Source organism: Izhakiella capsodis, from assembly GCF_900115045.1.
GTDB classification, from domain to species: domain Bacteria; phylum Pseudomonadota; class Gammaproteobacteria; order Enterobacterales; family Enterobacteriaceae; genus Izhakiella; species Izhakiella capsodis.
Genome location: NZ_FOVC01000006.1, coordinates 1 through 55927, shown reverse-complemented (window position 1 = coordinate 55927; position 55927 = coordinate 1). Strand labels below are relative to the sequence as shown.

The 55927-nt window shown below is 51.8% G+C and carries 59 protein-coding genes, 1 tRNA gene and 1 pseudogene (1 of these 61 cut by a window edge); 33 read left to right on the top strand and 28 right to left on the bottom strand.

The window, feature by feature from the left end; all coding sequences use genetic code 11:
* A protein-coding gene (locus BM191_RS10115; protein WP_092878024.1) for an inosine/guanosine kinase crosses the window boundary here: on the top strand, window positions 1-941 show its 3' portion. 367 nt of this gene lie to the left of the window's left edge; only the last 941 of its 1308 coding nucleotides appear in the window; the start codon falls outside the window, past its left edge; its stop codon occupies window positions 939-941.
* A 10-nt stretch (window positions 942-951) separates the two neighbouring features.
* Here the strand turns inward: BM191_RS10115 and ybaL are convergent, their stop codons facing one another.
* Window positions 952-2649 carry a YbaL family putative K(+) efflux transporter gene (ybaL, locus tag BM191_RS10110; protein WP_092877776.1) on the bottom strand — a complete coding sequence of 566 codons (1698 nt, stop codon included), beginning with the start codon at window positions 2647-2649 and terminating at the stop codon, window positions 952-954.
* Between the two features lie 543 nt (window positions 2650-3192).
* Between ybaL and ushA the strand changes: the two are divergent.
* Window positions 3193-4808 (top strand): annotated as a pseudogene (ushA, locus tag BM191_RS10105) (bifunctional UDP-sugar hydrolase/5'-nucleotidase UshA).
* Between the two features lie 59 nt (window positions 4809-4867).
* On the opposite strand, the gene BM191_RS10100 reads toward ushA, so the two are convergent.
* On the bottom strand, window positions 4868-5299 hold the full coding sequence (locus tag BM191_RS10100) for a multidrug/biocide efflux PACE transporter (RefSeq protein ID WP_092877774.1): 432 nt from the start codon (window positions 5297-5299) through the stop codon (window positions 4868-4870).
* A gap of 84 nt (window positions 5300-5383) precedes the next feature.
* Here BM191_RS10100 and BM191_RS10095 point away from each other — a divergent pair, with 84 nt between their 5' ends.
* Window positions 5384-6253 (top strand): LysR family transcriptional regulator, encoded by an 870-nt coding sequence (locus tag BM191_RS10095; RefSeq protein WP_092877773.1) that lies wholly within the window; start codon window positions 5384-5386, stop codon window positions 6251-6253.
* On the opposite strand, the gene ybaK is transcribed toward BM191_RS10095, so the two are convergent.
* The 3 genes from ybaK to copA all read right to left on the bottom strand — a co-directional run bounded on the left by ybaK (window position 6254) and on the right by copA (window position 10279).
* Window positions 6254-6730 carry a Cys-tRNA(Pro)/Cys-tRNA(Cys) deacylase YbaK gene (gene ybaK, locus BM191_RS10090; protein ID WP_092877771.1) on the bottom strand — a complete coding sequence of 159 codons (477 nt, stop codon included), beginning with the start codon at window positions 6728-6730 and terminating at the stop codon, window positions 6254-6256. It lies immediately after the preceding gene.
* A gap of 172 nt (window positions 6731-6902) precedes the next feature.
* Window positions 6903-7703 (bottom strand): TraB/GumN family protein, encoded by an 801-nt coding sequence (locus BM191_RS10085; protein ID WP_092877769.1) that lies wholly within the window; start codon window positions 7701-7703, stop codon window positions 6903-6905.
* A gap of 65 nt (window positions 7704-7768) precedes the next feature.
* On the bottom strand, window positions 7769-10279 hold the full coding sequence (gene copA / locus BM191_RS10080) for a copper-exporting P-type ATPase CopA (protein WP_092877767.1): 2511 nt from the start codon (window positions 10277-10279) through the stop codon (window positions 7769-7771).
* 86 nt (window positions 10280-10365) lie between these two features.
* Here copA and cueR point away from each other — a divergent pair, with 86 nt between their 5' ends.
* Entirely contained in the window at window positions 10366-10770 is a 405-nt protein-coding gene (gene cueR / locus BM191_RS10075) for a Cu(I)-responsive transcriptional regulator (RefSeq protein ID WP_092877765.1), read from the top strand.
* Window positions 10771-10795: 25 nt separating this feature from the next.
* Here cueR and BM191_RS10070 read toward each other — a convergent pair whose 3' ends face one another.
* The 3 genes from BM191_RS10070 to tesA all read right to left on the bottom strand — a co-directional run bounded on the left by BM191_RS10070 (window position 10796) and on the right by tesA (window position 13162).
* Complete coding sequence (locus BM191_RS10070) at window positions 10796-11653, bottom strand: co-chaperone YbbN (RefSeq protein WP_092877763.1); 858 nt, start codon at window positions 11651-11653, stop codon at window positions 10796-10798.
* 80 nt (window positions 11654-11733) lie between these two features.
* Window positions 11734-12507, bottom strand: coding sequence for an SDR family oxidoreductase (locus tag BM191_RS10065; RefSeq protein WP_092877761.1), 774 nt, complete (start codon window positions 12505-12507; stop codon window positions 11734-11736).
* A 4-nt stretch (window positions 12508-12511) separates the two neighbouring features.
* On the bottom strand, window positions 12512-13162 hold the full coding sequence (gene tesA / locus BM191_RS10060) for a multifunctional acyl-CoA thioesterase I/protease I/lysophospholipase L1 (protein ID WP_143088816.1): 651 nt from the start codon (window positions 13160-13162) through the stop codon (window positions 12512-12514).
* Between tesA and ybbA the strand changes: the two genes are divergently transcribed.
* Together ybbA and ybbP are read left to right on the top strand one after the other, a co-directional pair.
* Complete coding sequence (ybbA, locus tag BM191_RS10055) at window positions 13133-13819, top strand: putative ABC transporter ATP-binding protein YbbA (RefSeq protein ID WP_092877759.1); 687 nt, start codon at window positions 13133-13135, stop codon at window positions 13817-13819. The genes tesA and ybbA overlap by 30 nt on opposite strands.
* Window positions 13816-16233: a putative ABC transporter permease subunit YbbP gene (gene ybbP, locus BM191_RS10050; protein ID WP_092877757.1), complete on the top strand. Its 2418-nt coding sequence runs from the start codon at window positions 13816-13818 to the stop codon at window positions 16231-16233. The genes ybbA and ybbP overlap by 4 nt, the downstream gene beginning before the upstream one ends.
* Before the next feature lie 35 nt (window positions 16234-16268).
* Here ybbP and purK read toward each other — a convergent pair whose 3' ends face one another.
* From purK to ppiB, 4 genes are all read right to left on the bottom strand, one after another.
* Entirely contained in the window at window positions 16269-17336 is a 1068-nt protein-coding gene (gene purK, locus BM191_RS10045) for a 5-(carboxyamino)imidazole ribonucleotide synthase (RefSeq protein WP_092877755.1), read from the bottom strand.
* Window positions 17333-17842, bottom strand: coding sequence for a 5-(carboxyamino)imidazole ribonucleotide mutase (gene purE, locus BM191_RS10040; protein ID WP_092877753.1), 510 nt, complete (start codon window positions 17840-17842; stop codon window positions 17333-17335). Before purE ends, purK begins: the two co-directional genes overlap by 4 nt.
* Window positions 17843-17986: 144 nt before the next feature.
* Window positions 17987-18712: a UDP-2,3-diacylglucosamine diphosphatase gene (gene lpxH / locus BM191_RS10035; protein ID WP_092877751.1), complete on the bottom strand. Its 726-nt coding sequence runs from the start codon at window positions 18710-18712 to the stop codon at window positions 17987-17989.
* A gap of 3 nt (window positions 18713-18715) precedes the next feature.
* Window positions 18716-19210: a peptidylprolyl isomerase B gene (ppiB, locus tag BM191_RS10030; RefSeq protein ID WP_092877749.1), complete on the bottom strand. Its 495-nt coding sequence runs from the start codon at window positions 19208-19210 to the stop codon at window positions 18716-18718.
* A 224-nt stretch (window positions 19211-19434) separates the two neighbouring features.
* Between ppiB and cysS the strand changes: the two genes are divergently transcribed.
* Window positions 19435-20820, top strand: a complete 1386-nt coding sequence (gene cysS / locus BM191_RS10025) for a cysteine--tRNA ligase (RefSeq protein ID WP_092877747.1) — start codon at window positions 19435-19437, stop codon at window positions 20818-20820.
* Between the two features lie 198 nt (window positions 20821-21018).
* On the opposite strand, the gene ybcJ is transcribed toward cysS, so the two are convergent.
* Complete coding sequence (ybcJ, locus tag BM191_RS10020; protein WP_092877745.1) at window positions 21019-21231, bottom strand: ribosome-associated protein YbcJ; 213 nt, start codon at window positions 21229-21231, stop codon at window positions 21019-21021.
* The gene (gene folD / locus BM191_RS10015) at window positions 21231-22097 is read right to left on the bottom strand and encodes a bifunctional methylenetetrahydrofolate dehydrogenase/methenyltetrahydrofolate cyclohydrolase FolD (RefSeq protein WP_092877743.1); all 867 of its coding nucleotides are present in this window, start codon (window positions 22095-22097) and stop codon (window positions 21231-21233) included. The genes ybcJ and folD overlap by 1 nt, the downstream gene beginning before the upstream one ends.
* Before the next feature lie 165 nt (window positions 22098-22262).
* Between folD and BM191_RS10010 the strand changes: the two genes are divergently transcribed.
* Both BM191_RS10010 and BM191_RS10005 read left to right on the top strand, forming a co-directional pair.
* On the top strand, window positions 22263-22760 hold the full coding sequence (locus tag BM191_RS10010; protein WP_092877741.1) for a DUF1198 family protein: 498 nt from the start codon (window positions 22263-22265) through the stop codon (window positions 22758-22760).
* A gap of 100 nt (window positions 22761-22860) precedes the next feature.
* Window positions 22861-22937 (top strand) — tRNA-Arg (locus BM191_RS10005).
* A gap of 364 nt (window positions 22938-23301) precedes the next feature.
* On the opposite strand, the gene BM191_RS09995 is transcribed toward BM191_RS10005, so the two are convergent.
* Window positions 23302-23520: a hypothetical protein gene (locus tag BM191_RS09995; RefSeq protein WP_092877739.1), complete on the bottom strand. Its 219-nt coding sequence runs from the start codon at window positions 23518-23520 to the stop codon at window positions 23302-23304.
* A 490-nt stretch (window positions 23521-24010) separates the two neighbouring features.
* Here BM191_RS09995 and BM191_RS09985 point away from each other — a divergent pair, with 490 nt between their 5' ends.
* Window positions 24011-24325: a ferritin family protein gene (locus BM191_RS09985; protein ID WP_092877736.1), complete on the top strand. Its 315-nt coding sequence runs from the start codon at window positions 24011-24013 to the stop codon at window positions 24323-24325.
* Between the two features lie 107 nt (window positions 24326-24432).
* Here the strand turns inward: BM191_RS09985 and BM191_RS09980 are convergent, their stop codons facing one another.
* Window positions 24433-24537 carry a hypothetical protein gene (locus BM191_RS09980; protein ID WP_407927873.1) on the bottom strand — a complete coding sequence of 35 codons (105 nt, stop codon included), beginning with the start codon at window positions 24535-24537 and terminating at the stop codon, window positions 24433-24435.
* A 152-nt stretch (window positions 24538-24689) separates the two neighbouring features.
* On the opposite strand from BM191_RS09980, the gene BM191_RS09975 reads away from it, so the two are divergent.
* Window positions 24690-24920, top strand: coding sequence for a hypothetical protein (locus BM191_RS09975; protein ID WP_092877732.1), 231 nt, complete (start codon window positions 24690-24692; stop codon window positions 24918-24920).
* 253 nt (window positions 24921-25173) lie between these two features.
* Here BM191_RS09975 and BM191_RS09970 read toward each other — a convergent pair whose 3' ends face one another.
* Complete coding sequence (locus tag BM191_RS09970; RefSeq protein WP_092877730.1) at window positions 25174-26457, bottom strand: cystathionine gamma-synthase family protein; 1284 nt, start codon at window positions 26455-26457, stop codon at window positions 25174-25176.
* 444 nt (window positions 26458-26901) lie between these two features.
* Here BM191_RS09970 and BM191_RS09965 point away from each other — a divergent pair, with 444 nt between their 5' ends.
* Complete coding sequence (locus BM191_RS09965; RefSeq protein ID WP_092877728.1) at window positions 26902-27333, top strand: OsmC family protein; 432 nt, start codon at window positions 26902-26904, stop codon at window positions 27331-27333.
* Between the two features lie 296 nt (window positions 27334-27629).
* Here BM191_RS09965 and BM191_RS09955 read toward each other — a convergent pair whose 3' ends face one another.
* The 7 genes from BM191_RS09955 to BM191_RS09925 are packed head-to-tail and all read right to left on the bottom strand — an operon-like array spanning window position 27630 to window position 33895.
* A complete protein-coding gene (locus BM191_RS09955; protein WP_092877724.1) occupies window positions 27630-29729 on the bottom strand; it encodes a flagellar biosynthesis protein FlhA in 2100 nt (699 codons plus the stop codon).
* Window positions 29716-30846 carry a flagellar type III secretion system protein FlhB gene (gene flhB, locus BM191_RS09950; protein WP_092877722.1) on the bottom strand — a complete coding sequence of 377 codons (1131 nt, stop codon included), beginning with the start codon at window positions 30844-30846 and terminating at the stop codon, window positions 29716-29718. The genes BM191_RS09955 and flhB overlap by 14 nt, the downstream gene beginning before the upstream one ends.
* Window positions 30846-31619, bottom strand: coding sequence for a flagellar biosynthetic protein FliR (fliR, locus tag BM191_RS09945; protein WP_092877720.1), 774 nt, complete (start codon window positions 31617-31619; stop codon window positions 30846-30848). Before fliR ends, flhB begins: the two co-directional genes overlap by 1 nt.
* A 2-nt stretch (window positions 31620-31621) precedes the next feature.
* Window positions 31622-31894 carry a flagellar biosynthesis protein FliQ gene (gene fliQ, locus BM191_RS09940; RefSeq protein WP_092877718.1) on the bottom strand — a complete coding sequence of 91 codons (273 nt, stop codon included), beginning with the start codon at window positions 31892-31894 and terminating at the stop codon, window positions 31622-31624.
* Window positions 31891-32649 carry a flagellar type III secretion system pore protein FliP gene (gene fliP / locus BM191_RS09935; RefSeq protein WP_092877716.1) on the bottom strand — a complete coding sequence of 253 codons (759 nt, stop codon included), beginning with the start codon at window positions 32647-32649 and terminating at the stop codon, window positions 31891-31893. The genes fliQ and fliP overlap by 4 nt, the downstream gene beginning before the upstream one ends.
* On the bottom strand, window positions 32646-33029 hold the full coding sequence (locus BM191_RS09930) for a FliM/FliN family flagellar motor switch protein (protein ID WP_177203323.1): 384 nt from the start codon (window positions 33027-33029) through the stop codon (window positions 32646-32648). The genes fliP and BM191_RS09930 overlap by 4 nt, the downstream gene beginning before the upstream one ends.
* A 2-nt stretch (window positions 33030-33031) precedes the next feature.
* On the bottom strand, window positions 33032-33895 hold the full coding sequence (locus BM191_RS09925) for a FliM/FliN family flagellar motor C-terminal domain-containing protein (RefSeq protein WP_092877713.1): 864 nt from the start codon (window positions 33893-33895) through the stop codon (window positions 33032-33034).
* Window positions 33896-34336: 441 nt separating this feature from the next.
* Here BM191_RS09925 and BM191_RS09920 point away from each other — a divergent pair, with 441 nt between their 5' ends.
* Genes BM191_RS09920 through BM191_RS09890 form a run of 7 tightly spaced genes read left to right on the top strand, consistent with a single transcriptional unit; the run spans window position 34337 to window position 40855 of the window.
* On the top strand, window positions 34337-35356 hold the full coding sequence (locus BM191_RS09920) for a sigma-54 interaction domain-containing protein (RefSeq protein ID WP_092877711.1): 1020 nt from the start codon (window positions 34337-34339) through the stop codon (window positions 35354-35356).
* Between the two features lie 24 nt (window positions 35357-35380).
* Window positions 35381-35722, top strand: a complete 342-nt coding sequence (gene fliE / locus BM191_RS09915) for a flagellar hook-basal body complex protein FliE (RefSeq protein WP_092877709.1) — start codon at window positions 35381-35383, stop codon at window positions 35720-35722.
* Between the two features lie 11 nt (window positions 35723-35733).
* Window positions 35734-37365: a flagellar basal-body MS-ring/collar protein FliF gene (gene fliF / locus BM191_RS09910; RefSeq protein ID WP_230479571.1), complete on the top strand. Its 1632-nt coding sequence runs from the start codon at window positions 35734-35736 to the stop codon at window positions 37363-37365.
* A complete protein-coding gene (locus BM191_RS09905) occupies window positions 37346-38368 on the top strand; it encodes a FliG C-terminal domain-containing protein (RefSeq protein ID WP_092877707.1) in 1023 nt (340 codons plus the stop codon). Before fliF ends, BM191_RS09905 begins: the two co-directional genes overlap by 20 nt.
* A 7-nt stretch (window positions 38369-38375) precedes the next feature.
* Window positions 38376-39104: a flagellar assembly protein FliH gene (fliH, locus tag BM191_RS09900; protein ID WP_177203322.1), complete on the top strand. Its 729-nt coding sequence runs from the start codon at window positions 38376-38378 to the stop codon at window positions 39102-39104.
* On the top strand, window positions 39101-40411 hold the full coding sequence (fliI, locus tag BM191_RS09895) for a flagellar protein export ATPase FliI (protein WP_092877701.1): 1311 nt from the start codon (window positions 39101-39103) through the stop codon (window positions 40409-40411). Before fliH ends, fliI begins: the two co-directional genes overlap by 4 nt.
* 9 nt (window positions 40412-40420) lie before the next feature.
* Window positions 40421-40855 (top strand): flagellar export protein FliJ, encoded by a 435-nt coding sequence (locus BM191_RS09890; protein ID WP_092877698.1) that lies wholly within the window; start codon window positions 40421-40423, stop codon window positions 40853-40855.
* Between the two features lie 22 nt (window positions 40856-40877).
* On the opposite strand, the gene BM191_RS09885 is transcribed toward BM191_RS09890, so the two are convergent.
* The 3 genes from BM191_RS09885 to flgA all read right to left on the bottom strand — a co-directional run bounded on the left by BM191_RS09885 (window position 40878) and on the right by flgA (window position 42451).
* Window positions 40878-41312, bottom strand: coding sequence for a flagellar protein FlgN (locus BM191_RS09885; protein ID WP_092877696.1), 435 nt, complete (start codon window positions 41310-41312; stop codon window positions 40878-40880).
* Window positions 41302-41586: a flagellar biosynthesis anti-sigma factor FlgM gene (flgM, locus tag BM191_RS09880; protein WP_092877694.1), complete on the bottom strand. Its 285-nt coding sequence runs from the start codon at window positions 41584-41586 to the stop codon at window positions 41302-41304. The genes BM191_RS09885 and flgM overlap by 11 nt, the downstream gene beginning before the upstream one ends.
* Window positions 41587-41674: 88 nt before the next feature.
* On the bottom strand, window positions 41675-42451 hold the full coding sequence (gene flgA, locus BM191_RS09875; protein WP_092877692.1) for a flagellar basal body P-ring formation chaperone FlgA: 777 nt from the start codon (window positions 42449-42451) through the stop codon (window positions 41675-41677).
* Window positions 42452-42544: 93 nt separating this feature from the next.
* On the opposite strand from flgA, the gene flgB reads away from it, so the two are divergent.
* The 12 genes from flgB (at window position 42545) to BM191_RS09815 (ending at window position 52251) form a co-directional block, all read left to right on the top strand.
* Window positions 42545-42895 carry a flagellar basal body rod protein FlgB gene (flgB, locus tag BM191_RS09870; RefSeq protein ID WP_092877690.1) on the top strand — a complete coding sequence of 117 codons (351 nt, stop codon included), beginning with the start codon at window positions 42545-42547 and terminating at the stop codon, window positions 42893-42895.
* A gap of 2 nt (window positions 42896-42897) precedes the next feature.
* On the top strand, window positions 42898-43311 hold the full coding sequence (flgC, locus tag BM191_RS09865; protein ID WP_092877688.1) for a flagellar basal body rod protein FlgC: 414 nt from the start codon (window positions 42898-42900) through the stop codon (window positions 43309-43311).
* Window positions 43311-43976: a flagellar hook capping FlgD N-terminal domain-containing protein gene (locus tag BM191_RS09860; RefSeq protein WP_092877686.1), complete on the top strand. Its 666-nt coding sequence runs from the start codon at window positions 43311-43313 to the stop codon at window positions 43974-43976. Before flgC ends, BM191_RS09860 begins: the two co-directional genes overlap by 1 nt.
* Before the next feature lie 18 nt (window positions 43977-43994).
* Complete coding sequence (gene flgE, locus BM191_RS09855) at window positions 43995-45185, top strand: flagellar hook protein FlgE (protein ID WP_092877684.1); 1191 nt, start codon at window positions 43995-43997, stop codon at window positions 45183-45185.
* Window positions 45186-45187: 2 nt separating this feature from the next.
* Window positions 45188-45919 (top strand): flagellar basal body rod protein FlgF, encoded by a 732-nt coding sequence (locus BM191_RS09850; RefSeq protein WP_092877682.1) that lies wholly within the window; start codon window positions 45188-45190, stop codon window positions 45917-45919.
* 17 nt (window positions 45920-45936) lie between these two features.
* Window positions 45937-46722: a flagellar basal-body rod protein FlgG gene (gene flgG / locus BM191_RS09845; protein WP_092877680.1), complete on the top strand. Its 786-nt coding sequence runs from the start codon at window positions 45937-45939 to the stop codon at window positions 46720-46722.
* Between the two features lie 39 nt (window positions 46723-46761).
* Entirely contained in the window at window positions 46762-47445 is a 684-nt protein-coding gene (flgH, locus tag BM191_RS09840) for a flagellar basal body L-ring protein FlgH (protein ID WP_092877678.1), read from the top strand.
* Between the two features lie 11 nt (window positions 47446-47456).
* Window positions 47457-48563: a flagellar basal body P-ring protein FlgI gene (locus BM191_RS09835; RefSeq protein ID WP_092877676.1), complete on the top strand. Its 1107-nt coding sequence runs from the start codon at window positions 47457-47459 to the stop codon at window positions 48561-48563.
* An 8-nt stretch (window positions 48564-48571) separates the two neighbouring features.
* Window positions 48572-48862 (top strand): rod-binding protein, encoded by a 291-nt coding sequence (locus tag BM191_RS09830; protein WP_092877674.1) that lies wholly within the window; start codon window positions 48572-48574, stop codon window positions 48860-48862.
* An 81-nt stretch (window positions 48863-48943) separates the two neighbouring features.
* Window positions 48944-50314, top strand: a complete 1371-nt coding sequence (gene flgK, locus BM191_RS09825; protein WP_092877672.1) for a flagellar hook-associated protein FlgK — start codon at window positions 48944-48946, stop codon at window positions 50312-50314.
* A gap of 11 nt (window positions 50315-50325) precedes the next feature.
* Window positions 50326-51231, top strand: a complete 906-nt coding sequence (locus BM191_RS09820; RefSeq protein WP_092877670.1) for a flagellin N-terminal helical domain-containing protein — start codon at window positions 50326-50328, stop codon at window positions 51229-51231.
* A gap of 9 nt (window positions 51232-51240) precedes the next feature.
* Entirely contained in the window at window positions 51241-52251 is a 1011-nt protein-coding gene (locus tag BM191_RS09815) for a hypothetical protein (RefSeq protein ID WP_092877668.1), read from the top strand.
* Between the two features lie 173 nt (window positions 52252-52424).
* On the opposite strand, the gene BM191_RS17540 is transcribed toward BM191_RS09815, so the two are convergent.
* Window positions 52425-53111 carry a winged helix-turn-helix domain-containing protein gene (locus BM191_RS17540; RefSeq protein WP_092877666.1) on the bottom strand — a complete coding sequence of 229 codons (687 nt, stop codon included), beginning with the start codon at window positions 53109-53111 and terminating at the stop codon, window positions 52425-52427.
* A gap of 462 nt (window positions 53112-53573) precedes the next feature.
* Here BM191_RS17540 and BM191_RS09805 point away from each other — a divergent pair, with 462 nt between their 5' ends.
* Together BM191_RS09805 and BM191_RS09800 are read left to right on the top strand one after the other, a co-directional pair.
* Window positions 53574-54467, top strand: coding sequence for a flagellin N-terminal helical domain-containing protein (locus BM191_RS09805; protein ID WP_092877664.1), 894 nt, complete (start codon window positions 53574-53576; stop codon window positions 54465-54467).
* 149 nt (window positions 54468-54616) lie between these two features.
* The gene (locus tag BM191_RS09800; protein ID WP_092877662.1) at window positions 54617-55918 is read left to right on the top strand and encodes a flagellin N-terminal helical domain-containing protein; all 1302 of its coding nucleotides are present in this window, start codon (window positions 54617-54619) and stop codon (window positions 55916-55918) included.
* Window positions 55919-55927 lie beyond the last annotated feature (9 nt).

Sequence of the window (55927 nt, the reverse complement as noted above, 5' to 3'; positions counted from 1 at the left end):
TTGGCGGTTATGCCTATCGCTACTTGTGTAACACATCGAGCCGCACAGATCTTAATTTTTTGCAGGGCGTTAACGGTGCCATCGGACGCTGCTTCACATTGATTGGTGATAACGGTGAACGCACTTTCGCGATCAGTCCGGGCATGATGAACCTGCTGCGTCCGGAAAACATTCCTGAACCGGTAATTAAAGGTGCATCAGCACTGGTACTGACCTCTTATCTGGTGCGCTGTAATCCTGGAGAACCTATGCCTGCTGCTACCATGCAGGCTATTGAATATGCTCACCGCCACGAAGTGCCGGTGGTGCTGACGCTGGGCACCAAATATGTGATTGCGGATAATCCGATTTTCTGGCGTGATTTTCTGCGCGAACACGTTGCTATTGTCGCCATGAACGAAGAAGAGGCCGAGGCACTGACCGGCATCAGCGACCCGCTACAGGCTTGTGAGAAGGTACTGGAATGGGTAGATTTGGCACTGTGTACCGCTGGGCCCTCCGGTCTTTTTATGGCGGGTTATACTGAAGAATCAGCAAAGCGTAAAACTAACCATCCATTGCTGCCAGGGGTGATCCCCGAGTTTAACCAGTATGAGTTTAGCCGGGCGCAACGACGTCAGGATTGCCAGCAGCCGCTACGCATCTATTCTCATATAGCACCCTATATGGGGGGGCCGGAAAAGATCATGAACACTAATGGAGCCGGGGACGGCGCGCTGGCGGCGCTGCTGCACGATATTACCGCTAACGATTATCACCGCCTCAACGTGCCAAACTCCAGCAAGCATACCCGCCGCTGTCTGACTTACTCTTCGCTGGCACAGGTTTGTAAGTATGCCAATCGCGTTAGCTATCAGGTGCTGAATCAGCATTCGCCACGTCTGACTCGCGGGCTGCCGGAGCGTGAGGATAGCCTTGAAGAGGCTTACTGGGAACGCTAAAGTCAGCCCCCTATATTGCACAACCCTGTGGTTGGCTACTCTGTTTTTCATGGGGCGCGTTTTCCAGGGTCATGTTCAGCATACTGCCAGCGATCTCGCGTTCGCCCATGACCACGCTGTTCGCCCCGCGCTCAAGAATGTATTCAACCTCATCGTCGTAATGCGCGCGCGCGATAATTTCAATTGTCGGGCGCTTTTCCCGCGCAGCGGTAACGATCTCTCCGGCTTCATAGCCGTTCGGGATCGTCAACAGCAGCCAGCGTGCACAGTCAAGGCGCGCTACGTCCATGATGTCACCGCGCGCGGCGTTGCCCAGTACAGCCAACATCCCCTGCTCGCGCAGCGCTTCAACCCGTGTTCGGCTGTTCTCGACCACTACCAGTGGTATACCTGCTTCTGTCAGCTGCTGGCTCAATAAGTTACCAACACGCCCGTAACCCACCACAATCGCATGATTGCAGATATCAATCGGTATTTGGTTGTCTTCTTCAGCCGCTTCTTCCAGCGTTTGCTCTTCCATCGTTTCGTTTTTGTCCAGCCAGCGTTCAAGTACGGCAAACAGAATTGGGTTAAGCATGATGGAGAGAATGGCGCCGGCCAGTACCAGATTGCGACCTTCGTCATTCATCAGTCCCAATGAAATACCCAGTCCGGCAAGAATGAATGCGAATTCACCGATTTGTGCAAGGCTGACGGCGATGGTCAGTGCAGTGCGTTTCGAATGACCAAACAGCCTGACCAGCATGAGCGCAGCCAGCGACTTGCCCAGTACGATAATAGCCAGCGTGCCGACCACTGCCAGTGGATGGCTAAGCAGGATCATCGGATCAAACAGCATGCCGACCGAGACAAAAAACAATACGGCAAATGCATCGCGTAGTGGCAGGGTGTCGTGGGCTGCGCGATGGCTAAGCTCTGACTCGTTAAGCACCATGCCAGCGAAGAAGGCACCGAGAGCAAAGGAGACATCAAAAAACTCTACCGCCCCGAAGGCGATACCGAGCGCCAGCGCCAGCACCGCGAGAGTAAACAGTTCACGCGATCCGGTTGCGGCGCTGCGCGCTAAAATCCAGGGGACAACACGGCGGCCAACCACCATCATCAGCACCATGAAGGCAGCCACTTTACCTATAGTCAGTAATAGATCGAGCATCAGCAGACTGAAGCTGGCATTGCCTTCGTTGAACATGCCGGCAATAGCGGGTAGCAGCACCAGCGTCAGCACCATAACTAAATCTTCCACAATCAGCCAGCCGATGGCTATCTGACCGCGATGGCTGTCAATCAGTTGACGCTCTTCGAGCGCACGTAGCAGCACTACGGTACTGGCGGTGGAAAGGCACAGGCCGAACACCAGACCGGTGATCAGCGGCCAGTTGAGCAGTGTTGATAGCCCCAACCCCAGCAACGTCGCCACAGCGATTTGTAAAATCGCACCAGGGATGGCAATGGATTTTACTGCCATCAGGTCTTTCATTGAGAAGTGCAAACCGACGCCGAACATCAGCAAAATTACGCCGAGTTCAGCCAACTCTGGCGCCAGATTAGTGTCAGCAACAAAACCTGGGGTAAAAGGGCCGACCAGCACGCCCGCCAGAAGATAACCAACAAGCGGAGAAATTCGCAGGCGGTTTGCCAGCATGCCAAATAAGAAGGCGAGAACCAATCCTCCTACCACGGTGGTTAACAGGGGAGCTGTATGTTGCATCCCGCCTCCTTTTTATGTGTGAATGTGTCTGGTTATTTTTAGTTTATGGCAAAACGCTTTACTGCGCTTGTTAATTTCTGTGATCCTTTAAAATTAATCGCACAGTTTGTTAGATCGATGCCAAAAAGGTGATTTTATCGCCTGAAGTAGACTAGTATATTGATTTATAAAAGATAGCGAGTCAGCTCATTACAATATGTATGGTCAATATTTCTACTTTAATGAAGCTTAGTATAGTAAAAGCTGTCTTTTTTGGCTGTTAATGGAGTATCCCCGCTGTCTTTACATATTGACCCTTATTTCAGCAGGAATTCGTTTTTTAAGCAGCTAAAGATAGTGTCTGTCGCCCGTGTATTAGCAGCACTGCGCGATGTCTCATTATAAGCCAGAGTGATTATCCTCACCGGGCCGACTATTGCATAATATTGCGCAAAAGATATCCGGAAATCATAAAACAGAGACGATTTAAACTTAATTTCACCAAAGGGAGGGGGATTGAAACGCTTAAAATTGGCGGCAGCTGCGGCATTGATCGCGACACTGATGACGGTGCCATCTTACGCGGGTGCCTGGGTGAAAGATCGCACCTATAAATTTACCGTGCTGCACACCAACGATCATCACGGGCGTTTCTGGCATAACGAACATGATGAATACGGACTTGCCGCGCAGAAAACCATGATGGATAAAATTCGCAATGAAATTCAGGCTCGCGGCGGCTCGGTATTAATCCTCTCCGGTGGTGATATTAATACTGGCGTGCCGGAATCAGATTTACAAGATGCGGAACCTGATTTTCGCGGGATGAATCTGGTTGGTTATGATGCTATGGCGATAGGCAATCATGAATTTGATAATCCGCTTTCGGTACTACGCCAGCAGCAAAAATGGGCGAAATTTCCTCTGCTTTCCGCCAACATTTATCAGAAAAGTACCGGTAATCGGCTGTTCCAACCCTGGGCGCTGTTCAATCGTTCGGGGCTCAAAATTGCGGTTATTGGGCTAACCACTGACGATACGGCAAAAATTGGCAATCCGGCTTATTTCACCGACATGGAGTTTCGAAAACCATCAACGGAGGCCAAAGCGGTAGTTGAAGAGCTGCGCGCCAGAGAGAAGCCTGACGTAATAATCGCCGTAACCCATATGGGACATTATGATAACGGCAACCACGGTTCAAACGCCCCAGGTGATGTTGAAATGGCGCGCGAGCTGCCCGCAGGCTATCTGGATATGATTGTCGGTGGGCATTCTCAAAACCCGGTGTGCATGGCAAAAGAGAATGAGAAGCAGAAAGACTATCTGCCGGGTTCACCCTGTACGCCGGATCGCCAGAATGGAACCTGGATCGTTCAGGCTCATGAATGGGGGAAATACATTGGCCGCGCAGATTTCACTTTTCGCAACGGCCTGCTGACGCTGGTTCATTATGAGCTGGTACCCGTCAACTTGCGGTTTAGGTTACCAACACTGACGGTAGCAGCAGCTGGGTAAACTACGCTGCGGAAATTCCTAAGGATCAGGCAATGGAGCGGTTACTGACGCCTTTCCAGAAAAAAGGCCAGGCAAAGTTGGGTGTGAAAATAGGCCGCGTTAATGGGCGGCTGGAAGGTGATCGCAGCAAAGTTCGTTTTCAGCAGACCAACATGGCACGTCTGATATTGTGCGCTCAAATGGCGCGCGCCCATGCCGACTTCGCCGTAATGAGTGGTGGTGGCGTACGTGATTCGATTGAGTCCGGTGATATCAGCTATCGTGACGTGCTGAAAGTTCAGCCGTTCAGTAATACGCTTGTCTATATCGATATGAATGGCCGGGAGATAGAAAGATACCTGGCGGTGGTGGCGAATAAGCAGGTGGATTCTGGTGCTTATGCTCAGTTTGCTAACGTCAGCCTGATTGCCGATGGACAAGGCGTCAGTAGAATTAAAATTAAAGGCCAACCGTTGGATGCCAATAAAAGTTACCGTATGGCAACGCTCAGCTTTAATGCCAGCGGTGGTGATGGCTATCCCGAGATTGATAAACTACCAGGCTACGTCAATACCGGTTTTGTCGATGCGGAGGTGCTCAAGGGATACATTGAACAACACAGCCCGCTGGATGCCAGCAGCTTCGCGCCAGGTGATGAGATTGTCCATCATAGCAATGCCCGCTAGTGGAGCGTTCGTAGGCCCCGACTTGACGGGGCTATTTTGTATCAGAAAGATCCCTTTAATTAGGAACAACATTGGTGCCGGGCGAGCAGGCGTGCGCGCAGGCGGTCGTAAATCCAGTTATATAGCATGGTAAACGGCAGAAAGAGCAGGAAGAAAGTGATCTCCAGCACGAATGCCTGTAGTAACGTAATTTTCAGCATCAGGGCCGCCACCGGCAGACCAATTAAAATAAAACCACCTTCAAAGCCTAATGCGTGCAGCACGCGCACCCGCACGCTTCGCATCTGGCCTGGTGGATATAAACGGTCAAAGCCAGCGTTATAAATCATGTTCCAGATCATCGCCAGCGTAGACAGTAGGATCGCCAGCGAGCCCATCAGAAAAATTGGCTTGTCCATAATCCAGGCGGCCAGAGGCGAAACGATCGCAATAGCCAGCACCTCAAAGGTAACAGCGTGAATGATACGCTCTTTCATTGTACGGTTACGCATAATGCCTCCTTAAAAACAGTCGGCATTCTCTCGCTTTTTTTTGCTAAGATGAAATTAGTAGCCATCGATAAAAGCGATAGATAAATGCGCTATTCACCGGAATCATTGGAAGCTTTCGTGCAGACTGTTGAGAGTGGCTCCTTTTCAGCTGCCGCACGAGCGTTACGTAAAAGCCAGTCCACCGTCAGTAGCGCCGTGGCTGGTCTGGAAAGCGATCTTGGATTTTCCCTGTTTCATCGTGAAGGGCGTGCCACCGTGCTGACTGAACAGGGCGTGCGCGCACTGGCCCAGGTGAAAGAGATCCTGCAGGCCAGCGCCCGGCTGGACGAGCTGGCTGTGCGGCTCGCGGGCGGCATCGAGTCAAGCCTGACGCTGGCCGTGTCGGATTTCTGGCAGGCGGATCATCATGAGCTGCTGATGCGCGAGCTGGCGAAGCGCTATCCGGACATTGAATTCGAGTGCATGATTGCCGAAGACGAAGACGTTATTGATCTGTTACAGCATGGCAGGGCGCACGTCGGCGTCGTACGCGCTCAGCATGTTTATCCCTCGGATATTATGATTGCGCGACTGCGGGTAGAAAGCCAGATGGCTATCTATCTGCACAGCAGTCATCCTCTGGCCTCACAGCCTTCGGTCAGCGAAGAGGATCTGCGTAGAGTACGGCAGCTACGGATTAACACTTATCTGGAAAAATCGCCGTTGCCGCCTTCACCCGGTAGTTGGATGGCGTCGTCCTATCCGTTACTGCTGGAAATGGCTGAGCAAGGCTTTGGCTGGAGCGTTCTGCCGCGCTGGCTGGTTGAACAGTTTGGTCACCGTCAGTTAAAGGCGCTGCCGGTGAAAAACTGGCCGCAAAAAATTCAGGTCGATGCAGCCTGGTCGCGACGTTCGCCGCCTGGGCCTGCAGGACGCTGGCTTGTTGACTGGCTGGTTGCACAACCGCCCGGGTAATTAGCCTTTAGCAATATCAGCGAAGGCCGCCGCGAGCAGGTCGGCGAGATCGTCAGGTGCCAGCTCAATATCCAGTCCTCGCTTGCCGCCCGAAACGAATAGGGTGGTGAGCTGCCTGGCGGAACTGTCGATGACCGTTGGCAGACGTTTTTTTTGCCCCAGCGGGCTGATGCCGCCAGTCAAGTAGCCGGTTACTCGCTGCGCCAGCTGTGGATCGGCCATATCCGCTTTTTTTGACTCCAGGGCTTTGGCGATCTTCTTTAGATCCAGCATCGCGGCCACCGGCGTCACTGCAACCGCCAGCTGCTTTGCGTCGCCATCAAGGCTGACTAACAGTGTTTTGTATACCTGAGCGGGATTCACGTTCAATTTGCGCACTGCTTCATCACCGAAGTGCGTTTCATGACTATCGTGCTCGTAAGGATGCAATGTAAAAGAAATATGATGCTGCTCCAGAAGTTTCACCGCCGGGGTCATCGTGGTCGCTCCTTAAACCGGTTAGCAATCTTTATATTAATAAAAAAAGATCTGGCTAAAAAATATGCTTTGGGTAACAATGCTCCCCGCGTCAGCAAATTGCTTGCTGATCAATAACCAGAATCAAAAGCACTTATTTTTAATAGGCCAGTAGCAACACTGGCCTTCTTTTTTAGCGCTTTTTCATCAAGTCCGCCAGATTATGCTTGCCATAGAGATGTAACGCGCCGACGGCTACAACATAGTTGCCCGCCGGGAGTTCGCGCAGCCTCCGATTCCAGAGGGTATTACGTTGATCCATGAGCAGATCGTTCAGCCCGCTACTGAAGGTACTGGGCAGTGGCGATTTCGGGTTGCCCGGCGGTACGTCCAACCACCAGTTAATCATTTTTTGCAGCAGTCGGGCATTGGTATGCCAGTGCATCAGTGTATCCTCCAGTAGTGGCAATCCACCGTCCGGCAGCGTCTCCAGCAGGCTGAGTTGCGTCTCTGCGCCTTCCAGCTCAATCACCCGCTGCTGGCGACCGTGGGCCGACTTTAAAAGCTGATAGTCAATACCGTATTCGGCGCGCAGGCCCAGCTGTTGCGCCTGCTGCGCCTGCAGCATCAGTGCCACCTGCCACGCGGGTAGCGCTGAAATAACGCCGATATCAATATCTAATTTGCTACAAAGCTTGCAGAGCTGCTGCCAGTGGATCGCACTCAGGCGTGACTCCAGCGGTTCGCAAAGTGCGCTATAGCCAAAGGGAGAAACGCCGGAAGTAATATCAGCTTCAACAATCAGCGCGTCGGCCAGTTGGAGCTTTTTAAGCAAGGCCGGGGGCAGTGGTTGCATATCCCGCGTTCCCATATGAATGCTGCCAACAAGATGGAAATAACGGTCGTCCTGGCGTATATCAATTGCGGGCCAGCTGTAACGTCCAGGCAGAAGTGTCCTGTATAAGGTCTGGATTGCCCGGCCAAATTTGCTCATCACTGTCTCCCGCATTTAGTTTAAACATGCTACCTGCTAATGTGCGGGAAGAACAGCGGTCGGCCTCAGTCTGTACTTTCAGGGCGGAAGTGCAGCAGGCGGTTGGCGTTTGCCACTACAGTGATGGAAGAGAGCGCCATCGCTGCGCCTGCAACTACCGGGCTTAGCAGAGTCCCTGTTACTGGCCAGAGCACCCCCGCCGCCAGTGGAATGCCACAGGCGTTATAGAAAAACGCACCCAGTAGATTCTGCTGCATATTACGCAGGGTCGCACGTGAAAGCGCCAGCGCATCGACGACGCAGCCGGGATGAGGTCGCATCAACGTCATACCGGCGCTTTCAACGGCGATGTCGCTGCCGCCACCGATGGCGATCCCTAACTCTGCCTGCGCCAACGCCGGAGCATCGTTAATACCATCACCGATCATAGCCACCTGATGGCCTTGCTGCTGTAGCTCGCGAATAGCCACTGCTTTACCCTCCGGTCTTACGCCGGCAATTACGCGATCGATACCGGCTTCCAGGGCAACGGCAGCGGCGGTGACAGCATTATCACCGGTCAGCATGATCAGCTGATAGCCTTGCTGATGAAGCCGGGCCAGCGCGGGCTGGCTCTCATTCCGCAACGGGTCGCGCAGCGCGAAAAGGGCGATAACCTCGCCGTCGGCAGCTAATATCACCGGCGTGGCACCACCCTCTGCCTGAGTTCGTAGCTGGTCGGCGACATCATCGATGGCAATATCGGCCTGTAGCAGAAAGTCTTCGTTGCCCAACATCAGGCTATGCCCTGCTATGTTGCCGCTGACACCCAGACCGCCAGCCTGACGGAAGCTATTGACCTGAGGTAGCGTCATGCCTTCTGCGCGCCGAAGAATAGCCTGCGCCAACGGGTGCGACGATCCTTTTTCCAGCGCTGCCGCCCAGCCAAGCACCTGCTGCTCGCTCGCCCCTTGCCATGTCTCAATGGCAACAACTTCCGGTATGCCTTTGGTAAGCGTGCCTGTTTTATCAAATACCAGGGTATCGATGCTGCTGGCTCGTTGCAGCGCGTCGGCATCGCGTACCAGTATGCCAAGCTCTGCTGCACGGCCTGTGCCGGCAATTACCGCCATAGGCGTTGCCAGTCCAAGAGCGCAGGGACAGGCGATAATTAAGACCGTGGTGGCGACGACCAGGCTGTAAACCAGATGGGGAGCCGGCCCCACCAACGCCCAGATAATGGCACTGACCAGGGCTATCACCACCACAGTCGGCACGAATACGGCAGAAATACGATCGGCCAGCTGGCCGAGACGTGGTTTACTACTTTGCGCCTGGCGAACCAGCTGAATAATGCGCGCAAGGGTAGTCTGCTTGCCCACGGCGCTGGCGCGAAACAGCACGCTACCATCCTGAACCACGGTACCGGCTGACAGCGCCTCGCCCGGTTTTTTATGCTGCGGCAGTGCCTCGCCAGTCAGCATGGCTTCATCAACCCAGGCTTCACCCTGAATGATGTCGCCATCCACCGGCACCCGGTCGCCGGGCCTCACGCGCAGCGTCATACCGGTCTGCACTTCGCTGAGCGGCCGCTGATATTCATTGTTGTTTTCCACCACTCTGGCCATTGGCGGCGTTAAATCCATCAGGCGTTCAAGTGCCCGGGAGGAGCGCTGGCGCGCCCGCTGCTCTAACAGATGACCCAGATTGATTAAACCAATGATCATCGCGCTGGCTTCATAGTAAAGGTGGCGGGCTTCGGCTGGCACCTTATCTGGCCATAGATTAACGCTGATGGAGTATAGCCAGGCGACGCCGGTTCCTAGTGCGACCAGGGTATCCATCGTCGCACTACCGTTGCGCAGGCTACGCCAGGCACTGCGGTAGAAATGACCGCCAGCCAGAATCATCACCAGCAGAGTGACCGCACCAACGGCTAGCCAGCCGCTACGATTGGTTGAGGTCAGCATCATCGTGCCGCCAAATATTCCCCAGAGCATAAGCGGAATGCCGAGTGTCAGCGCCAGCGCTGATTGCCAGCTGTAGCGGCGCATTGCGCGGCGGGCGCTTTCCTGCTGTTTCGCACGGCGGCGTTCATCGTCTTCAATTGCCTCGGCGTCATAGCCTGCCTGTTGCACAGCAGCGATCAGCTGTAGTGGATCAGTATCCCCCATTACCAGCGCGCTACGATCTGCAAGGTTAACCCTGGCATGGAGCACGCCGCTAACGTTGCGCAATGCTTTTTCCACCCGGCTGACGCAGCTGGCGCAACTCATTCCGCTTATCAGTAAATTGTGGCTTTTATTACTTGCCGGAAGCCGTGCATTGTCCGCTGACAGCGCTTCCGGCTGTTGATGGCTGTCTGCCAGCGGTTCAGTTTTTGGGGGTGTGCTCCCACTGGATAGGGTCGCGTGGTAACCGGCATTTTCAATATCGGCGATCAGTGCTTCCGCGTTGACTTCACCCGATATTCTGGCCTCATTAAGCGATACCTCGGCGTGTTGTACATCACTGCGCTTTTCAAGTACTTCTTTTACCCGTTTAACACAGTGGCCGCAGGAAAGGCCCTCCAGATTAAGCACAATTGTTTTCGACATGTGTGACTCCCGTAATTTGTAATCCTGTCTTGCTAGTGCTATCAAGGTTAGACCTTCCATTAAGGTTAAGGTCAAGGAGTAAAAACGTGAATATCAGCGAGGTGGCAAAACGCACTGGGCTGACCAGTAAGGCCATTCGTTTTTATGAGGAAAAAGGTCTGGTAACCCCGCCGTTACGCGCTGAGAACGGTTATCGCCGCTACGCAGCAAAACATATTGAAGAGCTGACATTGTTGCGTCAGGCGCGTCAGGTAGGTTTCACTCTCGATGAATGCCGTGAAATGGTGCTGCTGTTTAACAATCCGGCGCGACACAGTGCGGAGGTAAAAAAACGCACTTTGCAAAAGGTGGCGGAAATTGAACATCACATTACTGAGCTGGATCGTATGCGATCGCGCCTGATGGCGCTGGCGGAACAGTGTCCTGGTGATGAAAGCGCTGATTGTCCAATCATCAATAATCTGGCGGGCTGCTGCCTGAATAAAAAATAGCGGCGGGTGATACCCGCCGTGTGGATCAGTAAAGCAGGGAATAGAGCTGGCGACGGTATTTCGCTGCCACCGCGTCGCCCGTGCCGAGTGCCGCGAGAATTTCTTGCAACATTTTGCGCGCCTGACCATCGGCGGCGGCTAAATCTTTTTTCAGGAAGCTGAACAGTAGCTCTAGCGCCTCTTCATTACGCCCGACCTGATGCAGTTGCAACGCCAGTTTGCTGCCAAGTTCAGCGTTTTCTGGTTGGTTTTCCAGCTGCTGCTGCAACTGCTGAATTTCCGGGGTATCCGCCGCCTGCTTGAGTAAGTCAATCTGAGCGATTAATCCTTGATAGCGCGTGTCCTGGTCCTGAAGCGGCACGACCTTGAGCACCGCCTCCGCTTCCTCACTGCGATTTAAGGCAATCAGTGTTTCAGCCAGCAGAAAGCCGATTTCGCTGCTTTGATTGCTGAGCTGCCAGGCCTCTTTCAGCAGCGGCAGCGCTTCCAGCTGCTTACCTTCGTCGATCAGCGCCAGCGCTTCCTGGGCTTTCAGCTCTTCAGGTTTAGGCAACACTTTTTCCAGCAGCGCACGTACCGCTTCCTCAGGCTGCGGCCCCTGAAATCCGTCAACGGGTTGCCCGTCCTGGAAGAGGTAAACGGTTGGAATAGCGCGCAGGCCGAACTGGGAGGCGACCATTTGCTCAGCGTCGCAATCCAGCTTAGCCAGGATAAACTGCCCGGCATACTCCTGTGCCAGCCGTTCCAGCACCGGTGTCAGCTGTTCACATTGCTGGCTGCGCGCTGACCAGAAGTAAAACAGCACCGGGATCTGCATGGATTGTTCCAGTGTCTGGTGCAGATTCGACTCGGTAATATTAATAACGGTAGCTTGTGGTGACATGCGCAAAGTCTCTTTTAACTGGGTTTTGATCACTTATGGGGGCATTGCCGCAACGATCAAGGGGCAAGGTCCCGAATGGCTTATTTTACACGTAATATTCTGTCCATTATCGTCGCGGGTACCAGACGACGCAAAACAGTTATTGCCCAGGCGAGCAGCGTTACCGGATAGCGCAGACGTGGGTGGCGGCTCTCCAGCGCATGACGCAACGGCGGTAATATTGCTTCGGCGGGTAACGCAAAACGGGCGGCGATACCCGGATTTTTCACTGGCCTGTCGTGGCGGGTCTGATGAACATTCGCGGTAAAGTGCGTATCGATCGGCCCTGGTTCGATCAGGCTGACGCGAATGCCGCTGCCATGTAGCTCATGGCGCAGTGCATCGTTCCACGCTTCCAGTGCGTACTTGCTGGCCGCATAGGCCCCACGCCCGGCGGTTGAAATCAGACCCATCACCGAACTGGTGCTGATAATCCGCCCCTCGCCCTGCGCCAGCATGGACGGAAGCAGCAACATGGTGAGTTGGTGAGTACCAAACAGGTTGGTGGAAAATTGCTGTTCAAATTGCTGGCGGCTAACGGTCTGCAGCGTACCATAAACACCGTAGCCGCCATTATTAAACAGAGCGTATAAGCGATTGTTGCAGGCTATCAGCACCTGCTGCGCGGCGTGCTCAACGCTTTGCGCATCGTCTAAATCCAGCTGGATACCGATGAAACCCGCCTGGTTCATACGCTCGACGTCTTCGGCTTTACGGCAGGCGGCCAGAACCTGATAGCCGCGTTGCTGCAAATCATAGGCGGCGGCGAGGCCGATACCGCTCGAACATCCGGTAATTAATACCGCTTTTTGCATAACTCTACCTGTCAGGGGACGGAAGCCCGTTTAATTTGTGTTTAACTAATGGCTTCAGCGCATTATTCACCAGCCCGGCAATAAATGGCTGAGCTGCGGGGTTGGGATGAATACCATCCTGTTGCATCCATTCTGGCTTAACGTAAACCTGCTCCATAAAAAACGGAATCAGCGGAATGGCGTTTTTCTTTGCCAGTTCGGGGTAGATGGCGCTGAAGGCCTCCGTGTAACGTCGGCCATAGTTAGCTGGCAGACGGATCTGCATCAGCAGTGGCTGAGCGTGCGCGGCCTTAACCGTATCGATGGCTTTTTGCAGGTCGCTGGCGATATTTTGTGGCGGTAATCCACGCAGGCCATCGTTGCCGCCCAGCTCAATAAGCACCCAGGTCGGTTGATGCTGTTTCAGTAATGCGGGGAGACGCGCCAGCCCTTGCGCGGCTGTATCACCGCTTATGCTACCATTAATCACTTCAGGCGCCTGTTGCCATTTTTCGTTTAACAGGTTAGGCCAGGCTATTTTAGCGGGCATCTGGTACCCGGCGCTGAGGCTGTCGCCAAGGATCAGTAACTTTTGTGCCGCGCCGACCGGCCCGGCAAACAGCGTCAATAACAACAGGAACAGGTAATGCCAGCGGAAAACATTATTGAAGTTCATCGTCTTACTAAGTCCGTCGGTCAAGGGGAGCATCAGCTTCTCATCCTTACCGGAGTTGAGCTGGTTGTCAAACCGGCGCAAAGCATCGCGCTGATTGGTGAATCTGGCTCGGGAAAATCGACGTTACTTGGCATCCTGGCTGGGTTGGATGATGGCAGCGAGGGAGAAGTTTTGCTGATGGGCCACCCGCTGCATCGGTTAAGCGAAGAGCAGCGTGCCGCGCTACGGGCGCAGCATGTCGGCTTTGTGTTCCAGTCATTCATGCTGGTACCAACGTTAAATGCGCTGGAAAACGTTCAGCTACCGGCGCTGCTACGCGGCGAGAACGAAACGCTCAGCCGTCACCAGGCCAAAACGCAGCTGGAGCAATTGGGGCTGGGCGACCGTTTACATCATCTGCCAGCCCAGCTCTCTGGCGGTGAACAGCAGCGGGTAGCGCTTGCGCGAGCATTCAGTGGACGCCCCGAACTGCTTTTCGCCGATGAACCGACGGGTAATCTTGACCGCCACACCGGCGAGCGCATTGCCGATTTGCTGTTTTCACTCAATCGCGATCATGCGACAACGCTAATCCTGGTCACCCATGATGAGCAGCTGGCTGCGCGCTGCGATCGTCGTCTGCGTCTACGCGATGGCAGATTATGGGAGGAGACATGATTGCTCGCTGGTTCTGGCGTGAATTACGCTCGCCTTCGCTGCTCATCGTCTGGCTGGCACTTAGCCTTGCGGTAGCCTGCGTGCTGGCATTGGGATCGGTTGGCGATCGCATGGAGCAAGGGCTAACTCAACAAAGCCGTGATTTTATGGCCGGTGACCGCACCCTTAACTCACCGCGCGAAGTGACGGCTGAATGGCTTGAACAGGCGCGAAAAATCGGCTTGCAGGTCAGCCGCCAGCTCAGCTTTATGACCATGACCTTTGCCGCAGAGAGTCCACAGCTGGCGGATGTGAAGGCCGTTGACGATAATTATCCGATTTTTGGCGCGCTACAAACCGAACCTGCGGGGTTAAAGCCACAGAAGGGAACGGTGCTGGTGGCGCCACGTCTGCTGGCGCTGCTGGGGTTAAAAATTGGCGACAGCATCGAGGTTGGCGACACCCGTCTGCGCGTGGCGGGCGGAGTTATCCAGGAGCCGGATGGTGGTTTCAATCCTTTTCAGACCGCCCCCCGATTATTAATGAACCTTGCCGACGTTGCGGCGACCGGCGCGGTACAGCCGGGTAGTCGCCTGACCTGGCGCTATAAGTTCTCCGGCAACCCCGATCAGCTGGCTGCTTATGATCGTTACATTGAGCAGCATATTCGCCCGGATCAACGCTGGCTCAGCGTGGGGAACTCTCAGGATGCTCTGGGGCTTTCTTTGCAGCGCGCGCAACAGTTTTTGCTGCTGTCGACGTTGCTGACGCTGATGCTGGCTATCGCCGCCGTCGCCGTGGCGATGAGCCACTACGGCCGCAGTCGTTACGATCTGGTGGCGGTGCTGAAAACCCTGGGTGCCGGTAAGGCGATGCTGCGTAAGCTGCTTATCGGCCAGTGGTTGACTATCCTGCTACTGGCGGCCATCAGTGGTGCATTGGTCGGTAAGGGGGTTGAAGCACTGTTACTGGTGATGCTCAAACCGGTGCTACCCGGCGTCTTACCCGCCGCCAGCGGCTGGCCGTGGCTGTGGGCGCTCGGTTCGCTATTTGTGATTTCTATGCTGGTAGGATTGCGTCCCTGGCGTCTGCTGCTGGCAACGCAGCCGCTGCGGGTGCTGCGCCGTGATGCGATAGCCCGCATCTGGCCGCTTAAATACTATCTGCCCGTCGCGGCGCTGATCGTGGTGACCATGCTGACACTGTTGGTCGGCGGCAGCAAGCTTTTATGGGCGCTGGCAGGCGGCATTGTACTGCTGTCCCTGATGCTGGCCGCGCTGGGATGGTTGGTGTTACAGGGACTGCGGCGGCTAAACATACGCCAGCTGGCCCTGCGCCTGGCGATTAACCGACTGCTGCGCCAGCCGTGGGTTACTCTCAGCCAGCTGGCGACGTTTTCACTCTCTTTTATGCTGCTGGCGCTGTTGCTGATTATGCGCGGCGACCTCTTGGATCGCTGGCAGCAGCAGTTGCCGCCGGACAGCCCGAACTACTTTTTGCTCAACATGACGGCCGAGCAGGTTCCGCAGGTGACGGATTTTCTGCAGCAGCACCAGGTTACGCCGCAGCTTTTTTATCCTATCGTGCGCGCCAGGCTGACGCAGCTGAACCATCAGCCGGTCGATCCTAATCTTGACAACGCGCTTAATCGCGAGCTGAACCTGACCTGGGATGACAATCTGCCGCCGCAGAATCCGTTAGTCAGCGGGCGTTGGCCGCCGCGGGCGGGTGAGGTTTCGGTGGAGCAGGGAGTGGCCGAACGGCTTGGCGTCGGCATCGGCGACACCCTGACTTTTACCGGCGATACCCAGGATTTTTCAGCCCGGATAACCAGCCTGCGCAAGGTGGACTGGGAAAATATGCGGCCTAATTTCTTCTTTATCTTTCCGCCGGGTGCGCTGGATGGGCAACCACAAAGCTGGCTGACAAGCTTCCGCTTGCATGACAACAACGCGCTGCTGGTTCAACTCAATCGCACTTTTCCTACGTTGAGCCTGCTTGATATTGGCAATATTCTGCGCCAGGTAGGCCAGGTGCTGAACCAGGTAAGCCGTGCTCTGGAGGTAATGGTGGTGCTGGTGACGTTTTGTGGCTTGCTGTTGCTAATGGCGCAGATTCAGATCGGGATGCGCCAGCGGCGGCAGGCGTTGATGGTGTATCGTACCCTCGGTGCCAGCAAACGCCTTTTACAGCACACCCTGTGGAGCGAGTTCGCACTGATGGGGCTGATTGCCGGAGGGGCTGCGACAATCGGTGCCGAAGCCGCGCTGTGGGGATTACAGCGGAAAGTGTTTGATTTTCCCTGGGAGCCAGACTGGATGCTGTGGCTGACGTTACCGTTGACTGGCGCGGTTCTTCTGGCGCTGTGCGGTGGCTGGCTGGGCGTGCGTCTGCTGAGAGGGAAAGCGCTTTATCGAATATACAACGCCGAATAGCTGACAAAGGGCCTTTACGGCCCTTAAATAGCGCGTTATACCAGTTGACTTATCGCCCAGCTGATACCGGTTGCGTATTCTTGCGGCAGCATCGACTGAAGCGCTTTCAGCGTCAGGTTGAGCGTCATCGCATCCGGATGACTGAGATTGAGATGCCCGACTTTCCGCGCGGGGCGCACCTCTTTTTCATACCAATGCAGATGCACCAGTGGCAAATCGAGCCACTGATAATCCCGATCGGTACCGATGAGGTTAACCATCACGGCTGGCGAGCTGACCACCGGCGTGGGCAGCGGCAGATCAAGAATGGCGCGCAGGTGCAGTTCAAACTGGCTGATTGAGGCGCCGTTTTGCGTCCAGTGACCGCTGTTATGCACGCGCGGAGCCAGCTCGTTAATCAACAGCCTGTCGGCAACGACAAAGCACTCCATTGCCATCACGCCGACGTAGCTAAGCTTATTCATGATAGCGCTGAGCATGCGCTCAGCCTGGTGCTGGAGACGCTCATCCGGTTGCGGTAGCGCCACGCTGGTACGCAGAATTCCCTCTTCATGCAAATTATGCGTCAGCGGATAAAACACCGTGCTGCCGTCATAAGCGCGAGCACCGATCAGCGACACTTCGCCGGAAAAATCAATACCCTGCTCAACGATACAGTTAGCGTAGCATTCTGCGGGTAGGCTGGCAGTTTGATCGGCCTGCAAGCACCATTGGCCGCGACCATCGTAGCCGCCGGTACGACGCTTGACGATGGCAAGCTCGCCCAGTCGGGAGAAAATCTGAGGCCATTCAGTTTCATCTTTCAGTAGCTGCCAGGGGGCGGTGGCTAATCCCAGCTCATCGAGCAGCTGTTTTTGCGTCAGGCGATCTGCCAGCCGGGGGAAAATGTCGCGGTTAACGAATGCACGATGACTGGCCAGCTGGCGGGTTAACGCCGTCTCCGGCCAGCGCTCAATTTCGGCGGTGACCACACTTTGCTGTATGGGTAACGATTCCGGCTGCCCGTCGGTGCCAACCGGAAAGACCGCAATGCCAAGCGGTTCTCCAGCCTGGCGTAGCATACGGCCTAACTGGCCATTGCCCAGTACGCAAACCGGCTTCATGGCAGCAATCTCGGATCGGGGTTTTCCAGTACCTCATCGCTCTGGCTTTTACGCCAGTCTGCCAGCCGCCGTGACAGCGGCGCATCGTGCAGCGCCAGAATCTGTGCCGCCAGCAGGGCGGCATTCGCCGCTCCAGACTTGCCGATAGCCAGGGTGCCAACCGGAATACCGCGCGGCATCTGCACGATGGAATAGAGACTGTCAACGCCGCTGAGCGCCGCACTCTGCACCGGTACACCCAGCACCGGCACCAGTGTTTTAGCCGCCAGCATACCCGGCAGATGCGCCGCGCCGCCGGCTCCGGCGATAAGTATCTGATAGCCGTTATCGACAGCCCGTTCAGCGAAGCTAAATAGCTTGTCAGGCGTGCGGTGCGCTGAAATCACTTCAACGTGGTAGGGCGCTTGCAGGCTGTCGAGGATCTCAGCGGCAAAGCGCATGGTTTCCCAGTCGCTTTTAGAACCCATAACAATGGCGATACGGGCCGATACGGCGGTTGAAGACATGCGGGTCTGGCTCCTGTGATTATCTGCCTGCAGAGCGATGGCGCAAGCATCTGGCGGTCAGTATGAAGGGCAGAGAGAATAGCACGTCCGGCTGGCAAGGAAAACGGTTGCGTATGGCATTACACACCTCCTGTACGGGGCGGTTTAGAGTGGAAAAGCGATGAGTTGCGCTTTGTCGGGAGTTACTTTAATCATTGACCCCTCGTGATGCCAGGCACCGAGCACGATACGTTCGGCTGGTACATGGTTGAGGTTAAACCGGTGGACGGCAGGGCGATGAGTGTGACCGTGGATCAGGCGCTGTACCTGATAATGCGCCATGACCTGCTCGACGGCCTGCTGATTAACATCCATGATGCTCAGCGATTTTTGCTGATTCGCCTGGCGACTATTTTTACGCATGCGGTTAGCGATGTGCTGGCGTATGGCAATGGGCAGGGCAAGGAACAGGCGTTGCAGCCAGCGTCGATGGACCTGGCGGCGAAAGCGCTGATAGCCAGCATCATCAGTACACAGCGTGTCACCGTGCATAATCAGTATTCGCTGGTTGTAGAGGGTAATAATTTGCTCCGCAGGTAGCAACTGCATACCCGCTTTGCGTGCAAAGCGCTGGCCGAGCAGGAAATCGCGGTTGCCGTGAATAAAGTAGCAGGGTACACCACTTTCATTGAGCTGACGCAATGCGTCGGCCACCTGTTGATGCAGTGAGTTTGGATCGTCATCGCCGATCCAGACCTCAAACAGGTCGCCGAGTATATAAAGCGCATCCGCTCCCGGCGCTTCGCGTGTGAGGAAGGAAAGAAAACCGGCAGTGATGGCCGGTTCGTCCTGTGACAGATGAATATCTGCAATGAAAAGTGTGGCAGGCATTAATTATTCGCTGACAGTCACTTTCTCAATAATCACGTCGTCTTTTGGTACATCCTGATGTGCGCCGCTGCGACCAGTGGAAACGCTTTTAATCTTATCGACCACGTCCATGCCTTCAACCACTTCGGCAAATACGCAGTAACCCCAGCCTTGCAGGCTTTCATCACGGAAGTTCAGGAAGTCATTATCGACCACGTTGATGAAAAACTGCGCGGTGGCGGAGTGCGGAGCCTGGGTGCGCGCCATTGCCAGCGTGCCACGCATGTTTTTAAGACCGTTATTTGCTTCATTTTTGATTTCATCTTTCGTGGCCTTTTGTTTCATACCCGGCTCAAAGCCACCGCCCTGAACCATGAAACCATTAATCACCCGGTGAAAAATAGTATTGTCGTAAAAACCTTCGCGGCAGTAATCCAGGAAGTTCTGAACGGTGGCAGGCGCTTTGTCATCAAAGGTTTTGATCACAATATTGCCGTGGTTTGTCTGGAAAGTAACCATAATTTTTTCCTGTAGAGGTTAACGTTTCGCCTACCCGCAGGCGCTCTGACCCCGGGTTCAATCAATCCCGTCTTATATCACAGAATGTCCTTTGCCGTCAGCACCCGACCTGCATGGAGAATTCTTGTTTACCGTAGCGCTCGTGACAACACCAGGGCACAATATAAGAGAATAGAGTCGCATATAACTTATAAACATACATACGTACGTACGGAAGTGTCTCAATGCTGAAGATTTTTAACACCCTGAGTCGTCAAAAAGAGGAATTCAAACCTATTCATGCCGGAAAGGTGGGCATGTACGTATGTGGTATCACCGTTTACGACTTGTGTCATATCGGTCATGGCCGCACTTTCGTTGCTTTTGATGTCATTGCACGCTACTTGCGTTACCTCGGCTATGACCTCAAATATGTGCGCAATATTACTGATATCGACGACAAAATTATCCAGCGCGCGGCTGAAAATGGTGAAAGTGTCGAGCAGTTGACGAACCGGATGATTGCCGAAATGCAACGCGATTTCAGCGCCCTCAATATTTTGCCACCGGATCTCGAACCGCGAGCGACCCGTCATATTGGTGAAATTATCGACATGACGCAAAGACTGATTGCCCGCGATCACGCCTACGTGGCAAAGAACGGCGATGTGCTTTTTGCCGTTGACAGTGATGCTGACTATGGCCAACTTTCACGCCAGCATCTTGAACAGCTGCACGCGGGCGCCCGTGTCGAAGTGGCAGAGTTTAAGCGCAATCCGATGGACTTTGTACTGTGGAAAATGGCCAAAGCGGGGGAGCCGAGCTGGCCGTCGCCGTGGGGCGTGGGACGCCCGGGCTGGCATATCGAATGCTCGGCGATGAACTGCAAACAGCTTGGTGAACATTTTGATCTGCACGGCGGTGGTTCTGACCTGATGTTTCCCCATCATGAGAATGAACTGGCGCAATCCAGCTGTGCACATGATGGTACCTACGTCAATTACTGGATGCATTCCGGCATGGTGATGGTCGATCGTGAAAAAATGTCTAAATCACTGGGCAACTTTTTCACCGTGCGTGATGTGTTACAGCATTTTGATGCAGAAACGGTGCGTTATTTCCTGCTGTCCGGCCACTATCGCAGTCAGCTTAACTATGGAGAGGATAATCTGGTACAGGCTCGTGCGGCACTGGAGCGGCTATACACCGCACTGCGGCACACCGATGCCAACGCCGTGGCTGCGGGTGGCGAGGCCTTCGAAGCGCGTTTTCGCGCCGCAATGGACGACGATTTCAATACGCCGGAAGCCTATTCTGTGCTGTTTGATCTGGCCCGTGAAGTTAACCGCCTGAAAGGCGAGGATGACGTGGCGGCCAGCGGTCTGGCCGCTTGCCTGCGTCAGCTTGGGGCGGTGCTGGGACTGCTGGAACAGAATCCTGAACAGTTCCTGCAAAACGGTGCTCAGCAAAGTGATGATGAAATCGCGCAAATCGAAGCCTTGATCCGGGCGCGTCTGGATGCCCGCAAAGATAAAGAATGGGCGAAAGCCGATGAAGCACGCGACCGGCTGACGGCGATGGGCATTGTGCTGGAGGATGGGCCACAGGGTACCACCTGGCGACGCAAGTAAAACGTCTTACGCCCGCGTTCACGAGGGCGTTTTTTTTAGCCAACCCACTCCCGAAATGACCTGCTGATTGGCGAAGCCAGCTATTCATCCAGACAGGCATAACGGATTGACTACTACACCCGGTGAAAAATGATGCGCTGACGCAGTGGTCAGATGTGACGATAATCAGGCCACCGGAGATGCGTCGCTCGCCTCTGATTACTGAACGACGGTAATGCGCTGACCGGCAAAAGCCACCGTCTGGCCCGGAAAAATTTTGCAGCGCCTGCGAGTTTCAACCTTACCGTCAACCGTGACCTGCCCGGCGTCGATGGTGCCTTTCGCCGCCGCACCGCTTTCTGACCAGCCTTCCAGTTTCATCAGATCGCAAAGATCAACGTGGGTATGTTTACCTAAAGAAAATGTTGCCATTATTGTACCTTCAGATCGTGAAACGCTTCACAGGCTTGCAGCGTATTCTGGATAAGCGTTGCCACCGTCATCGGCCCTACGCCGCCTGGAACCGGTGTTATCCAGGCGGCGCGCTCTGCTGCTTCATCAAAGATGACATCGCCAACCACTTTCCCGCTTTCCAGCCGGTTGATGCCGACGTCAATGACGACAGCGCCTGGTTTAATCCATTCGCCAGGAATAAAACCCGGCTTGCCAACGGCGACGATCAGCAGATCGGCATGCTCAACGTGGTGGCGTAAATCACGAGTAAAGCGATGGGTGACTGTGGTGGTACAACCCGACAGTAGCAGCTCCATGCTCATCGGCCGACCAACGATATTTGAAGCGCCTACTACCACCGCGTTCTGGCCGTAGGTATCAAGATTATAACGTTCCAGCAGGGTGACGATGCCACGCGGCGTACATGGGCGCAACTTAGGCGCACGCTGGCACAGACGCCCGACATTATAGGGATGGAAGCCATCCACGTCCTTATCCGGCGCGATACGTTCCAGCACCTTAACGTTATCAATACCAGCGGGCAGTGGCAGTTGCACCAGGATGCCGTCGATCTCCCGGTCATCGTTTAGTACATCGATCAGTGCCAGCAACTCAGCCTCGTTGGTTGTGGCGGGCAGATCGTACGAACGAGAAATAAATCCTACCTCTTCGCAGGCGCGACGCTTGCTGCCAACATAAATTTGCGAAGCGGGGTTTTCCCCCACCAGCACCACCGCCAGACCCGGCGCGCGCTTGCCTGCCGCTATGCGCTGGCGCACCTTCTCGGCGACTTCCAGACGAACCTGCTGGGCAACGGTTTTACCATCAATAATTTTTGCGACCATCAGAGAGGCAACTCACCTGTAAAGAATTAAATCAAGATGGGCGCTATTTTGTCAGAAGCGTGAGCGGCTGTCAGGCACGAAATGGCATTGAGTCAGACAAACGGCGCTTTTTCTTCGCGTGAATAGCTTCTATTATACAAAGCTCATTTCTGAGCAGGCCCGGTGATGATTTGGTTAATGCTGACCACGCTTGTTGTGGTGTTTATTATTGGATTCCGGTTGTTGACAGCCGCTTCACGTCACTCAGCGCAGACACTGAGTAAACGGCTTAACATTCAGCCGGTATACGTTGAATCGCTCCTTTCGCTGATGGGAAAACAAGCCGCGCAGGAATTCACCGACTATATCGCCCGTGACAGTGAAGAGTCGATGCGTAATGCTGCAGTGGTGTTACTTATCTGGCAGGTGTTCATCGTTGATAGCAGCGAAGAAAACCAACTGCGCTGGCGTTACACTCTGCGAAACGCCGCCATCCCGGCCGACATCAGCCGTCAGCAAATGCTGCTGGCACTGGGCTTTTTGCGCCAGCTGGAGCCGGACAGCCGCGAGATGAACGCCTTTCGTGAAGCCTATAATGCTCACTTCATGCCCGATCCTATCGACAGCATGCCAATAAAAGAAAAATTCATCTCGCATGACGAACATGGTGACGAATATCGCTGACCGATGCGTATTGGTCATAACCTCGGCACTTCGCGCAAGGACCGAGCCAAAAGCATTGACTCGGGAGGCCGTCACCGTATAATTCGACCCACTCTACTAAGCGCCCTTAGCTCAGCTGGATAGAGCACCGGCCTTCTAAGCCGTAGGTCACAGGTTCGAATCCTGTAGGGCGCGCCATTTAAGTCAATGGTTTGAGGTAGATTTTGCACAGGGCATTAGAAAAGTGGGTGCACTTGCGGGTGCTGCTAAAGTTTTGTTCATTAATCCCTTTTTCATATACTGTTTCAGGCCAACTATGAAATGCTCCGCTCAGGCTTTTCTGCGGAGCAGGGAATTCTTTCTTCTTAGCCCACATCCGCCATAATGTTGGGTGGCTTTTCCCGGTTAGCTGACACATCTCTTGAAGTCCGATTTAACGAGCTGCCATTGTTATGCTCCTACCCTGTTTTCAATCGTTCGACCAGAAAATTTAGGCGTGCTACTCCTCCGGCAAAATCTGTGAGAGGGTATCCATGGCGCTTAAACTGTCTATTGCTTCTCGTCACGTTTTCGCTTCGGCATAGCGTTGTTCTGCAATAACTCCTTCCGCTTTTCTGAACGGGAATTCAATAACATCCTGGGCGCCGCTACACCTGGCTAAATCCCCGATCAAAGCGCCGTCAACTGATTTATCGATATACATTTCAAACCTCGCTTTCGTATTGCTTCTAAAAAATTGTCCGGCTCTAACCGTTTTGAGTTGCGCTGCGGCATGACCCATTATTCCAGAGCAATGGCCTTATTTTTGGTTTGTCCAGCGAAATGCTGAGCATGCCGCATAAATCAATGAGTGAATCCGTTAAATCGCCTGCCAGCGCCCTGATCATGGTATCACGCCAGTGTGATGGGTCGGAGTTAAACCCGCTAAGCTGTGGCGAAGTACCGGGCATTCAAACTGGCTGTTATGCGCGTAAATCAGCACATCCGTTTTTTTTAGTGCCAGTCGACGTTCCAGAGGCGTTTTAGTCTTCGCGATAACGCCCCATACCTGTACGGGGTCACGAACAATCGCCTAAGCCCAAAACATAATCCCGGTGTTCGGGGTAGGCATGTGTGCCACTTTTTAATGGGGTTTCGCTATAGGTTTCTAAATCTAACCACAACATTTGGCGCACAAGAGATCTCCGGAAACCAGTGAGAAGTGTTTTTTGATTTTTTATTGTTGTTTTAATGTATAAAATCAGCTGGTATTGATTTTTAAAGGTTAGAAGATGAATGTTAATAATTATTTGTTAAAAATCAGAGCTATTTTTTTTAATAGCAGTGCTGCTGCGTTTAAATCAGGTTGTAGAAATCCTGAAGCCAGAGGTTTTTACACGAACCTTATTAAAGTTAAGAATGATAATGCTCGTTCTTATTTGACGAATGTAAATCTTTCGAATAAAAAGAGAGCTGAGCTGTTAGGGAAAATAAAAAAATATAACAGGCAAGAATATATTTTATCTTTAATAGATAAAATTATAAGTACTCCAGATGAGTCTCGTTTTAAAAAAACCACCCTCCCTGACTCCACTGTAACTATTTAAATTCGCGGTAAAGAGATTTTGATATACATACTCGCCGAGTTTCACTTTTTTCCTCTGCTTTTCTGTTCACCTGATTCTACCCGGTAGAATACCGGGTGTTCACAGATTCAGAAAAGTGCTTCGGCGTCAGTGCTTTTTCTCACATTGTCACAATCATCAGGTGTTGCGCTACCACCGCGAGTGAAAGCATCCCCGTCACGCAGGAACTGCACCCCGCCGAGGGATATGGGAATGCCCTTGTTGCCTTTTCGCGTCGAATACGGGTGCCACGTCGGTACTGAAATTCATCGGGTATATTGCCTGAGTCGGCTTTCAGGCTATAGACGCAGGCAAAACGCTTAGCGTTAAACAGCACGTTCTTCTGATGCAGGATAAATGCGTTTTGCCCATCGGCTATCAACTGTGGGGTGCGGATGAGCAACAGCCGGAAGGAAGGTTTAAAGCGAGTGACGTAGTCTATCTTCTGCAGTACGATCCGCAGGCGTTCTTCTGTGCCTGCGGATCGCTGACGACTTTTCTCGATAACACTTGCTACTGTTTCGCGCGATGTGGCGTTTCAGAGGTTTTGGTAAAACGCTACTCTCCAATCTATTAGTCAATACTTCCGCTTACTCTCAGATTCCTTTTGTTCAGGCTGTGTTATCAGTCGTTTACAGTACCAATCCGTGGGTATAAGCGGAAGCGGGTTAGCGCTCGGTGCGTTATGTGGTTAGCCGCCTTGTCAACCCGCCGGGTCTTTAAGACTAATGAGAAAGAGACATTTAGCAACCATTGCAGTCTTCATCCATACCACCACCGTAAAGACCAGGATAACGACGTGAGAGTAGGGGATAATGGCGGTCGGGCAGTCAGACTTTATCCAGTGCCATTCTGATGTCTTCAATCAGATCGCCCGCGTTTTCGATGCCAATAGACAGCCTGATGGTGGCATCGTTGATACCAATGCGTTGACGAACGTCTTGCGGCACGCCGGAATGGGTCGTGCTGCCAGGGTGACTGGCTAGCGATTCGGTACCGCCCAGGCTGACCGCCAGTTTAAACAGCGTGAGCGCATTCAAAAATCGAAATGCTGCCGGTTGGCCGCCTGCGATATCAAAGGAGAACGTTGAGCCGGCTCCGCTGCATTGATTGCGAAAGGCTTTTCCCTGAGAAGTGTCGGCGTCAAGAAAGGTTAGCCAGCGCAGCGTCACCACTTTCGCATGATCACGCAAAAATGCAGCCACGGATTCGGCATTGCGCCAGGCTTTTTCCATGCGTAGCGACAGCGTCTCCAGCGATCGGCCGAGCATCCAGCAGGAGTGCGGATCGAGTTGGGTGCCTATCGCACTGCGCAGTGCGCGAATGCGCGCTATCAGCGCTTTACTGCCTGTTGCCGCACCGGCGATGAGATCGGAATGCCCGCCGACGTATTTGGTCAGTGAATAGAGCGACAGGTCCGCACCCAGACTCAGCGGTTGTTGAAAAAGTGGGCCAAGCAGGGTGTTATCACAGGCGATGATCGGTCGACTACCCTGACGTTGTTCAATCTCATCGGCGATATGAGCTATTAATGTGATATCCACCAGACTGTTAGTTGGGTTGGCGGGTGTTTCTATCAGAATCAGCGCTATGGGACCGCCGTTCATCGCTTTTTGCGCCGCTGTGCGTACTTGTGCCTCGTCGGTACCGTCACTGAATCCGACTGACGCGATGTTCAGGTTATGGAGTGTTTTACTCAGTAAGGTTTCGCTGCCTCCATACAACGGTTGAGAATGCAGAATTACGTCGCCGGGACGGGCAAAGGTGAGCAATGTGGTGGCGATCGCCGACATGCCTGAAGAGAACAGGGCGCAGCTTTCAGCTTCTTCATAAATTGCCAGCCGATCTTCAACAATTTCACTGTTAGGGTGATTGAAGCGTGAATAAATCAGACCGCCGCTTTTGCCTTCTGCAGGTTCGCGTCGGCCAGCGACGTAATCAAAAAAATCCTGGCCCTCTTCGGCAGTGTTGAAAACGAACGTTGAGGTGAGAAATACCGGGGGTTTTACCGCTCCTTCCGACAGGCGAGGATCATAACCGTAGTTAAGCATCTGAGTTTCGGGGTGCAGCTTACGCGCACCGATGTGTGTTTTTTTGCTGTACATGTCAGACATCTGTTCTCCTGCCTGGCGGCAATATAAGGTGGGTATATTTTGAACACACGCTAACATACAGCTGATTGTGCTACTAAATAGCATACTGTTCTAAGTTTATATCGTCAGGGTATTGGCAGGCGCTAGCCCTGACAGCATCTCTTTAATCAATCTTCTCTTAACAGAAAACGTAAGTTTAAGTGTGGCTTCAGGCGATTAAAGCGGTATGTTGCAACCCCAATTAATCCGGCGATGGATGCAGCCCTGAGTGATTTAAAGCGCTGCTGATAGCACCAGCCAGCGTTGATTTTATCTACCAGGAGATAACGCTGAAACGACACCGATTTATAAGCCCGCGAAACCTGTAATTCCCCTTTTACCCCGCACAGATTGTTGCTTGCGGCTGGCTGATTGTTCGCGGCGATCTATACTTGAGATTCGTTGATATGACTAAGGAGCAGGTGAATGACTATTCATAAGAAAGGTTCAGCGCATTGGGAAGGGGATATCAAAAGTGGCAAAGGCACGGTTTCAACAGAAAGCGGTGCGTTAAAGCAGAATCCCTACGGTTTTAATACGCGTTTTGAAGGTGTGGCCGGTACCAATCCTGAGGAGCTGATCGGCGCAGCGCATGCATCATGTTTTTCGATGGCGCTGTCGCTGATGTTGGGCGAGGCTGGACATAAGCCTGTGGCCATCGATACCACTGCTGACGTATCCCTGGACAAGATTGATGGTGGATTTGCTATCACAAAAATCGCACTCACCAGTAACGTGAAGGTTTCCGGAATTGATAAAGGCGAATTTGATAAAATCATTAACAAAGCGAAAGAAGGTTGCCCGGTATCGAAGCTGCTAAAAGCGGACATTACCCTGGATTATGAACTGAGCAATTAATTCCGCTTATCGCCTTAACCGGGGCGGTTGTCTTATTCAGCCATCGGTCTGTTGAAATTTTATCGGGACGAGCATTGTTAATAACAGAGTGGTGTTGTGTAACGCGACGGTTGCCACGGCGGCGACTGACGCGCTCAAAGATTGCGCCAGTCGCCGTAAGGTGAGGTACCGCACCTGTGTCAGCGGTAAATACCTGCTGATTGCCAGCGCTACCGGCATCACATCTCAATGCTTGTAAGCAACGTCTTGCATCACTCATGCGCCTTAGCACCTGTTTAAAAGACGAACGCCGGCATCTATTCCACCGTGCCAACAATTTCCAGTTTGGCGTCATCTGGCACTTCGTTATAAGAAAGCACCTGTAAATTTCGCGAAAACAGTCGCGAATAACGTGCCAAGAGCGGCCGTAATTGTGGCGTTACTAACAGTACTTGCGTCAGATTTTGAGCTTTTAACTGTTCGGCGACGACCGGCAGCGTGTTTTGCAGCTGCGTCAAAATATTAGGATCTACCGGGAAGCTATCCAGGGCTACTTTCCCCGACTGCTGTGCCTGATTAAGCGCCGAAAGCAACAAGTTTTCCAGTTCGCTATTCAGCGTGTAGGCGGACAGCGTCTGGCCATTGGGGGTGATCGCGGCGATCAGCGCCCGTCGCAGAGCGTAGCGCACGTCAGCAACCAGCAGCTGAGGATCGTTTGTTATCGCTGCGCTTTCGATGAGCGCGGTGGCGATGGTGGTGATGTCTTTCAGCGACACGCGATCGGCCAATAGTAAACGATAAATGCGCAACAGCTGACTGTAATCCAGCACTTTGACCAGATCGTCCGCCAGCTTAGGTGACGTTTGCGCAAGTCGTTCATGCAGCTGGGTAATGTCGTCATAGTTGAACAGCTCAGGCAAAAAGTCGCGGGAGATTTTGTTCAAATGCGTGGCGATAACGCTCGCACAGTCCACCACCTGATAACCAAAGTTAAGTGCGCGGGTTTTTTCTTCCGGCTGAATCCAGGTCACCGTCAGGCCATAAGCGGGATCGCTTTCCAGCAAACCATCGACCTCACCGTATTGCTCGGCGGTGGGGATCGCCATCAGGCGCTCCGGATGAACCTCGCCGATGGCGGCGCGTACGCCGTTAATCTGGATTGCATACTGAGCGGGTTTGAGTTGAAAATCTTCGCGGATCGCGATTTCCGGTAATAGTACACCGCTGGTTTCCGATACCACCTGACGTACGCCGCGTACCCGCTGCGTTAATGGGCTGCCGCGTCCGCTGTCGACCAGCGGGACCAGCTTGTAACCAAGATTAAGTCCCACCGGTTCGACCAACGGAATACTTTGCCAGTCAATTGACAGTGGTTCTTCCAGCTGTAGCGCTTCGCTGAGCGCTGCCATCTCTTCAGGAGACTGCTCCGCATTGAGGATCTGGCGCCTCTGATGCCAGCCAGCGTAAAGCAACAGTAAAGTGAAAAATAAAAATACCAGATGGGGCATACCCGGTACGATAGCCAGGATAAACATCACCAGTGCAGCGCCAAATAGCGTCGTTGGTTTTGCCAGCAGCTGGCTGGTGATCTCATCGCTGATATTATTGCTGTCGCTCACGCGGGTAACGATGATGGCAGCGGCGCTGGCTAATAGCAGTGACGGTATTTGCGCAACCAGCCCGTCACCGATAGTCAGCAGGACATATTGTTCAAACGCCTGCCCCGCCGGCAAATGGTATTTAAAAATGCCGATAAGTATGCCGCCGGCAACGTTGATCAGCAGTATCAGCATCCCGGCGATTGCATCGCCGCGCACAAACTTCGAGGCACCATCCATCGCACCGTAAAAATCGGCCTCACGTGCGACTTCGCGCCGTCGGGTGCGCGCTTCTTCCTGATTAATCAGACCGGCATTGAGATCGGCGTCAATCGCCATCTGCTTGCCGGGCAGGGCATCGAGGGTGAATCGGGCCGAGACTTCAGAAATACGTTCAGCGCCTTTGGTGACTACCACAAAATTGATAATCATCAGAATGATGAATACCACGAAGCCTACGACAAAGTTACCGCCGATAACCACCTGACCAAACGCTTCGATCACTTTACCCGCCGCGTCGGCGCCTTCGTGGCCGTGCAGTAAAACCACACGGGTCGATGCCACGTTTAATGACAGCCGCATCAGGGTAGTGATAAGTAAAATGGTCGGAAAAATGGAAAAGTCGAGCGGCCGCTTGCTGTTAATACTCGCCAGTAACACCATCACCGACAGCACAATATTCAGGGTGAACAGAATATCCAGTACCATCGGTGACAGCGGCAGTATGATCATTGCCAGTACGCTTAACAGCAATAACGGAATGCCGATATGACTCTGACGCAGCGTTAATAGGATCTTTCGAGGATTATTCGGAAGCATGGTTGACAATGACCTCTTCAGATGGAAGCAAATGAATATCTAACTGGGGTTTTTCCCCGTTGCCAGCGCGCCACGATTTCAGCTGCATGACATAGGTCAGCACTTGCGCCATCGGACGAAATAATGAAGCCGGGATCTGTTGATTGATTCGGGTTGAGTGATAAATAGCACGTGCCAGCGGTGCGAAAGTGATGACGTCAATCTGATGTTTTATTGCCAGTTGGCGAATGTAGTGTGCGGTTTCATCGACACCTTTGGCGACAATCCACGGTGCCGGCGCTTTTTGTGGATCGTATTTCAGGGCAACGGCAAAGTGTGTTGGATTGACAATAACCACGTCGGCCTGTGGTAACTGGCGCTGAATTTGCCCCATTGCCATCTGGCGCTGTAACTGGCGTATGTGCGCTTTAATTTGCGGCGAGCCTTCGTTTTCTTTGTGCTCATCACGCAGCTCTTTTTTCGTCATCTTCATTTTTTTCAAAAATAAGAAGCGGCTCAGCGGCACATCCAGCAGCGCAAATAATAAAATAGCAAAGATGAATATGCGCAAAATGGACGTCATTATGTCGAGGCACTGATAGATAGCTGTAGGCAGCGGAGCATGTTGTAATCGTAAAATTTCGCTCATGTTGTTGTTAATCGTCAGCCATAGCAGGAAAAGTAGCACCGTGCATTTAATGAGCATCTTGCCGACTTCGGCCAGTTGCTGAGCGGTAAACAGGCGCTTAATACCGCTAATTGGATTGAGCTTTTTAAAGTCCGGTTTAATTCTGGCAGGCACGAAAATCCAGCCGCCAGGCATGACGGCGGAGACGATAGCTACCAGTGGAATTGGCAGGAAAGTGGCGATGACCTTGAACAGGATAAGCGCCTGGGCCAGCATAAATTGCTGTAGCGCGCTCTTGTCAGTGCTAATCGCCAGCTGCTGCATGAGATTGAACGACTGCTGTATTAACTGCTTATAGAAGGGCGATGCAATAGTGATACTTAGCAGCGCAGTCAGCAGCGTGGCCGCCAGAGAAACGTCACGCGAACGAGGAATTTCTCCTTTTCGTTTTGCTTTACGCAACTTCCCGGGGGTGGGTTTTTCACTTTTATCGCCGCTACCTGCTGACATCAGGCGACCCTCAGCCGTTCCAGCAGGCCCATCACCTGATTGGTCAGACGCAGATAGTGCTCGCCGAGATGGCTACTGAGCACCATAAAACAGAACAGGCCGAACAACATGCTGACAGGAAAGCCAAGTGAAAATAAATTCAGCGTCGGTGACACCCTGTTAAGTAAACCGAATACACATTGTACCAGCATCATGATAAGTACCGTGGGCAAGGCCAGCAGCAGGGCGCCAGAAATGATAAATCCCACGCCGGTTGTTGCGGTTCGCAAGGAATTGAGCGAGATAGCCTGGCCTGGCGGCCAATAAATAAAGCTTTTATATAAAATGGTCACCAGCAGCAGATGACCGTCGAAACTGAAGAATAACAGCCCGGCCCAGATGAAAATAATTTGCGACATGACCATTGTCGAACTGCCACTCGACGGATCGTTCATCACCGCCATGCCTAATCCCATATTCATTGACAGAATGGCTCCGGCGGTTTGCAACGTCCAGAATACCCACCACAGGATCTGACCAAAAATTAACCCCCATAACAGCTGTTCACCGGTAAGCAGCAGCGCACGAACCGTCACCAGGTCGTCAAAAACCTCCTGATGTGGCAGCATCGGGGTGATTAGAATGCTCAGCAGTAGTGCCAGCAGGATACGTGCTTTGCGCGGCAGCGCCCGGCTATCAAGCAGCGGACAAAAAATAAAAAATGCCAGAATGCGCACAAAGGGTAGCCACAGCGCGAATAGCGGAGCAATCAGTTGCTGGATGGAAATGCTCATTTTCAGCCTGTTAACAGCGCTGCTTGCTGAAACAGCAGGTGAGTGAAATCCGTCAGTTGTATCAGCATCCACTTCCCGGTAAACACCAGCGTCAAAAGTGTGGCGACAAGACGGGGCAGGAAGCTGAGCGTTTGCTCATTGATCTGCGTCGTGGCCTGAAACAGACTGACCAGCAGACCAACAGCCAGGCTTGGGAGAATAGCGACCAGCGAGATAATTAGTACCAGCTTCAAGCCACTGGCAAGGATGTCACCCGCCACGTCGAGCGTCATCATCCGCCGACCCCTTGCACGCTTTGTGTCAGCGTACCCACCACCAGTGACCAGCCATCGCACAATACAAACAGGATAAGTTTGAATGGCAGCGAAACGATCAGCGGTGACAGCATCATCATACCCATTGCCATTAAAATACAGGCGACGATCAGGTCAATGACCAGAAAAGGGATATAAATCATGAAACCAATTTTAAAGGCAGTTTTTAGCTCGCTGAGCACGAATGCCGGCGCCAAAACGGTGAGATCCTGCGCTTGCGGATCACCACTGACGTTAGCAATGGTCATAATCTGCGCCAGTGCAGTACTGCTGGTTTGTGCTAGCATAAATTTTTTCAGCGGTACCTCACCACGCTCAATAGCTTGCTTAAGGCCAATTTGTTCAGACTGATAGGGAAGCACGGCATCCTGGTAGATGGTGTTCCACACCGGACGCATCACCAATAGTGTGAGTATCAGCGCAATACCTGTCAGCACCTTGTTCGGTGGTGCTTGTTGCAAACCCAGCGCCTGACGCAGCAGGGCCAGCACGATAATGAAACGGGTGAAGCTGGTCAGCATCAGCAGCATTGCAGGCAGCAGGCTGAGCAGCGTCATCATAATAAGTATTTCAACTTTAACGCTGTAATCTTCTCCACCGCCCGCCGTTGGGGTTGCTGAGAACAGCGTCAAGCCATTGCTCTGCGCCAGTGCCAGGCAAGGCAGCAGCAGCAGACAAATACTGACGGCCTGTACTGGCCACTTCCAGGATTTCATTGCACCAGCTCGGCCAGCTGCTGGTTATTAAAATCAATCAGACGCAGCGCATACTTGTCGTTAACCACCACCACTTCAGCGCTGCCGAAAAGTACACCATTAACTTTGACGTCCAGTGGTTCCCCCGCCAGCTTATCTAATTCAATAACTGAGTCGCCGCCGACATTGATTAACTCGGCGAGAGATATTTCCACCGAGGCGACTTCCAGCGTCAGCGTGACCGGGATGCGGCTAAAAAGCGCCAGATGGCGGGGCTTATCCTGTTGTAAAGCCGTCGTCGGGACGTTGTTCTGTTCGTCGTCGCCTTTTATGGCGCTATCAGCGTCAGAGGTGAAAAAATGGTCCAGATTATCCGGATCGATGGGAGATTGATCGCTCACTGTTACTCCTTTATCAGTTCGCTAAAATCGGAAAGGTATAATTTGCCGTTTTCTTCGCAGATGGCTGCCGTTAGCAATGGTTTAGCACCCACGTAAAGCGGTACCCGCTCAGCCAGCAAAATCGGCAACAGATCCCCAGGTTTAAATTCTGCCAGTTCGGCAACGGTACGGGTCACTGCGGCCAGACGTGCATGTAGCCGTACTGGTAAAGAGGTAAAGCTGGCGCTAACCAGCGCCGCACAGTTCTCGCTGGTATTACGCTGAGGCTTAGGTTCGCGTAATGAGCTGAGTAACAGATCGACGTGATGGCCATCGAGCAATAATGAAAAACCACCGCTTCCGTAGTCGTTTACAAAGAAATCGATGCGATAGGACCATTGAGTGATTAATGCATTGTGGTCCGGTTTGATCGTCAAGGGTCGTGGAAAAACACCGCTATCGCATAATAGCGTCGTTATCTCCAGCGCCATTTTATTTAGCAGGCGCTCTTCCGTTTTACTTACCGGGATATCCAATGGGTTGATATTTTCTGGCTGTGGCTCCTGGCTTAGCCCATAATAGTCATGCAGCGCACTCAGCAGCAACGGGCGGTCTATACAGAACGCCAGATTACCCACTTCACTGCTAAATATTTTGCTCTTTTTGACCCAGCTGTCCATTTGGAACTGTATTTCTTTAAGACCAGTATTGACCCGAAACTTTCTCAGAAAATAGATGCTAAGCTGGCCATCAAGCTGATCAAATCGCTCATTAAATATTCGTGGAACCTTATGATAAGGTCGTCCTAGTTTATTAACTTCAAGGCGCATCATTTCAGGGTGCTGATCCGCCGGATAGATTCTGAATTTTTTTCTTTTTGTTTGCATGCTGTATTTTCAGTCGAGCTATAATCAAGTCATGGATTAAATCTATTGTTTGTGTTAACAAAAGGCAATGACTTGCTTTTGCATGATAAAAATATATTTAACTGGATTCTTTCTGCTGCTTATTTATTTAATTATTTATTTCTTTTTTTATCAAGGTTTTTTGATTATTAATTCATTAATTAAGTAATTAATTGGTAAGCTTTGAAATTCATTAAGGCTATGTTTTTATTGGTTTAATTTTTTAATACGCCATTATCTGTTTTCTGGTTTTAACGGTCTAAGATATACTCAAGGTCAACGTGATGCCTTTTTAATAAGTTACATTCTCACTGAATCAAGGATGATTTAAATGTTAGCAATGGAATTAAATGCATTGGGATTAAGTTTTTATTCTGATTGTTGTTTCTCGACCCCAGCCAATCCTGACAGGGCTTACTCTTAATGGGTGTGGTTAAATATTCTCATAGGAAAGACGGTCTCGATTATATTGCGGTAGATCCCTCCAGCGTTGAGGCCTTCTCACTCGCCGGGCGAGTCGCTAAATTTAACGTGCCCGTTTTAATTACCGGAGAAACCGGAACCGGAAAAGAATGTATAGCCAAATATATTCATGGTCACTCTGCGGATGAAAATGCGGCTTACGTTGGTATCAACTGTGCAGCTATTCCGGAAAATATGCTGGAAGCGATGCTATTTGGCTATGAAAAAGGGGCATTTACCGGAGCGATAAATAGCCAGCCAGGCAAGCTTGAACTGGCGAATGGCGGCACGCTATTGCTCGATGAAATCGGTGATATGCCGATTGCATTGCAGGCAAAATTACTCCGTGTCCTGCAAGAGCATGAGGTCGAGCGTTTGGGGAGTCATAAAAAGATACCGCTTGATCTGCGCCTGATTGCTTCAACTAATAAAGATCTTGAACAGGAGATCGCCGCCGGCCGTTTTCGCCAGGATCTTTATTATCGATTATCAGTAATACCTATTCATATCAAGCCATTACGCCACCGCGTACAGGATATCATGCCGTTGGTTCAACTCTTTTTGCGCAAATACCATGCGTTGACCGAGCGTACGCCGAAGCTGATGCCCGGCGCGCGTATGGCGTTGGAAAACTATCCATGGCCGGGCAATGTTCGTGAACTTGAGAATGTCGTCCAGCGTGGGCTGATACTTTGTGGTAACGGTAATTTGACTGCTACTTGTTTTGGTCTGTCTGAATCCGGAGCGCAAAGCGCCTTGATACAGCAACCTGGCAATGAAAACGATAAGGAGGCTGACAGGGGTATCCGTCCTATAAAACGCCAGGGGAGAATGGCTGAAAGTCAATACATCCTTGATTTGCTACAGCGTAATCAGGGAAATAAATCTAAAACCGCCGAATCTTTGGGGATTACACCGCGGGCGCTACGTTATCGTCTGGCCTCGATGCGTGAACAGGGATTCGATACCGGATTTTTTTAATAACCAGTTTCATGGATGACTTTAATGGTTAACAAAATTAGCGCAGGGAATATGCAAGCCGAAATGTTGGCAAGCATGCAACGAATGCAGCTTCAGGCCGCCGGTGCAGGTATCAGTCCTCCGACGCTGCCTTCATCTATCGGTACCCCCTCATTCAGTGCAGTGTTGAACAGTGCCATCGACAAGGTTGACAGCCTCCAGCAGGTTGCCAGTCAGAAACAGCGTGCCGTTGACATGGGCGAAAGTGACGATCTCAGCGGGGCGATGATTGAGAGTCAAAAAGCCAGCATTGCATTTACGGCGATGGTTCAGGTGCGTAATAAACTGACTCAGGCATTTGATGACGTCATTAATATGCCACTGTGAGGAGCGGGCCGGTGTTTAACAAATTTAAGGCGCGCCTGCCTGCCGATTCACTCGTTATGTTGAAGCGATTTGCTTTGCCAGGCGCACTGGCGCTGGCGGTCACCGCGGCAATCGTTGCACTGCTCTGGCAGAATAATCGTCATTACACCATGCTGTTCGGCACCCACGAGAATATTTCTGTTTCCGACGTCGTCGGGGTGCTTTCCAGCGAGGGAATCAGCTATCGCGTTGAGCCGCAAAGCGGGGCGTTGCTGGTACAAGAAAATCAGCTGAGTAAAGCGCGTATGGCGTTGGCCGCTAAGGGCATATCTGCGCGGTTACCCGCAGGTTATGAACTGATGGATAAAGAGGAGATGCTTGGCGGTAGTCAGTTCGTCCAGAACGTGCGCCTGAAGCGCAGTCTGGAGGGTGAGCTGGCGCAGAGCATCATGACGCTGGATGCTGTTGACTATGCGCGCGTGTTGCTGGGTATCAGTGAAACCAGCTCTTTTGTTCTGACGAATAAGCCCGACAGCAGTGCTTCGGTAATGTTGCGCTTAAAGTATGGTCGCCAGTTAAGCAATGAACAGGTTGCGGCCATCGTCAGTCTGGTTTCTGGCAGCCTGCCAGGGCTGAAGCCAGAACAGGTAAAAGTCGTCGACCAGGCAGGTAATTTGCTGTCGGCGAACGTCAGTGAATGGCTGGATGGCGGCTACGGCCTTCAGGGCAGTGCGGAGATGGTGCAGCATATTCGCCAGCAGACCGAGCGCAACATTGCCAATCTGCTGATACCGGTGCTGGGTGCTGACAATTTTCGCGTTAGCGTTGTGCCGCGCGTTGATTTCAGCCAGGTCCAGGAAACGCAGGAACGTTATCTTAATGAACCCCATCTGGCAGAGGAAAATCTGCTACAGGAAAACACCAGCGAGGCGCTGGCGATGGGTATCCCAGGTTCGTTAAGCAACACCCCAGCTAATACGGCGAATAATAAAAAGCCGGCGGAGCAAAATGATAACGCTCAGCAGAACAGTCAGCCGCTCTCAACACGCAACCAGGCGCGACGGCAATACCACTGGGATCGCGATATACGCAATATCCATCATCAGAACTATCAGTTACAGCGTTTGACGGTCGCAGTATTAATTAACCAGGACGCGCCACAGCTGAAAACATGGGATGAGCAGCAGCTCAAGCAGATGCAGCAGCTGCTGGACCACGCAGCGGGTATTGACAGTATCCGTGGTGATGAGCTTAGTCTGTCGCGGATTGCCTTCACTAAAGCGCCGGAATACCAGGAGCCCGTTCTGCCATGGTGGCAGCGCCCGTCAACGTTGTGGTGGGCTGAACGCGGAGGCATTGGTTTGCTGGCATTACTTATCATCTTGTTTGGCATTCTGCCGCTTATGCGACGCTGGGCTCGTCCTCCGGATAAGGTTGCGATTTCTGCGGCCAACAGCGAACCGGTCTCAGCAGATGAATCTGGCAATCATCAGGGCGAAATGGCCGGAGGCGCTACTTTTGAAGATGATGAGCAGCTTCCGCCGCAAAGTTCAGGATTAGAGACAAAAATCGCCTTTTTACAAACGCTGGCTAAAAATGAGACCGACCGCGTTGCCGATGTATTGAAACAATGGATAAGTAGCAATGAGCGAAACGCAAAATAAGGATGACGTTAACGCCGGGCGTACGCCCCTGGAGCAGGCTGCAATTATTTTGCTAAGTATTGGTGAAGAGGCGGCCGCCAGCGTAATGAGCAAGTTATCACGCGAAGAGGTGCTCCAGATGAGCGACGTAATGGCGCGTCTCAGCGGTGTTAAATTAGCCCAGGCGCGTAGCGCACTGGATAATTTTTTTCAGGACTACCGTGAGCAGAGCGGTATCAATGGTGCTTCGCGTAGCTATCTACGTAACATTCTCGAAAAAGCGCTGGGCAGCGAGATCTCCCGGAGCGTCATCAACGGCATCTATGGTGACGAGATACGCTATCGTATGGCGCGTTTACAGTGGGTGGCACCGCCTCAGCTGGCGGCGATGATCAATCAGGAGCATTTACAGTTACAGGCGGTGTTTCTGGCATTTCTGCCTCCGGAAGTGGCGGCGGACGTGTTAAATCAGCTTGATGAAGCCACTCAGGAAGAGCTTTTATTCCGAATTGCCCGGCTGGATGATGTCAATCGGGACGTGGTAAACGAGTTAGATCGCTTAATTGAGCGTGGCCTGGCGGTCATCTCAGAGCACGGCTCGAAAGTCAGCGGTATTCGTCAGGCTGCTGATATCGTCAATCGCTTCGGCAATAATCAGCAGGCACTGCTGGAAAATCTGCAGCAGCGGGATGGCGCGATAGTCGAAGAGCTGAAAAGCGAAATGTATGAGTTCTTTATTCTCAGTCGTCAGAATCCGGCGGTGATACAGCGGCTGTTGGATGAAATTCCATTGGAAACCTGGGCTGTGGCGTTGAAAGGTACCGAGGGGGTCCTGCGTCAGGCGATTTATAATGCCATGCCTCGCCGTCAGGTACAACTGCTGCAAAGCACGACCAGTCGTCTGGGACCGGTTCCCGTCAGCCGGGTTGAGCAGTTACGTAAAGAGATAATGGTCAAGGTGCGCGAGTTGGCGGAAGACGGTGAAATACAAATTCAACTTTTTAATGAAAGGACTATGGAGTAGTGAGCGAATGACGCTGAATGACGCCATTGACGGAACGCTACGGCTGTATCACTTTCCATCTCTCAATAAGAAGCCACCTGAGGACGCAACGGCTGCGCTGCAGGAGACGATCGACGAAGATCAGCTCCAGCAGGAAGTCGAGCAGATGAGGCGTAATGGTTTTGACCAGGGGCATGAGCAGGGTTATCAGGCGGGGCGCAGTGCCGGATATGAAGAGGGCCACCAGCAAGGCCGGGACGAAGGTCTATGTGAGGCCCGCAGTAATTTGCAACAGGCCGTAAGTCCGGTCGATGCGCTGGTTGTTCAACTGCGTCAAACGCTTGATGAGTATGAGCAGCGGCGTCGCGATGAGTTGATGCTGCTGGTCGAAAAAGTGGCGCGACAGGTTATTCGCTGTGACCTGGCGATTCAGCCCTCTCAGCTGCTGACGCTGGTGGACGAAGCGCTCTCCAGCCTGCCTGAGACACCCACACGACTCCAGGTTCTTCTCAACCCCGACGAGTTTGTCCGCATTCAGGAGCTGGCGCCGGAGAAAGTCAGTGCCTGGGGGATGACAGGCGATGCGTTTCTGGAAGCAGGGGAATGCCGTATTGTTACTGATGTTGGAGAGATGGATATCGGCTGTAATCATCGTCTTGAACAGTGCATTGATGCGCTTGGTAAAAGTTTGGCCGCCCCGGTGGGTGGCGCGGGATCGCTACTCAATAACCCCCCTTCTCAAGAGCAGGAAAAATGAGTCCGCTTGAGCATGCGCTGAAATCGATAGAAAGCATTCCGCTGGCACGGGTGTCAGGTCGTCTGGTGCGAGTTAAAGGACTATTACTGGAGTCGGTAGGTTGCCAGCTGGCAGTCGGCCAGTATTGTCAGATTGAAGAGAGTAGCGGAACAATGCTGGACGCTCAGGTCGTTGGTTTTGACCGTGATGTGACTTTCCTGATGTCCTTCAAGTCGCCAGGAGGGTTGACTGCGGGCGCCAGGGTCTTTCCAGTGGAAAAAAAACGCGCATTGATGATCGGATCGGATTGGATGGGAAGGGTGATCAACGGACTTGGTGAGCCGCTGGATGGCAAAAGCGCCCCTGGCGGAGAGTTTCCGCTGAATTCGCAGCCGGAGTTGATCAATCCATTGTTAAGAAGGCCGGTTGATACCCCGCTGGATACTGGTGTTAAGGCGATTAACGGGCTGTTGACGATAGGTAAAGGCCAGCGTGTTGGCCTGATGGCAGGCTCCGGTGTTGGTAAAAGCGTCCTGTTAGGCATGATTACTCGCAGTACGCAGGCTGATGTCGTCGTTGTCGGGTTGATAGGTGAGCGCGGGCGCGAAGTGAATGAGTTTATTTATCACACGCTTCAGGCCAGTGGTATGGCAAAGTCAATTGTTGTTGCCGCGCCGGCGGATGAATCACCGCTGATGCGTCTCAAGGCGGCAGAGTTATGCCATGCCATTGCGGCGCATTTTCGCGATCAAGGCAAAGACGTCCTGCTGTTGGTTGATTCCTTGACCCGCTATGCGATGGCACAGCGGGAGATCGCGCTGTCGCTGGGCGAGCCGCCGGCAACGAAAGGTTATCCACCGTCGGCGTTTGGTATGATCCCCCGCCTAGTAGAAAGCGCCGGCAACAGCGACGCAGCGGGTTCAATGACGGCGATTTATACCGTCCTGGCGGAGGGCGATGACCAGCAGGACCCTATCGTTGATTGCGCCAGAGCGGTGCTTGATGGTCATATTGTTCTTTCGCGCGAGTTAGCTGAAAGTGGGCACTATCCCGCGATTGATATCGCTCAGAGTATCAGCCGCTGCATGGGGCAGGTCACCGAACCGAACCATCAGCATGCCGCACGCATTTTAAAGCAGCGTTATAGTGATTACATGGCAATAAAACCGCTGATCCCGCTTGGTGGCTACGTGGCAGGCGCTGATGTCGAGGTAGATAAAGCCGTACGTTTACAGCCAGCAATGATGAGCTTTCTGCGCCAGGATAAGGATGAACCGTCTCCGTTGGCGCAGTCGACCCGCGAGTTACTGGCGCTAAGCCAGGCATGAGGTTGATTTGTGAGTGGAAAAAATAACAATGTCCGGCTGCTAGAGCGCTTACGCCAGCTGAAAGAAAATAGTGTTGACCGGCTCAGCAGTGAGCTTGCCAGCCAGCAGCTGACCGCACTGCGTTATCGCAATAATATCGATGCGTTAAATCAGCTGAAAACGGTAAGTTTACCGGCACCTGGCGGCGGCAAGATGATGCAAAACGCCGCTGATTACAAAGCAATGCTTCAGCGAGTGGTTGACTGGCAGGAGCAAGAGCATGCGCTAACGCAAGTGGAGATCGTTCAGCTAAAACGTGTACTTTATGAAAAGTCTCGTGAGGAGATGCGTATGGCCCAGGCAGTTAAGCTACAACGACAACAGCTACAAATGTCTGAAGCACGCCAGCAGCAGCGGCAAACAGATGATATCGCCCTGCAAAGCTGGCTGCGTAAGCAGAAATGAATGCGCAGGTGGTGAAGTAAACCTATTCAGCGTAAAGAAAATTAGTCGCGCTGTTATTGTTTATTAATCCGGCAAATATTTCCTGCTGAGCATGCAGCAGGCGACCGTTACGGCTATTGAGGTGCTGGCAGCGCTGGGTTTGCTGTTCGAGCTTTTGCCACCACTCCATCGCCTGCGCTGATAACCCTTGTGGTAAAGCGTTCAATAGTTGGCGCATACCTTCGTCCCTCTCAGGCAATCCTAACGTTTTCAGTATCGTTACCCGACGTTGAGCGGAACCTTGCAGTTGCTGATAGCTGGCTAATAGCTGTTGATTCAACTCCGCCATTTGCAAGCTGTCGCATGAGATCATCGCACTATGCTGCAACTCAAGCAGTTCTGCCAGCTGCTGATAGCGTTGATCATCCAGTCGAATATCGCCCAGCAGCGCTTTGATCTGTTCAGTTTTAGCGCCCATGACGATGAAAATCCATCATAGCGCGGGCCAGTTCATCGGTATCTACCGTTAAGTTTCCCGCCTGAAGTTCGGCTTTACACGCGGCGACTTTTTGTTGATCAATCTCCGGCTCCTCTTGCAGCTGTTGGCGTGCTGTCAGTAGCTCTTTCGCGGTGGTATGCAACTGTTGTTGTGGGATCTCAGCTTTTTTTTCTGAAATACCGACTGACTCGGATTCTTTACGATGGTTCTGCAGTGCAGGCACGGGTATCAGCAGGCTGGTTAAAATTTTCATCGGGTGTCTGGTTCTCTGACATATTGGTGATGGTTACTGAGTAAATGCGACCGGGACCGTCATAAACTTAACTCATCTTTGATTAATTTTATCCGGCGATCAGCAAACGCACCACCGCCGGGCCTTCAACAATGGCGGTCACTACGGTTTTGCTGCTGAGGTTACGCACTCTAATCATATCGCCCTTGCGCCCTTTTTTCAGCGCTTCACCCAGCGTACGCGCTTCCACGCCATCTTGTTCTGCCACCATTAAAACCCGTTGCCCGCGCTCAACCATTAATGGCTGCTGCAAATGGGACGGTAGCAGCGGCTGCAATTCATTTACCCGTTTTTTAACTGTCAGACCAATCGCATCATCCGGTGAGGTTATCGCGCCATCGCGTAGCATGGCGACATTGCGTTTTTTCATTTCCACATCGCCCGCTTGCAGGCGTTGTCCGCGTGTCAGCGTACGGCTGGCAACCAGTACGGGCACATAAACATTAGGCTTAACCGTGACCGTGATATCCCAACGCTCAGCCCCTTCACAGCGTATATCGTAGCGTAGGCGGGAAAGCACCCTGGCATCTCTGGTGGGTAATGAGGTTATCAGCGGTCGTGTGCAGGCAGCGAACTGACTCACTTCTCCGGGAATAAATACGTTCAGCTTGCTGGTCACATCCTGCCATTTACGCTGTTTGGCGATACGCTCAATATCTGCAGTGGCATTAGCGACTGCCTGGTTATAGACCTGCTTACGCGCTGTGATTGAGATCTTTTTTGTCTGCAGGGCGGCATTAGCCTCAGCGGGGGGGATGAAGGCCGGAAGAACAAACAGTACCGGTGAGAGGAAAAATAATTTCCGTGATTTAAACAATAAGATCATAAAATCCCCTTAATTTCAAAGTGTTAAATTTTGGCATGCTATTTGCTAGAGAAATGCGCATGGCGTTTTAATTGAACAAATCAGGGGGCATCAGTGGGAATCAGTTTTGATCGAGCATTAGGCATTCATCCTGCCGCATTGCAGCTTCGACTTTCGCGAGCTGAGCTGCTGTCGGCTAATTTGGCCAATGTTGATACTCCTCACTTCCAGGCAAAAGATATTGACTTTGCCGCCGAGATGCAACGTTTACAGAATGAAAATTTGTCAGATGTAAATCCTCGGGTGAAATATCGAGTGCCTTACCAGCCATCGGCAGACGGTAATACGGTTGCCACAGCCTTGGAACAGGCTGAGTTCACCAAAAATGCATTGGATTATCAAGCCAGCATGACATTCCTCACCGGCAAGTTCGCCGGACTTAAACAAGCGATTGAAGGGAGATAATCGTGTCTTTTAACAATATTTATCGCATCTCCGGATCGGCGATGAATGCACAGACTATCCGGTTGAATACTATCGCCAGTAATCTTGCTAACGCCGATACCCCGGCAACCAGCGCTGCGACCGCATATAAAGCACTTAGCCCCGTATTTTCGGCTGTTTATGACAATACTAACCCGGGTATTTCCGGCGCCCGGGTGCAGGTGTTGGATGTCGTTGAAAGTGGCGGAACTGTGCAGCGCTATGAGCCGGGGAATCCGTTGGCAGATGCGCGCGGGATGGTTTTTTATCCGGATATTAACAATGTGGAAGAAATGGCGGACATGATGTCCGCATCACGTAGTTTTGAGACCAGTGTTGAGGTGCTCAATAGCGTCAAAAGCATGCAGCAAAGCGTGCTCAGGCTAGGGGAAATTTAATGGATATTAATCCACTTAACAAAGCGCCGCTTCAGGCTGACAGCTCGGACTTACTGCCGACGAAAAATGGTGATGCATCCGGCGATATGTTTCTTAAACTGCTGGTGGCGCAGATTGAAAACCAGGACCCGACTAATCCGACGGATAGCGCACAGTTTATCAATCAGTTTTCACAGCTGTCGCAGATTGAATCGATGAACAAAATGACCCGCGAAATTAATAAAGTGGGCACATTGGTTGATAATATTCAACTGCTTACCCTGAGCTCTCTTGTCGGCAAGCAGGCCTACGCCGAGGGAAGTCATATTACTCTGCAGGAAAATAGCAAAGCTAACGGTCGCCTGCATCTGGCCCATGCGGGCGCGAACCTGACGTTGCATATCAAAGATGCAACCGGGCAGGAAACAGTGATACCGCTGGGTGACCAGCCAGCCGGGGATGTCAATTTCACTATTGATGCGACAAAACTCGGACTCAGAGCCGGTAAATACAGTCTCAGTGCTGTGGCTGATGGGGGGATGCAAAATATCCCAATGGAGCTTTCAGGCATTGTAAACAGTATACGTGTCGATCCGGATAGTAATCTTCCGGTACTGACGCTTTCTGGTGTAGGCGACGTGCCTTACACCCAGCTACGTCAGTTTGGAAGTCGTAGTACCGCGTGATTTTTAAGGGATTAATTTATGAGTTTTAATATTGCTAATTCAGGCCTCAACGCTTTATCTCATCAGCTGAGCGCTATCAGTAACAACATTGCTAACAGCGATACCGTTGGCTATAAGTCAATGCGCGCAGAATTTTCCTCGCTCTATGCCGGTAATCAGCCACAGGGCGTTAGTGTTGAGCGTATTGCACAGAGCATTGGGAAGAACGGGAATCTGGTTGCTGCGTCCAGCGACCTCGATCTCGCCATTTCCGGGGGCGGTTTTTTTATTACTAAGGATAATGCGGGCAACACAAGCTATACCCGTGCCGGTTATTTTCAACTGAACAATGAGGGATATCTGGTAAACAACGCTGGTAAGCGTGTTCAGGGGTATTCGGTTGATGCTAATGGCCAGTTGCAGACCGGAATAGTGGGCGATTTATCCGTTAGCAACGGCACTATTCCAGCGAAGGTGAGCGATCAGATGAAGTTTGCTGCCAACCTGAATGCAGATGCACCTGCGATGGATGACAGTCGTTTTGATCGCAACGATAATCAGACTTACAACCAGGTTTTCCGCACGCCGATCTATGATTCGCTTGGACGTCAGCACAGCCTGGAGCAGTACTTTGTCAAAACCAACGAAGGACAATGGCAGGCGCATTATTATATTGATGGTAACGCGACTGAACCAGCTGGACAGCAGTTCAATTTTGACGCGAACGGCCTGATGGTTCAACCCGCCGATAAGCTGCAGATTAATTACAGTCCTGCGGGCGCCTCAGCGATGAGTATTGGCACGGTATATACCGGCACAACGCAATTTGCCAGCGATTTTAACGTCACGACCAATAATACCAACGGCTATGCCAGTGGCGAGAGAAACGGTCGGCAGGTCGATGCAGATGGCAAGATCTACGGTACTTACAGCAATGGCCAGCGTCAGTTGCAGGGGCAGTTAGTGCTGGCAAACTTTACCAATCCCGACGGACTTGAGTCGACAGATGGTACGGCATGGGCGATGACCAACCAATCTGGACAGCCGCTGCTGGGAACGCCGCAAATTGGCAGTTACGGCAGTATCAAATCCTCAACCCTGGAACAGTCAAATGTTGATATTACTAATGAGCTGATGGGACTGATGTCAGCGCAGCGTAACTATCAGGCTAATACTAAAGTCATCTCAACTAACGATCAGATGATGAATGCTCTGTTCCAGGCGCTTTAATTATGGATCGTTTGATTTATACCGCGGTGAGCGGTGCTAATCGTAGCCTGATGCAGCAGCAGATTCACGCCAACAATTTGTCAAATGCCAATACTGATGGCTTTCGTGCCGATCTTGAGCGAGCGTCCAGCCGGGTGATAAATGGCGAGGGTTATCACAGTCGCGTTCAGGTTAGCAGCGCCAACGGCGGCATTGATCTGACGCCCGGAGTGTTGCAGGAGACCGGGCGTAACCTGGATGTCGCCATCAAAGGCAATGGTTTGATTGCTGTGCGGGATGCCGGTCGTGAGGCTTACACCCGCAATGGTCATATTGAAGTCGATGACCAGGGCAACCTCACTATCATGGGTAAACCGGTGCTGGGCGTTGGCGGGCCGATTCAATTACCGCCTTTTTCACAAGTTTCCATCGGCGTTGATGGCACTATTTCCTTGGTGCCAGCCGATGGCGACGTTCAGGCAGCCTCCGACGTCGACCGTATAAAACTGGTCGATATTGCAGGCGGCCGGCTCAGCAAAAACAACAACGGTTTTCTGGTAACCAACCGCGCTGTCAATCCTGGCAGTGAAGTGGTTCGGTTGACGTCGGGGCACCTGGAGGCCAGCAACGTTTCAGCCATTAACGAAATGGTGCAGACCATCTCACTGAGCCGTCATTTTGAGACCCAGATCAAAATGATGAAGGTGGCAGATACGCTTGCCCAGGCGGGAAATCGTCTGATTCGTGGAACTTGATATAAGGATATAACAGGATGAATCCCGCACTTTGGGTGAGTAAAACCGGCCTTGCGGCGCAAGACGCCAAAATGGCCGCCATTTCGAATAACCTTGCTAACGTCAATACGACTGGTTTCAAACGTGACCGCGTGGCTTTTGAGGATCTCTATTACCAGACTCAGCGCGTACCTGGTGCCATGTTAGACCAGAATAACACTGCGCCTGGCGGTATTCAGTTTGGTAGCGGTGTTAAAATCCTCGGCACGCAAAAGCAATTCACGATGGGGCCGATTCAGAATACTGAGCAGGATCTCGACGTGGCGATCACGGGGCAGGGGTTGTTTCAAGTTGAAACCACCAATGGTGATCTCGCCTATACCCGCAATGGTAATTTTCGGGTCAATGCCGATGGTGTTCTGACCAACTCTCAAGGGTTGCCGCTGGTTCCTCAGATAGAGCTGCCGCAAAACGTGCAAAAAGTCACCATCGGCAGGGATGGTACGGTCACCGCCACGGTCGGTGGAGAAGCTGAGCCGGTGGAGTTAGGGCAGCTCACGCTGGTAACATTTGTCAATCCGTCAGGTCTTGAGGCGCTGGGCGACAATCTTTATCGCGAAACGGTTGCCAGCGGTGAAGCCAATGAAGGCGTACCTGGTGAAGATGGCATTGGATCTTTATTGCAGGGCTCGCTTGAAGGCTCCAACGTGCAGGTAGTCGAAGAGATGGTCGATATGATCACCGTGCAGCGCGCCTATGAAATGAATGCCAAAATGGTCTCAGCGGCAGACGATATGTTGCGATTCCTTACCCAGCAGATGTAAACCTCAGGCGGAAGCACTGCTTCCGCCGGAAATCCGATCATGATCAATACACGAATAAAGCAGCTTATAGCCTGCACCTTACTGTCATCCTGTGGATTAACCGGCTGCGAAAGCCAGGCGCTGTTGGTACACAAGGATGACGCAGCTTATGCCCCTCCGGAATGGAACCTCGAGCCGCGAAGAATGCCGAGTGGTGGTGGGGTATATCAGTCAAATTATGGCTGGTCGCTAACTCAGGATCGGCGTGCCTACCGCGTTGGCGATATTCTGACGATCCGTCTTGATGAATCGACACAGTCCAGCAAACAGGCAAAAACCAATTTTGGCAAAAAAAACGATGTTGAGCTGGGCGTCACGTCGCTGTTCGGTAGGGCCGAGAGTAATCTGGACAGTGCAATAAACGGTGACCGGGATTTTCGTGGCAATGCCAGTTCTACGCAGCAAAATATGCTGCGCGGCGCTATCACAATTTCAGTTTACAAGGTGTTGCCTAACGGCGTACTCGCCGTGCGCGGAGAAAAATGGTTAACGCTTAACCAGGGTGATGAGTATATGCGAGTGACCGGCCTGGTGAGCCCTGAGGATATCGCAAGCGATAACACGATTTCTTCACAGCGTATTGCCAACGCCCGTATTTCTTATGCCGGACGCGGCGCGTTAAGCGATTCCAACTCTGCGGGTTGGCTTACGCGCTTCTTTAACCATCCACTGTTCCCATTTTGAGGGGGGATATTATGTCGATCCGCTTTTTATCGCGATTGCTTGCCGTATCGCTCATTGCAGCCAGTGCCGGGCTGAATGCGGAGCCACTTGGCAACCTGGTTGATATTCAGGGGGTCAGGGGGAACCAACTGGTTGGCTATAGCTTGGTGGTGGGTCTTGATGGTACTGGCGACCGTAATCAGGTTAAGTTTACCAATCAGTCATTAGGAAATATGTTGCGTCAGTTTGGCGTTCAGCTGCCACCACGTGTCGACCCTAAGGTAAAAAACGTTGCGGCGGTGACACTGAGTGCAACGCTACCGCCAATGTATGCGCGCGGTCAGACCATTAACGTCACCGTCTCTTCAATTGGCGATGCGAAAAGCCTGCGCGGGGGAACCTTGCTGCTGACACAATTGCGCGGCGCGGATGGGGAGGTTTATGCCCTGGCTCAGGGAAACGTTGTGGTCGGAGGCATTCGTGCTGAAGGTGACAGCGGATCCAGCGTGGTGATCAATACGCCGACGGTCGGCCTTATTCCTAACGGTGCAACAGTCGAGCGGGAAATTCCCAGCGACTTCCAGCAAAACCCGGCGGTGATGCTCAATCTGAAGCGACCCAGCTTCAAAACCGCCAATACTATTGCGCAGCAGCTGAATAAACACTTTGGTAGCCGAACGGCGGAAGCAAAAAGCGCGACCAACATTGAGGTTCGTGCGCCAGTTTCTGCTTCTGAACGCGTAGCGTTCATGTCGATGTTGGAAGATGTACAGATTACCGCTGATGCCGCTCCGCCGCGGGTTGTTTTCAATGCCCGCACGGGTACTGTTGTTATTGGAGAAGGGGTCGTGGTTCACGCGGCAGCGGTTTCCCACGGAAATTTATCGGTCACTATTCGTGAACGGCCGACGGTGAGTCAGCCTGGCGCGCTCAGTGGTGGCTCAACGGCTGTCACACCGCAAAGTGATATCAGTGTCGATCGCGGCAATGGGCAGATGGTGGTCGTACCCGAAGGGACTAGCCTGAGTAGTATTGTAAATACTATCAACAGCCTCGGTGCATCGCCGGATGACACTATGGCGATTTTGCAAGCGTTGCATGCCGCTGGGGCGCTCGACGCCGAATTGATAGTGATATAGGAATTCAGATGATTAATTCTATCGATACTTCATTGACGACGCCTGCTGTCGGAGGGCCGAAGATACGCAACCTTGACCAGGCTGCTGAGCAGTTTGAAGCCATGTTTTTGCGCACAATGCTAAAGGAAATGCGTAAGGCAAGCGACGTTATGAGCAGCGAGGACGGCATGTTCAGCAGTCAGGAATCGCGCAGGATGCGTGATTTTCTCGATGATGCACTGGCACAACAGCTGGCCAGTCAGCGCAGCACCGGCATAGCAAATTTGTTGATCAAGCAGCTTTCGCCGCAGGAAAAATAGTGTTGGAAATTAATTTTTGGGCACGATGCGTCGCTATTGCATAACGAGAAGTGCGGGAATTAAATCACAGGGAGAATAGCGGTGAGTTTAAGCGATATCGGATTTAGCGGCGTTCAGGCTGCACGTAGTGGCCTGAACGCCACAGCCATGAATCTTGCCAATATCATGACGCCGGGATACAGCCGTCAGCGCAGCGAGCAGCAATCAGTTGGCCCGGCAGATAATAATCGTTTAAATAGCGGCGGCGGCGTGGAGGTCATCGGCATTCGCCGGATGGCGGATATGTATCGATCGGCGCAAGTCTGGCAAAGCAACAGTGAAACGCAATATTTTAATCAGACGCAGAGTTGGTTAACCAGCCTGGAGACATTTGTCAGCTCGGCTTCGGGTGAATTGAATAGCAGTCTTGATAGCTTTTTTGACTCACTGAACGCTGCCAGCACGAAGGCCGATGATTTGGCGCTGCGCCAGGATGTGCTGGCGCAAGCGAAATCACTGGCGCGACGGTTTAGTAACACCCAGCATTTTCTGCAGAGCCAATGGAGTGACACCGGCAATCAGCAGCGGACGTTAGTACAAAGCATCAATCAATACAGTGCGGGCATTGCCAAATTCAATGAAAGTATTGTCCAAACTGAGGCCGCAGGCGGCAATACTAACATTCTTCGCGATCAGCGTGATGAGCTGGTAAAGTCCCTAAGCAGCCATATTGCCGTTCATGTAAATGAAAGCGATAAGGGCGAATATCAGATTACGCTGGCCGATGGTCAACCGCTGGTCAGCGGTGGTGAGGCCGGTCGTCTGGAGATCAAATCGGGCAACAGCGCCCAGAATGAATTATGGTTGAATTTCTCTCATAGTCAGCTACGCGAGGATACATCCTGCGGTGGCGATCTTGGTGCGTTATTTGACTATCAGCAGCAGATGCTGAAACCGATCTACAGTGCGTTACAGGGAATGGCGCATAACCTGGCTGATGCTTTCAATGAACAGCAGGCGAAAGGGTTCGATCTGAATGGAAACCCCGGAGAGCCACTGTTTACATTCAATAGCAACAATCAGCAGGGTATGCTGCAAGTCACCGATCTGTCACGGGGAGCGCTGGCCTTCTCTTCTGAATCAGGAGAGATAGGTGATAATCGCAACCTGCTGGCGCTTATCGCTATCAAAGACCAGCAGATGGATATCCCCGGTCTGGGCAAGCTCAGCCTGGGCAACGCCAGTGCGATGTTAATCAATGAGGTTGGCACGCAAAGCTCGCAGAATCAGAACGAGCAGCGCGCTGCACAGTCACAACTGGATATCGCTCAGCAGCAGCGAGACAGCGTCAGTCAGGTCGATAATCAGGAGGAGAATTTAAACTTGATGGCTTACATACAGGCTTATCAGGGCAACATGAAAGTTATCGCAACGGGCGATGAGTTGTTGAGAAGCGTACTGGCATTATTTTGACCGGAGGACTTATGCGATTTCCAAATCAGATGCTTTTTAATTCGCTGCAGAATAGTTATACCAACAGCAATGTACACATGAATAAACTGTTAAAGCAAATTGAGGCAAACAAACGGATCCTAGTACCGTCAGATGATCCCGCCGCCAGCGCCCAGCTACTTATGCTACGTCGCGGCATGGCGGATTCTGAACGATATCAAAGCAACATTGAAAGCCTTTCTGGCCAGCTTTCACAGCAGGAAATTCAGGTTAGTGGTAGTAATAAGCAATTGCTTTCTATTCTCGATAGCTTACGGGAAGCTAACAACAGCGATTTAAGCGCTGCTGATATGAGCGGCTATGCCCAATCAATTCGCGCTAACGTCAGTGCCCTGGTAGGCATGGTCAATGCACGTGATGATAATGGCCACTACTTTTTTAGCGGTACGATGAGCGACAAAGCGCCGCTTGTCAGAGGTGCTAACGGCAAATGGTTATTTCAGGGCAATCATAACAACACCGCTATTTCGGTTGGGAACAGCAATAGCGTTGAAAGTCGCGTCGATCTGGTTTCAGCACTGGGTGGTAATGTATCGGTATTGAATAACCTGGAAGATTTGCTGAATAAAATGGATGATCCCACGTTGGAATCCAGTAGTTATCTCAGTGATATCAGTAGCATGATTGGTCAGGTAAACGACGCTTTTGACGGAAGCGCCTCGTTACTGTCAGAGCTGGGGACCCGGCAGAATATGCTGACGCAGATGAATGAAACGCATGAGGATAGCCTGGTGATTAATCAGACGATGGCCGATCAACTTGAAGGGCTGAATCTGCCGGCCGCTCAGATGGAGTTTCAAAAATATACGATGGTAACGGAAATTTCGATGAAAAACTTTGTCAAAATACTTAACCTTTCACCCTTTGGGCAGGGATAACGTAAGACGATGCAGATAGATAATCGTAATCTTTCGTCCCTGTCTGGCGTCCAGCTTAGTCAGACCAAAGCGACCGGGCAGGCGGCGAAGGTTCAAAACGGCAATAATGGAAAACGCCGTCAGGATAGCGCTTTTCCAGACTCACCGCTAATTTCCTCGCAGCCGCTACGTTATGGTACACAGCTCAACCAACAATTAACGCGCGTCCAGCAGGCCGATGATTATCTGAAAGCGGTTGAGAGCCGGGTAATTGCCATACAGCATGCATTAAATCAACATAAAACCTCTGTGGTCATTGCCGACAATATGCGGCAATTACAAGATCTTCTGACAGAGCGCGCAACAAAATCTGGCGGAAGCATTGATCGTCAGCTCAAGGTCAATTTCGAACAAGATGCCCGGGTCAATTTCCGTCTTCCTGGGAGCGAGCAGTGGGTTGATAGCAAGCAGCATGAAATGCTGACGTTTTCTCTGACGGGAAATTCGCAGGAAATTAGTGCTGCGGTGTTACCTGCGGGTGGTTCGCCTCAACAGATAGTCCAGTTGCTTAATCGTACGCTTGGCAAGTGGGGAATATCCGCCTCTACGGCCCCTAAAGGAGTGCCACAATTTCAGGTTGATGAAGTAAAGTGGTCACGTGTCAGTCAGCAACTCAGCGTTCAGGGTAGCGGTGGTCTTTATCCTGCTGGTGAGTTCTTTCCAATAAAACCCGAATCAGATCCTTCACTGTCAGATCTGCTTCAACAGCCTTTATCGGCCAGACGTATGTTACCGGTTATGGAAAAAACGCTCACCATGCTTAGCGTTCAACGTGAAGTTTTGCAGGAATCACAGCGCAAAGTTAAAACACGGATTGAAAGTATGGCGACGTTCAGTCCGCAGCTGTCGGCATTAAGCTCGGCAAGAAGGCTGGCAGAGCGGCTCAGAGACAGCGATTTTCTTTCGTTAAATCAGGCCCTGTTGGCACAGGCAAGGGTGCCTGCAGCCAGGGTCAGAAACGTACTAAGCAGAAGTGGTTAGAATCAAGAGTAAAGGTGATAAACTCACATCAGCATATCAGCCCCATGCTAAGAGGTTGGTCGGAATGTCAGTAACAGGACCCGTCATTTTAACGGGGTCCAGCGTCGCGTTATTTTTGATATGGAAACAACGCGATACGGTGATTAACTGGCAAGCCACCGAGTATTTACTGCTTAGTTGGAGGTAACATTTTGAGAGGGCAAATGGCTTAGCCTTTCATAAGGTTCGTCATGAGATGTAGGCAAAAGAGGTGCCAGTTTTACGTTGTCCCATAGGTTGTGGCTTAGTACCTCAGGTATTTTCGTTTCCAAAAATAGTGACTTAACGAGTACCGCGCTTAAAATGAACACTAATGCCATTTGTACTAAAAATAACCGTTGCCAGAGTTTGTTCGGCCGAAATTGGGTGGTGATGGTTGTGGGGCGTGAACGCGCCTCTGGCATCTGTGTGTAGGAAGAATCAACGGTCTCTTTCGTATGTAATGGCTGAGCCCATATTTCGGCCCCGTCAGCTAACACTGGCTCGATTTGAACGGTTAGGTTCTGACAATACTCAGCCTCAAGCATGTAGCCTTTTTTAGGAATGGTTTTGATAATAAATTTTTGTTTACTATTATCGTCAAGAGCGACGCGTAGTGCATGTACTGCATTAGGTAGACTGTTGTTTCCGATTACGCGTTTTTCCCAAACTTTGGCATTAAGTTCATCTCGCGAAAGTATCTTACCTGCATTGTCGGCCAGCACTTGTAATAGTCTGAACTGAAATTCGCCCAGCCTTCTCTGTTCATGACTTTCCTTATGTATAAGTGACGAACTATCGCCGTCCAGTAACCAGTTATTAATTGTAAATTTGGCGTTCATCTTTTTGTCTTCCTGATTGACTAGCCTTATTCTGGTCTTCCTGCCAGAACATATAACATCTTGAGTTTAGGTTCTAATCTCGTTTTTTTAAAAATGTAATATATCAATTAATTTGATTAATTAAGTAATGAGAGTGGATCCCATTTCGATCTATATATTCATAGAGTGCGTTGCAGAAATTTTATATTTTTTTTCAGAAAAATTCAAAGATCACTGCTTTAACCTTCTGAAGAGTAAGCTCAGATGTTGGCTACCGGCTTGTTGCTACTCATCTCGGAATACTACTGCTGGAGGGGCTCTCAACGTTAACGTTTAGTCAGTAAGCAAAAGAAATCAAATAACTATCTGTTTTACAAGTATTTATTAGAAAAATGAAAAAAAATTCTCTCTGAGTTTAAGAAATGACAAAGGGGGGTCGTTTTATTCCTTTGCAATTTTCAATAATTTAAAGAGAGAAACGGTATGCTTTCTATTTTCACTAACTCTTCAGCAATGACCTCAACTAACGCCATGAATCGTGCAAATGCCACGTTACAGACGGCCATGCAACGTCTGGGTACAGGTAAACGTATCAACTCAGCGGCTGATGACGCGGCCGGTTTACAGATCGCAACCAGGCTGCAGGGACAGTCAAATGGGATGACAGTTGCACAGCAGAACATCGGTAAAGCGACCTCCATGCTGCAAACTGCGGAAGGTGGTTTTGATGAGATCACTAATATTCTCTTCCGCATGAAGGACTTGGCAACTCAGAGTGCCGATGATACCAATGGCGATGATGATCGTAAATCGATACAGGCTGAGTTTACTGAGCTGAATAAAGAACTTAGCAATATCATGAATAATACATCTTATGGATCTGAGAAGTTGTTTGCCAGCGGCTCTACGACTGGCGATGCCACCGCTGATGGCGATACTTCAGCAGCAAGTACTGCTGGCAAGCTGACGAAGGCGATGCAGTTTCAGATCGGTGCTGGCAAGGATGAGGTGCTGAAACTGGACATCAGCAAGCAGCTCTCCGCAGTGACTACGGCGCTTAATGGCTTGTCTGCTGAAGATGCCGTAACCACCGGCACTAGCGCAAATACTATGATTGGTCAAGTGAGCGATGTGCTGAATCAGGTGACGGAGATCCGCTCCAGTCTGGGCGCTAATATTAACCGCCTGGGACATACGTCAAACAATCTTGCCAACATGAAAGATAATACGGATAACAGTATTGGCGTTATTCGGGATACCGATTATGCCAGTGAATCATCGCAGATGACCCGCCAACAGATGCTGGCGCAAAGCAGCCAGTTAATGCTTAAGCAGGCAAACAGCATGAGTGGCATGGTAATGAGTTTCCTTAACTGATAGGTGAGAGAATGCACCGACCTTTTAGGCGGTGCTTTACCGTACTACCTTGAAGACTTCTAAAACTAAACACTCAATGGTCAGATAAAGATAAGCAAATTCGCCGACAATCTTTCCTGACAGATCACCCGTAATAAAAGGTGTATCTCATGATTTCGCTTTTTACCAACCCATCAGAAATGACGTCCGCCAACGCGCTCAACCGTGCAAATAAAGTCCTGCAGAGTGCGATGGAGCGTCTCGCTACCGGCAAGCGTATTAATTCCGCGGCAGACGATGCGGCAGGGTTGCAAATCGCCACCCGCCTACAGGGCCAGTCAAATGGGATGACAGTCGCGCAGCAAAATATCAGTAAAGCCAGCTCGATGCTGCAGACGGCGGAGGGGGCTTTTGATGAAGTGACCAATATCCTTTACCGCATGAAGGACCTGGCGACACAAGGGGCCGACGACACCAACGGAGCCAGCGATCGTGATGCGCTCCAGTCTGAGTTTACAGCACTGAACGATGAGCTGACGAATATCCTCAAAAATACCACATACGGTAGCGAGAGGCTGTTCAGTTCAGCCGTGTCAGTGAAAAAGCCTGAAAAAGAAGTTGTTCCACCAGCAGCTGAATCGCCTACAGTACCTAAGGATTATTCCAAACCGGAGGATGGCTATAAATTCAAGATTGAAATATTGCCTACCGATAGTGAAAAAATAATACATTACACGGTGAATTATTACCTTAGGGATGGTACGGAGGGAAAAGTGAATTTTGCTCCAGGAATCCCGGGATATGATTTTATCAACGATTATTATCGAAGAGGTGAGACTACGACTGATAGAGCACCATGGCTGGATCCCTCGGCAGCGTCAGCTTCGTCTGCTGAATTGAAGTCTCACTCGGCACCGTCAGGGTCACCCTCCATCTGGATAGACACTTCGACAGCGCCAGATTTGCCTGCCGAATCTGATCCAGCCTCAGCACCGGACCCGGCCCCGGCTGCGGCATCCGATGGTCCCTCGGTGACTATTGAGACGCAGGGCAAACTGACAAAGGCGTTGCAGTTTCAAATCGGTGCCGGTAAAGATGAAGTGATGAAGCTTGATCTCAGCGAGCAAATCAATGATGTCGCCTTGGCGATTGGCGAACTGGGCGTAGCCGGTCACGATCTGACCACCGGAGCCAGTGCAAATAGCATGATTGGGCGGATAAGCGACGTGCTGAATTCTGTCGGCGCCATCCGCTCCAGCCTCGGTGCCAGCATCAACCGTCTGGGCCATACTTCAAATAATCTTGCCAATATGAAAGATAATACCGATAACAGCATCGGCGTTATCCGTGATACCGATTATGCCAGTGAGTCATCGCAGATGACCCGGCAGCAAATGCTGGCGCAAAGCAGCCAGTTGATGCTCAGGCAAGCCGGGAGTATGAGTTCTATGATATTGAACTTTCTTAAATAATTATAGCAT

Excerpts from the sequence above, each read along its gene's own strand:
- ybaL (WP_092877776.1), bottom strand. The coding sequence starts at position 2,649 with ATGCAACATACAGCTCCCCTGTTAACCACCGTGGTAGGAGGATTGGTT.
- BM191_RS10100 (WP_092877774.1), bottom strand. The coding sequence starts at position 5,299 with ATGCGTAACCGTACAATGAAAGAGCGTATCATTCACGCTGTTACCTTT.
- BM191_RS10095 (WP_092877773.1), top strand. The coding sequence starts at position 5,384 with ATGCGCTATTCACCGGAATCATTGGAAGCTTTCGTGCAGACTGTTGAG.
- ybaK (WP_092877771.1), bottom strand. The coding sequence starts at position 6,730 with ATGACCCCGGCGGTGAAACTTCTGGAGCAGCATCATATTTCTTTTACA.
- BM191_RS10085 (WP_092877769.1), bottom strand. The coding sequence starts at position 7,703 with ATGAGCAAATTTGGCCGGGCAATCCAGACCTTATACAGGACACTTCTG.
- copA (WP_092877767.1), bottom strand. The coding sequence starts at position 10,279 with ATGTCGAAAACAATTGTGCTTAATCTGGAGGGCCTTTCCTGCGGCCAC.
- BM191_RS10070 (WP_092877763.1), bottom strand. The coding sequence starts at position 11,653 with ATGTCACCACAAGCTACCGTTATTAATATTACCGAGTCGAATCTGCAC.
- BM191_RS10065 (WP_092877761.1), bottom strand. The coding sequence starts at position 12,507 with ATGCAAAAAGCGGTATTAATTACCGGATGTTCGAGCGGTATCGGCCTC.
- ybbA (WP_092877759.1), top strand. The coding sequence starts at position 13,133 with ATGCCAGCGGAAAACATTATTGAAGTTCATCGTCTTACTAAGTCCGTC.
- tesA (WP_143088816.1), bottom strand. The coding sequence starts at position 13,162 with ATGAACTTCAATAATGTTTTCCGCTGGCATTACCTGTTCCTGTTGTTA.
- ybbP (WP_092877757.1), top strand. The coding sequence starts at position 13,816 with ATGATTGCTCGCTGGTTCTGGCGTGAATTACGCTCGCCTTCGCTGCTC.
- purK (WP_092877755.1), bottom strand. The coding sequence starts at position 17,336 with ATGAAGCCGGTTTGCGTACTGGGCAATGGCCAGTTAGGCCGTATGCTA.
- purE (WP_092877753.1), bottom strand. The coding sequence starts at position 17,842 with ATGTCTTCAACCGCCGTATCGGCCCGTATCGCCATTGTTATGGGTTCT.
- lpxH (WP_092877751.1), bottom strand. The coding sequence starts at position 18,712 with ATGCCTGCCACACTTTTCATTGCAGATATTCATCTGTCACAGGACGAA.
- ppiB (WP_092877749.1), bottom strand. The coding sequence starts at position 19,210 with ATGGTTACTTTCCAGACAAACCACGGCAATATTGTGATCAAAACCTTT.
- cysS (WP_092877747.1), top strand. The coding sequence starts at position 19,435 with ATGCTGAAGATTTTTAACACCCTGAGTCGTCAAAAAGAGGAATTCAAA.
- ybcJ (WP_092877745.1), bottom strand. The coding sequence starts at position 21,231 with ATGGCAACATTTTCTTTAGGTAAACATACCCACGTTGATCTTTGCGAT.
- folD (WP_092877743.1), bottom strand. The coding sequence starts at position 22,097 with ATGGTCGCAAAAATTATTGATGGTAAAACCGTTGCCCAGCAGGTTCGT.
- BM191_RS10010 (WP_092877741.1), top strand. The coding sequence starts at position 22,263 with ATGATTTGGTTAATGCTGACCACGCTTGTTGTGGTGTTTATTATTGGA.
- BM191_RS09995 (WP_092877739.1), bottom strand. The coding sequence starts at position 23,520 with ATGGGTCATGCCGCAGCGCAACTCAAAACGGTTAGAGCCGGACAATTT.
- BM191_RS09985 (WP_092877736.1), top strand. The coding sequence starts at position 24,011 with ATGAATGTTAATAATTATTTGTTAAAAATCAGAGCTATTTTTTTTAAT.
- BM191_RS09975 (WP_092877732.1), top strand. The coding sequence starts at position 24,690 with ATGCAGGATAAATGCGTTTTGCCCATCGGCTATCAACTGTGGGGTGCG.
- BM191_RS09970 (WP_092877730.1), bottom strand. The coding sequence starts at position 26,457 with ATGTCTGACATGTACAGCAAAAAAACACACATCGGTGCGCGTAAGCTG.
- BM191_RS09965 (WP_092877728.1), top strand. The coding sequence starts at position 26,902 with ATGACTATTCATAAGAAAGGTTCAGCGCATTGGGAAGGGGATATCAAA.
- BM191_RS09955 (WP_092877724.1), bottom strand. The coding sequence starts at position 29,729 with ATGCTTCCGAATAATCCTCGAAAGATCCTATTAACGCTGCGTCAGAGT.
- flhB (WP_092877722.1), bottom strand. The coding sequence starts at position 30,846 with ATGTCAGCAGGTAGCGGCGATAAAAGTGAAAAACCCACCCCCGGGAAG.
- fliR (WP_092877720.1), bottom strand. The coding sequence starts at position 31,619 with ATGAGCATTTCCATCCAGCAACTGATTGCTCCGCTATTCGCGCTGTGG.
- fliQ (WP_092877718.1), bottom strand. The coding sequence starts at position 31,894 with ATGATGACGCTCGACGTGGCGGGTGACATCCTTGCCAGTGGCTTGAAG.
- fliP (WP_092877716.1), bottom strand. The coding sequence starts at position 32,649 with ATGAAATCCTGGAAGTGGCCAGTACAGGCCGTCAGTATTTGTCTGCTG.
- BM191_RS09925 (WP_092877713.1), bottom strand. The coding sequence starts at position 33,895 with ATGCAAACAAAAAGAAAAAAATTCAGAATCTATCCGGCGGATCAGCAC.
- BM191_RS09920 (WP_092877711.1), top strand. The coding sequence starts at position 34,337 with ATGGGTGTGGTTAAATATTCTCATAGGAAAGACGGTCTCGATTATATT.
- fliE (WP_092877709.1), top strand. The coding sequence starts at position 35,381 with ATGGTTAACAAAATTAGCGCAGGGAATATGCAAGCCGAAATGTTGGCA.
- BM191_RS09905 (WP_092877707.1), top strand. The coding sequence starts at position 37,346 with ATGAGCGAAACGCAAAATAAGGATGACGTTAACGCCGGGCGTACGCCC.
- fliH (WP_177203322.1), top strand. The coding sequence starts at position 38,376 with ATGACGCTGAATGACGCCATTGACGGAACGCTACGGCTGTATCACTTT.
- fliI (WP_092877701.1), top strand. The coding sequence starts at position 39,101 with ATGAGTCCGCTTGAGCATGCGCTGAAATCGATAGAAAGCATTCCGCTG.
- BM191_RS09885 (WP_092877696.1), bottom strand. The coding sequence starts at position 41,312 with ATGGGCGCTAAAACTGAACAGATCAAAGCGCTGCTGGGCGATATTCGA.
- flgM (WP_092877694.1), bottom strand. The coding sequence starts at position 41,586 with ATGAAAATTTTAACCAGCCTGCTGATACCCGTGCCTGCACTGCAGAAC.
- flgA (WP_092877692.1), bottom strand. The coding sequence starts at position 42,451 with ATGATCTTATTGTTTAAATCACGGAAATTATTTTTCCTCTCACCGGTA.
- BM191_RS09860 (WP_092877686.1), top strand. The coding sequence starts at position 43,311 with ATGGATATTAATCCACTTAACAAAGCGCCGCTTCAGGCTGACAGCTCG.
- flgE (WP_092877684.1), top strand. The coding sequence starts at position 43,995 with ATGAGTTTTAATATTGCTAATTCAGGCCTCAACGCTTTATCTCATCAG.
- BM191_RS09850 (WP_092877682.1), top strand. The coding sequence starts at position 45,188 with ATGGATCGTTTGATTTATACCGCGGTGAGCGGTGCTAATCGTAGCCTG.
- flgG (WP_092877680.1), top strand. The coding sequence starts at position 45,937 with ATGAATCCCGCACTTTGGGTGAGTAAAACCGGCCTTGCGGCGCAAGAC.
- flgH (WP_092877678.1), top strand. The coding sequence starts at position 46,762 with ATGATCAATACACGAATAAAGCAGCTTATAGCCTGCACCTTACTGTCA.
- BM191_RS09835 (WP_092877676.1), top strand. The coding sequence starts at position 47,457 with ATGTCGATCCGCTTTTTATCGCGATTGCTTGCCGTATCGCTCATTGCA.
- BM191_RS09830 (WP_092877674.1), top strand. The coding sequence starts at position 48,572 with ATGATTAATTCTATCGATACTTCATTGACGACGCCTGCTGTCGGAGGG.
- BM191_RS09820 (WP_092877670.1), top strand. The coding sequence starts at position 50,326 with ATGCGATTTCCAAATCAGATGCTTTTTAATTCGCTGCAGAATAGTTAT.
- BM191_RS09815 (WP_092877668.1), top strand. The coding sequence starts at position 51,241 with ATGCAGATAGATAATCGTAATCTTTCGTCCCTGTCTGGCGTCCAGCTT.
- BM191_RS17540 (WP_092877666.1), bottom strand. The coding sequence starts at position 53,111 with ATGAACGCCAAATTTACAATTAATAACTGGTTACTGGACGGCGATAGT.
- BM191_RS09805 (WP_092877664.1), top strand. The coding sequence starts at position 53,574 with ATGCTTTCTATTTTCACTAACTCTTCAGCAATGACCTCAACTAACGCC.
- BM191_RS09800 (WP_092877662.1), top strand. The coding sequence starts at position 54,617 with ATGATTTCGCTTTTTACCAACCCATCAGAAATGACGTCCGCCAACGCG.